The sequence below is a fragment of the Paraburkholderia sediminicola genome (assembly GCF_046030555.1).
Taxonomy (GTDB): domain Bacteria; phylum Pseudomonadota; class Gammaproteobacteria; order Burkholderiales; family Burkholderiaceae; genus Paraburkholderia; species Paraburkholderia sediminicola_E.
In genome coordinates this window covers 55,450-111,372 of the sequence record NZ_JAQQCH010000018.1, presented here as the reverse complement: position 1 = coordinate 111,372, position 55,923 = coordinate 55,450, and the positions used below count along the sequence as shown (strand labels likewise).

Sequence of the window (55,923 nt, the reverse complement as noted above, 5' to 3'; positions counted from 1 at the left end):
GATCAACACCAAACACGTGCAAACGCGCGTCGAAGTCGAGGATGGTGGTACGGTGTCGATCGGCGGAATTTACGCGACCGACAACCGGGACGATGTGACGCGGGTGCCGGTCCTGGGCAAAATACCGGTTTTAGGCGCGCTTTTTCGCCATCGGGCTCATCGGGACCAGCGCAGTGAACTGGCCATTTTCATCACGCCGCGCGTCGTTCAGACAAATTAGGGGCACGCTGCCGCCGCTGTCCAGCGGCGGCCTGCAGGCTCGACAAGGCAGCCGCTTTGCCAGTAAGCTGCGGCACGAACCATACCGGATTAGCCAGAGGACACCGTTGCAAGCGCGGGACGCACACGCCAATGTATTTTTTGTAGGGCTCATGGGGGCAGGCAAAACCACCGTGGGCCGGGCCATTGCGCGCCGTCTCGATCGCCCGTTCTTCGATTCCGATCACGAAATCGAGGTGCGCACGGGTGCGCGCATCCCGGTGATCTTCGAGCTGGAAGGCGAAGCGGGCTTTCGCGACCGCGAGGCGCACGTGATTTCCGACCTGACCGGGCGCGACAATATCGTGCTGGCCACGGGCGGTGGCGCGGTGCTGCGGCCGGAAAACCGCGAAGCGCTGCAAAATCGGGGCGTGGTGATCTATTTGCGCGCCAATCCCCATGATCTGTGGCTGCGCACCCGGCGCGACAAGAATCGCCCGCTTTTGCAGACCGAAGACCCTAAAGCGCGCCTAGAGGCGCTCTACGAAGTACGCGATCCGCTATACCGGGAATGCGCGCACTTTGTGATCGAAACTGGCCGGCCTTCGGTCAACGGACTCGTCAACATGGTTCTGATGCAGCTCGAGATGGCCGGCGTCGCCAAACATCCTGCTTCATAATGGACCGTATGATTACCGTCAATGTCGAACTGGGCGAGCGTGCCTACCCCATCCATATCGGTGCCGATCTGATCGGCCAGACCGCGTTGTTCGCGCCGCATATCGCAGGCAGCTCGGTCACGATCGTCACGAACACCACGGTCGACCCGCTCTACGGCGATACGCTGCGCGCAGCGCTCGCGCCGCTCGGCAAGCAGGTCTCCACGGTGGTTTTGCCGGACGGTGAAGCGTACAAGAACCTCGAGACCCTGAACCTGATTTTCGATGCGTTGCTGGGATCGCGCGCCGATCGCAAGACCACACTGATCGCCCTCGGCGGCGGCGTGATTGGCGATATGACGGGGTTTGCCGCAGCCTGCTACATGCGCGGCGTGCCGTTCATCCAGGTGCCGACCACCTTGCTGTCGCAAGTCGATTCGTCGGTCGGCGGCAAGACGGGCATCAACCATCCGCTCGGCAAGAACATGATCGGCGCGTTCTACCAGCCGCAGGCCGTGATCGCGGACATCGGCGCGTTGCGTACGTTGCCGGCGCGCGAACTGGCCGCGGGCGTCGCTGAAGTGATCAAGACCGGCGCGATCGCCGATGCCGGTTTCTTCAGCTGGATCGAAGCAAATATCGAGGCGCTCAATCGCTGCGAGCCGGCAGTGCTGGCCGAGGCGGTCAAGCGCTCGTGCGAGATCAAGGCGTCGGTCGTGGCACAGGACGAGCGCGAAGGTGGACTGCGCGCGATTCTCAATTTCGGCCACACCTTCGGCCACGCGATCGAAGCCGGACTTGGCTACGGCGAGTGGCTGCATGGCGAGGCGGTCGGCTGCGGGATGGTGATGGCGGCGGACTTGTCCGTGCGCATGGGTTATCTCGATGAGGCGGCGCGCAAGCGTCTCGTCGACGTGATCGTTGCCGCGCATCTGCCTACCCGTGCCCCTGCGCTCGGCGATTCGCGTTACGTCGAACTCATGCGGGTCGACAAGAAGGCGGAAGCCGGCGCGATTAAATTCATTCTGCTGAAGCGTTTCGGTGAGACGCTGATCACTCAGGCGCCCGATGCCGAGGTGCACGCCACGCTGGCCGCTGCTGTTTAGAAACGGCAAGGCATTGCAGCGAAGCTTCACGCACCAGCGTCACGAGGCGCCGCCCATGTTTCGGAGAACCCGGTGACTGACAGGCGCAGCGACGATGTAAAGCATGATCCGGCAGGCACGCCCCCGAGCGGCGTGCCGTCGCAGGACGCACTCGAAGCGCATCTCGCGCCCTATGCAGCACATTCCTCCCAATCGCGCGGCCGCCGCTATCCTGAAGCCGCGCCCAGCGCGCGCACGGAATTCCAGCGCGATCGCGATCGCATTGTTCACTCGACGGCGTTCCGCCGGCTTGAGTACAAAACGCAGGTCTTCGTGAATCACGAGGGCGATCTGTTTCGCACGCGACTCACCCATAGCCTGGAAGTCGCGCAGATCGCCCGTTCTGTCGCTCGCAATCTGCGGGTCAACGAAGACCTCGTCGAAGCCATTTCGCTTGCGCACGATCTCGGCCATACGCCGTTCGGCCATGCCGGTCAGGATGCGCTGAACGAATGTATGCGCGAACACGGGGGCTTCGAGCACAATCTGCAAAGTCTTGCGGTGGTCGACGATCTGGAAGAGCACTACGGCGCGTTCAATGGCCTGAACCTCTGCTTCGAAACGCGGGAAGGTATCCTCAAGCACTGTTCGCGCGAGAATGCGCGGCGGCTCGGGGCGCTCGGCGAGCGTTTTCTGGATGGGCGGCAGCCTTCCCTCGAGGCGCAGATCGCCAATGTTGCCGATGAGATCGCGTACAACAATCACGATGTCGACGACGGCTTGCGTTCGGGCCTGCTCACCGTGGCGCAGCTTGCCGAAGTGGAGCTATGGCAGACGCACTACGCGGCGGCGCGCGGCGATTTCCCGGAGATCGAAGGGCGCAGGCTGATTCATGAGACTGTGCGCCGCATTATCAATACGCTAATCGTCGACCTGATCGATACGACATCGCTCAATCTTGCAAGGCACGCGCCGGTTTCGGTGGACGCGGTGCGCGCCGCGCCACCGCTGGTCGCGCATAGCGAAGCGGTCGCCGCGCAGGCGGCGGCGCTCAAGCGCTTTCTATTCAAGAACCTGTACCGCCACTATCGCGTTATGCGTATGGCCAACAAGGCGCGGCGCGTGGTGGCCGGCCTGTTCGATGCGTTCACGGAAGATTCGCGGCTGTTGCCACCCAGCTATCAATCCACCGACGCGTCGCTACAACCGCGCCTGATTGCTCATTACATCGCGGGTATGACGGATCGATATGCGGTGAAGGAGTATCAGCGGCTGTTCGTGATCGACGACAACTGATCAAGTGGCGCCAGCGGGCGTCGCCGCCCGATAAGCGTCGGCGCAGACCGCCTTCAGCGTCGAAATAAGGCTGGTGAGTATGGGCGCCTGCGGACGAACGGTGACGCCGGACCGGCGCCAGCAGACGCCAGCACCGGAATCAAACGCTGGCGCAATCCCATTCCCGCAACCAAAGCGCGCGGCGGCCCGTCTCGCCGCTTCAGGGGGCGGGTTCCGTGCAACCGCTCGGCGCCACCCGCCTAGCGCAGCCGCGACGCGAACAGCGCGCCCGCGATCAGCGCAACGCCGCCGACAATCGCTATCGTCTGCCACGGGTTTTCGTGCACATAGTCGTCGGCGTCGGACATTGCCACTTCGGCGCGTTCCCGCATGGCTTCGCGGGTATCGTTCAAACGGGCACGCGCGGTGTCGAGCTGCTTGCGCAATTTGCCGCGCAGCGCAACGGCGTCTGCCTGGGTGCCGTCTGCCAGGGTGGACTCCAGCTCCGACATCAGGTGGCGCAGTTCGCCTGCAATATCTTCGGCCGCGTGGCGGCTATGGCGAGCGATACGCCGCGCACGGCGGCTGGTGGTGGTCCAGGATTCGCCGAGGGCGTCTCGTGTGTTCGGAAGTGCTGTCATGGTCGCTCCGTCGAGGGTGAAAAGATCCCACGCTGTCACGCAACCTCACGTTGCCACGCGGGAAACACCTTGGGGACGCAACTTCGGTGCCAAACCCGCAGCCCCTGTGCAGCGTGGCGCCGACGCCCATTCCTCAGCAGATATTGCACGGGTCCACCCGGCAGTGGGTCAAATTTACAAACACGCTCGCCTGCCGCTGTATGAACGGCCTCCGCACGTCGCGAACCGTCCCTTGAACCGTGCCCAAAATAAAAAACGCCGCCATTGGATATATGACAGCGTTGTCCAAGCCACGAAAATTCGACTACCCTAACTTAACGGCCCCAATTTCCTGACGCGTTAGAAACGGTAACCGATGTTGACGTAGGTAACGATCGGGTTCAGCTTGATCTTGGTTTGCGATTGCACATTCAGCGTTCCGACCGGCGTGCTTGCCGCGGTGTTCAGCTTGGCGGTTGTGCTGAGCGGCAGGTACGAAATCGAGACGCCCGCGAACCAGTGCTGGTTAAACGCATAGGTGAAACCCGCATTAAACACCGGCTCCCACGAACTATCCGTAGTGACACTGGTCGGACCATGCAGGACGTTTGCTTCGAATGCGCTGTTGGTGATCCTTTCGTCGGAGAACCAGATGCGGCTCACACCAACGCCGAGATACGGGCGGAACGTGGCGGTCGGAGCGTTGAAGTAGTACTTGAACAGCAGAGTCGGGCTCCACTGTTTTGCCTGACCGAGCTTGCCGAATTGTTCGAGGCTACCCGTGCCGTTCAGGTCGAACGAAGGCGGATAGCCGATCACGAATTCGGTGGCGATGTGATCGGTGATGAAGTAGCCGGCAGTCAGACCGATAGTATCGGCCGAACTCAGTGATGCGCCGGTGTTGGGTTCGGTGATGTTGGTCGGGCTGCCGCCTATGCTTGTCACTCTCAATGGGTCGCTGCTCGATTGAGGCGCAAGATGGAACCAGCCTGTCGTGACGTAAAAGCTGCCGGCCGATTGCGCGTGCGCCGCTGTACTTATGCAGGCTAGCGCCGCGATCCCCGTTACGGCCTGTTTTAATTTCATATGTGCTCCTCCAGAAAAGGCCCGCTCATTATGACTACAACGTTTGAAACAAACCATACGCGGCGGTTAGAGCTTTCTCCCTAGGCCCCGCGCGGTTTCTGGCTTAGCCGCGCTGCGCCGAACCCCGGGCGCGCACGGTTCTTCGGACCTTCGGGTATGTACCAACGCGACTATTGGATACTCCAGCATGGCACGGCTTGCACGTCTCTATGTCCCTGACCAGCCGCAGCACGTCATCCTCCGTGGACTCGATCAGCAGCCCGCTTTTGTCGACGACCAGGACTACGAGCTTTTCATCGACTGCTTGAAAGCGGCTTCGCGCGACCATCACTTATCCATCCACGCGTATGCGTTGATGCCAGGCGCTGTGCAACTGCTCGTCACGCCGACTGAAGAGTCGAGCCTGCCGAAGGCAATGCAGGCGGTGGGGCGCCGCTACGTTGCGCACTTCAACCGGCGATACGCGCGCCGCGGCACCTTGTGGGAGGGGCGCTACCGTGCCACGGTGATTGAAGGCGAGCGCTACTTCCTGCTCGCGAGCCGGGTCGTCGAGATGTGTCCGGTGCGAGCCGGGCTCGTGAGCGCGCCCGAGGACTACCGATGGTCGAGCTATCGTCACCACATCGGCCTGACGCTCGACAGTCTGATTACCGACCACCCGTTGTACTGGTCGCTCGGCAATACGCCATTCGAACGGCAGCGGGCTTACCGTGAACTGTGCGAGCAGCCGCTCGACGAACGCGAAGCCAGTCAGCTCCAGCAGGCCACCCTGAAAGGCTGGGTTTTGGGCAGTGACACTTACCGCGAATGGGCGGCGCGGGCCGCGAACCGGCGCGTTTCGCCGCTGCCGCGCGGGCGGCCGCGCAAGGTGCGTGAAACGCCGCAGCAGCAATAAAGCGTTTCGCGTCAAAGGGCTGCGTCAAAACGGCATCTTCGCATGCCGTTTTCTTTTGCGCTTTTATGATGTGGCACCAATAAAAATTAGCCGCAATGCACCAACTTGATAATTGGGGATCGACCACCACGTTTTATTTGCTATTCCATTGATTCGTCGCGTATATTCCGAATTCCGGCGGTTTTTGATACGCGTAGCATCAAGCGTGCTGAGTCGCCGACGCGGTTGCGGTGCGAGCTGCGGCAATAGAAAAACGGTTTAACGGCCTGTCCGGCCCCTCACAGACGGTGTCCCCATGAACGACCACCAGCAACCGATTCACCCGGTTCCCGCCGCGCAGGGTCTGTACGACCCGCAAAACGAACATGACGCCTGTGGCGTCGGTTTCGTTGCTCATATCAAGGGCAAGAAAAGCCACGAGATCATCGAGCAAGGCCTGAAGATTCTCGAAAACCTCGACCACCGGGGCGCCGTGGGCGCCGATCCGCTGATGGGCGACGGCGCGGGCATCCTGATCCAGATCCCGGACGGGTTCTATCGTGAGGAAATGGCCAAGCAGGGTGTGGTCCTGCCGCCGAACGGCGAGTACGGCGTCGGCATGATCTTCCTGCCGAAGGAACACGCATCGCGTCTCGCCTGCGAACAGGAACTGGAACGCACGGTGAAGGCCGAAGGCCAGGTCGTGCTGGGCTGGCGCGACGTGCCGGTCGATCACACCATGCCGATTTCGCCCACCGTCAAGGCGAGCGAGCCACTGATCCGCCAGATCTTCATCGGCCGCGGCAAGGACATCATGGTGACCGACGCGCTCGAGCGGAAGCTGTATGTGATCCGCAAGACCGCGAGCCACCGCATCCAGGCGCTCAAGCTCCAGCACGGCAAGGAATACTTTGTGCCGTCCATGTCGGCGCGCACGGTCGTCTACAAGGGTCTGTTGCTGGCGGGTCAGGTTGGCGTGTATTACCGCGACCTGCAGGATGAGCGCACGGTGTCGGCGCTGGCGCTGGTGCATCAACGCTTCTCGACCAATACGTTCCCGGCTTGGGAACTGGCTCACCCGTATCGCATGATCGCCCACAACGGCGAAATCAACACGGTGAAGGGCAACGTCAACTGGCTGAACGCCCGCACCGGCGCGATCGCGAGCCACGTGCTTGGCGACGATCTGCCCAAGCTGTGGCCGCTGATCTATCCGGGCCAATCGGACACCGCCTCGTTCGACAACTGTCTCGAACTGCTGGTGATGGCCGGCTACCCGCTCGTCCACGCAATGATGATGATGATCCCGGAAGCCTGGGAACAGCACACGCTGATGGACGACAACCGCCGCGCGTTCTACGAATATCACGCCGCGATGATGGAGCCGTGGGACGGCCCTGCTGCGATCGCCTTCACCGACGGCCGCCAGATCGGCGCCACGCTCGACCGTAACGGCCTGCGCCCGGCGCGCTACATCGTCACTGACGACGACCTCGTGATCATGGCGTCGGAAGCGGGCACGCTGCTGATTCCCGAGTCGAAGATCGTCAAGAAGTGGCGTCTGCAGCCGGGCAAGATGTTCCTGATCGACATGGAACACGGCCGCATCATCGACGACAAGGAACTGAAGGACAACCTCGCCAACGCCAAGCCGTACAAGAGCTGGATCGACGCGGTCCGGATCAAGCTCGACGAAATCGAGCCGAAGGCCGAAGACGTCGCGACGGAACGCCGCGAAGCCGCTGCCCTGCTGGATCGCCAGCAGGCATTCGGCTACACGCAGGAAGACCTCAAGTTCCTGATGGCGCCGATGGCGCAAGCCGGTGAAGAAGCCGTCGGTTCGATGGGCAACGATTCGCCGCTGGCGGTCATGTCCAACAAGAACAAGACGCTCTATCACTACTTCAAGCAGTTGTTCGCGCAAGTCACGAACCCGCCGATCGACCCGATCCGTGAAAACATGGTGATGTCGCTGGTGTCGTTCGTCGGTCCGAAGCCGAACCTGCTGGACACGAACAACATCAACCCGCCGATGCGTCTCGAAGTGTCGCAGCCCGTGCTCGACTTCAAGGACATCGCGAAGATCCGCGCGATCGATCAGTACACGGGCGGCAAGTTCAGCTCGTATGAACTGAACATCTGCTATCCGGTGGCCTGGGGCAAGGAAGGTATCGAAGCGCGTCTGGCTTCGCTGTGCGCGGAAGCCGTGGATGCGGTCAAGTCCGGCTACAACATGCTGATCGTGTCGGACCGCAAGACCGACCGCGACAACGTCGCGATTCCGGCATTGCTGGCTACCGCCGCGATCCACACGCACCTCGTCCAGCACGGTCTGCGCACGAGTGCGGGGCTGGTCGTGGAAACCGGCTCGGCGCGTGAAACGCACCACTTCGCGTTGCTCGCGGGCTACGGCGCGGAAGCTGTGCACCCGTACCTCGCGATGGAAACGCTCAGCCAGCTCGCAGCGGGCCTGAAGGGTGACCTGTCGCCGGAAAAGGCGGTCTACAACTTCACCAAGGCAGTCGGCAAGGGCCTGATGAAGGTCATGTCGAAGATGGGTATTTCGACCTACATGTCGTACACCGGCGCGCAGATTTTCGAAGCGGTCGGTCTGGCTGAAGACCTGGTGCAGAAGTATTTCAAGGGCACCTCGTCGAAGGTCGGCGGCATCGGCCTGTTCGACGTCGCGGAAGAAGCGATCCGTCTGCATCGCGACGCGTTCGGCGACAACCCGGTGCTCGCGAACATGCTCGACGCGGGCGGCGAGTACGCGTACCGCGTGCGCGGTGAAGAACACATGTGGACGCCGGATGCGATCGCCAAGCTGCAACACTCGGCGCGCAGCAACTCGTACCAGACGTACAAGGAATACGCGCATCTGATCAACGATCAGACCAAGCGCCACATGACGTTCCGTGGTCTGTTCGAATTCAAGTTCGACCCGACCAAGGCGATCCCGCTCGACGAAGTCGAATCGGCGAAAGATATCGTCAAGCGTTTTGCCACCGGCGCCATGTCGCTGGGCTCGATCTCGACCGAAGCCCACGCCACGCTGGCTGTCGCGATGAATCGCATCGGCGGCAAGTCGAACACCGGCGAAGGCGGCGAGGACGTGAATCGTTACCGCAACGAACTGCGCGGCATTCCGATCAAGAACGGCGACACGATGAAGTCGTTGATCGGTGACGAGGTCGTTGTCGACATTCCGCTGAAGGACGGCGATTCGCTGCGCTCGAAGATCAAGCAGGTGGCGTCGGGCCGTTTCGGCGTGACGGCGGAATATCTCGCGTCGGCCGATCAGATCCAGATCAAGATGGCGCAAGGTGCAAAGCCGGGCGAAGGCGGGCAGTTGCCGGGCCACAAGGTGTCGGAATATATCGGCAAGCTGCGTTACTCGGTGCCGGGTGTCGGCCTGATTTCGCCGCCGCCCCACCATGACATCTACTCGATTGAAGATCTGGCACAGCTGATTCACGACCTGAAGAACGCCAACTCGGCGGCAAGCATTTCGGTGAAGCTGGTGTCGGAATCGGGCGTCGGTACGGTTGCGGCCGGTGTTGCCAAGGCGAAGGCCGATCACGTCGTGATCGCCGGTCATGACGGCGGCACGGGCGCATCGCCGCTGTCGTCGGTGAAACATGCCGGCACACCGTGGGAACTGGGTCTGGCTGAAACGCAGCAAACGCTGGTGCTGAACCAGTTGCGCGGCCGGATCCGCGTGCAGGCCGACGGTCAGATGAAGACCGGCCGCGACGTCGTGATCGGCGCGCTGCTGGGCGCGGACGAGTTCGGCTTCGCGACGGCGCCGCTCGTCGTCGAAGGCTGCATCATGATGCGCAAGTGCCACCTGAACACCTGCCCGGTCGGCGTCGCGACGCAAGATCCGGTGCTGCGTGCGAAGTTCCAGGGCCAGCCGGAACACGTCGTCAACTTCTTCTTCTTCGTTGCGGAAGAAGCGCGCGAAATCATGGCGCAACTGGGCATTCGCAAGTTCGACGATCTGATCGGCCACGCCGAACTGCTCGACATGAAGAAGGGCGTCGAACACTGGAAGGCGAAGGGTCTCGACTTCTCGCGCGTGTTCTATCAACCGCAGGTTTCCGCGGAGGTGGCACGCAAGCACGTCGACGTGCAGGATCACGGTCTGGACCGTGCGCTGGATCACGTGCTGATCGAGAAGGCGAAGGCCGCGATCGCGACGGGCGAGCACGTCTCGTTCATCCAGCCGGTGCGCAACGTCAACCGTACGGTCGGCGCGATGCTGTCCGGCACGATCGCGAAGAAGTACGGCCACGACGGCCTGGCTGACGACACGATTCATATCCAGTTGAAGGGCACCGCAGGTCAGAGCTTCGGCGCGTTCCTCGCGAGAGGCGTCACGCTGGATCTGGTCGGCGACGGTAACGACTACGTCGGCAAGGGTCTCTCGGGTGGCCGCATCATCATTCGTCCGACCAACGATTTCCGCGGCAAGTCGGAAGAAAACATCATCTGCGGCAACACGGTGATGTACGGCGCGATCGAAGGCGAAGCGTTCTTCCGCGGCGTCGCCGGCGAGCGTTTCTGCGTGCGTAACTCCGGTGCGACGGCGGTTGTCGAAGGCACGGGCGACCACGGTTGCGAATACATGACGGGCGGCACGGTTGTCGTGCTTGGCGAAACGGGCCGTAACTTCGCGGCGGGCATGTCGGGCGGTATCGCTTACGTGTACGACCCGGACAGCATGTTCGCGGGCAAGTGCAACAAGTCGATGGTCGCGCTCGATCCGGTCCTGCAACAGGCCGAACAGGAACGCACGGTCGATAAGGGCTTGTGGCACAGCGGCGCGACCGATGAAGCCCTGCTCAAGGGTCTCATCGAACGTCACTTCCAGTTCACGGGTTCGCCGCGCGCAAAGGCGCTGCTCGAAAACTGGGATGCGTCGCGCCGTCAATTCGTGAAGGTGTTCCCGACCGAATACAAGCGCGCGCTGGGCGAGATGGCAGCGAAGAAGGCGAATAAGGAAGTACTCGCCGCTTAACGCCTTCGCTGTTCATCAGCACAGAAGACCACACATTTAGCCGTACCCGCCGCCTGTTGACTATTCGACGCGCGGCGGGTGTAGATCACCTCACCTGATACAGATAGAGAAGAGAACCACATGGGCAAGGCAACCGGTTTTCTCGAGTTCGAGCGCCGCCACGAGGCGTACGAAGCTCCGCTCACGCGTGTGAAGCACTACAAGGAATTCGTTGCGGCGCTGACCGACGACGAAGCAAAGATCCAGGGCGCGCGTTGTATGGACTGCGGTATTCCGTTCTGCAACAACGGCTGCCCGGTGAACAACATCATCCCGGACTTCAACGACCTGGTGTTCCATCAGGACTGGAAGACCGCGATTGAAGTGCTGCACTCCACGAACAACTTCCCCGAGTTCACGGGCCGCATCTGCCCGGCGCCGTGCGAAGCGGCATGCACGCTCGGCATCAACGACGACGCGGTCGGCATCAAGTCGATCGAACACGCGATCATCGACAAAGCGTGGACCGAAGGTTGGGTCGCGCCGCTACCGCCGAAGCACAAGACGGGCAAGAAGGTCGCGGTGGTTGGTTCTGGCCCCGCTGGTTTGGCCGTTGCGCAGCAACTCGGGCGCGCGGGGCACGATGTCACCGTATTCGAAAAGAATGACCGTATCGGCGGCTTGCTGCGCTACGGCATTCCTGACTTCAAGCTGGAGAAGTGGCTGATCGATCGCCGCATGCGCCAGATGGAAGCCGAAGGCGTGACGTTCCGCGCCAACGTGTTCATCGGTAAGGCGGATTCGCTGCCGGCACACATTGGTAATACAGCGAAGGAAACGATCACGCCGGCCGAGCTGAAAGAACAGTTCGACGCAGTGGTGATCGCCGGTGGCTCGGAAACGCCGCGCGATCTGCCGGTGCCGGGCCGTGAGCTGGAAGGCATCCACTACGCGATGGAATTCCTGCCGCAGCAGAACAAGGTCAACGCCGGCGACAAAGTTGCGAACCAGTTGCTCGCCAAGGGCAAGCATGTGGTCGTGATCGGTGGCGGCGATACGGGTTCGGACTGCGTCGGTACGTCGAACCGTCATGGCGCGAAGAGCGTCACGCAATTCGAACTGCTGCCGCAACCGCCGGAAGAAGAGAACAAGCCGCTCGTGTGGCCGTACTGGCCGATCAAGCTGCGCACGTCGTCGTCGCATGACGAAGGCTGCTCGCGTGATTGGGCGGTGGCGACCAAGCGCCTTGAAGGCAAGAACGGCAAGGTCGAGAAATTGATCGCCGCGCGCGTCGAATGGAAGGACGGCAAGATGCAGGAAGTGCCGAACTCCGAATTCGAAATGAAGGCGGATCTGGTGCTGCTGGCCATGGGTTTCACGCAGCCGGTGTCGCCGGTGCTCGAAGCGTTCGGCGTCGACAAGGACAACCGTGGCAACGTGCGTGCGTCGACCGAAGGCGACAAAGCGTATTACACGTCGGTGGACAAGGTCTTCACCGCGGGTGATATGCGTCGCGGCCAGTCGCTGGTGGTGTGGGCGATTCGCGAAGGCCGTCAGTGCGCACGTTCGGTCGACGCGTTCCTGATGGGGCATTCGGAACTGCCGCGCTAACGTCTCAGGTTGGTTTGCGCCTGTTGGCGCAGAAACCAGCTAATCCTTGCAGGACGAGGTGGAGACGACAAAGCGGTACATAAGCAGCACACCAAAGCGGTAGAAAACAAAGCCGGGCGCCTGAAAGGGTGACCCGGCTTTTTAACGTCTGCCCGCGGTTACTTCCGATAGCGCGCCAGCGTCAGTCCATCGAGATCGATTTCCGGCTTGCGCAGCGTAATCAGATCTGCGACCACGCGGCCCGATCCCATCGACATTGCCCAACCCGTCGAACCGTGCCCGACGTTCAGCCAGAGATTGTCCACGCCGGACGGGCCGAGCAACGGCGCGCCATCGGGCGTCATAGGACGGCGGCCTACCCAGAAGTGCGCGGAAGTCGGATTGGCCGCGTGCGGAAACCAGTCGCTGAGCACTTTCATCAGCGTCTGCAAGGCCTGCTCGCGCAAGGTTGTCTGGCGACTGCCGAGTTCCGCCGTGCCGGCCACGCGCAGGTTCGTGCCGAAGCGTGTGATTGCTGTTTTCAGCGACTCGTCCATCAGGGCCGCATGCGGGGCTTTTTCTTCGTCGGTGACGGGCAAAGTCGCCGAATAGCCTTTGACCGGGTAGAGCGGCACTTTCACACCGAGCGGTGCGAGCAGCGCCGCACTGTCGACGCCCAGCGCCACGACCACCGCATCCGCTAGCATCGTCTCACTGCCGCGTTCGCTCTCGATACGCACGCCGCGCACCGTACCGCCTTGCACATCAAGCGTCGTGACGCGTGTGTCGAAGAGAAACTGCACCCCGTTGCGCTCGCAGATCGCACGAAGTTCACGGGTGAAGCGGGCGCAGTCGCCGGCTTCGTCGTCGGGGAGATAGAGACCCGAGAGCGGTGTCTGACGCGCCCAGCGCAAACCCGGTTCGATCTCGACGCACTGTGCCGCGCTGACTTCACGATGCACGATGCCCGCGTCGCGCAGAATAGCCAGCGCCGGTTGCGCCAGTTCGACGTCGTACTCGCTGCGGAACAACTGCAGATAGCCCTGGCTGCGGCCATAGTCGAACGGATGACGGCCACGGAATTCGTGCAGACAGTCACGGCTGTAATAAGCGATGCGCTGCATGCGCTGCTTGTTGACGCGAAAGCGTTCGAGGTCGCATTCACGCAGCCAACGCGCGATCCAGTGCCATTGGGCCGGATCGAAAGTGGGGCGGAAGATTAGCGGCGAGGCTGGCTTGAACAGATATTTGAGGATCTTCGCCGGCATGCCGGGCGCGGCCCACGGCGTCACATAGCCCGGCGCAATCACGCCGGCGTTGCCGAAACTGGTGGAGAGCGCGACGTCCGGCTCGCGTTCGATCACGGTAACGTCGCAGCCTTGCTGACGCAGATAAAAAGCGGTGGCGACGCCGATCACGCCGCCGCCCAGAACAATCGTTTTCATGTGTGTGTACAGCGATTTCAGGCGGCAGGGCTGGTCGCGCCGAGCACTTTGCCCTTGGTTTCCGGCAGACATATTGCGGCGACGATCACCAGCAGATAGCCCGCGCCGGCGACAATTCCCATTGCCTTAACAAGCGTCATGGTTTGCGACAGTGTACCGACCAGGATCGGAAAGAACGAGCCGAGGCCGCGGCCCAGGTTGTAGCAGAAGCCTTGCCCCGATCCACGGATCGAATTCGGATACAGCTCCGACAAATAGGCGCCGACGCCCGCGAAAATTCCTTGCACGACGATGCCGAGCGGGAAGCCGAGTGCGAGCATCATGCCGTCGGTGATCGGCAGCATTGTGTAGACCATGCCGAGCACGAACGAGCCGATTGCGAACAGTACGAACGACGCGCGCCGGCCGATCTTGTCGCACAGAATCGCCCCGACGATATAGCCGGTGAACGAGCCGACGATCAGCACGATCAGATAGCCGCTGGTGTTGAAGACCGACAGATGGCGCACGGTTTTCAGATAGGTCGGCAGCCAGGTAGTGATTGCGTAATAGCCGCCGAGCATGCCGGTGCAGAGCACGCTGCCTAACAGCGTCGTTTTGAGGTGCGGGGAGGAGAATATCTGCAGGAAGTGTGAGGTGTCGAAACCGCTTTCGCGGGCGCGGCGCGTTTCGAGGAAGATTTCCGGGTCGCTGACGTTGCGGCGGATGTAGATGATCCACAGCGCGGGCAGCAGGCCGATCCAGAAGCAGGCGCGCCATGCGTACTGTTCCGGCAACAGCGCGAAAAACGCCCAATAGATGATCGCCGCCGCGGCCCAGCCGAAAGACCAGCTGCTTTGCACGGTGCCGACCGCTTTCGCGCGATGCTGAGGCGAACGGATGGTTTCGGCCATCATGATCGTCACGACCGACCATTCACCGCCGAAGCCGATGCCTTGCAGCGTGCGCGTGGTGAGCAGTTGCCAGAACGAGTGGGTGAAGCCGGACAGGCAGGTGAAGATCGCGAAGGTGGCGATCGTCCACTGGAGCACACGCACTCGTCCGTAGCGGTCGGCGAGGATGCCGGCGAGCCAGCCGCCGATCGCCGACGAAATCAGCGAGCTCGTCGCGATCATGCCGGCTTCGCTTTTGGTCATGCCCCACGTCGCGATCAGCGTCGGAATGAGGAATGAGTAGATCATGAAGTCGAAGGCGTCGACTGCGTAGCCGCCGAAGCCTGCGTAGAGGGTGCGGCGTTCGCGTTGGGTCAGTTCAGTGAACCATTGGAGAGAGGGCATGTTTTTTTGTGGTCTCCGGGTGGTTTTTGTCTGCCGGTGCCTTCCGGCGGTTTGATAGGGGGTTTTTGTATTCTAAGGGGACGAGGTGTTGTGAGGCCAGTTGTGGTCAAAAATGGCGGCAAGTAAGGAATTTCGTTCCGGTTTCTTACCAACTACTACGATGTAACCCAAAAATTATTGACCACGGTTAAACTGCGCCCGCAGCACTCGAGCTGCGAAAATCCTCCTCCCGCCCGCGCTCGCCACCCTTAATGCTCGTAACCGCAAAAACCTGCTCGCCATCCCGCCTCTCCGCGAGTACGCCTTTGCGGGCACACCAATCGCGCCGTGCGTTCCTGAAATCTTCGGCAAGCGTGCTGCTGCTTTCTGGCGTGAGTGGTTCGTTGTTGTCGGCTTGCGGGGGCGGAAATCTGGACACTAATGTGCCGGAAACGCCACGTCTGACGTCGGTGAACAACTTTCGCGATGTGGCGGGTGCGGCTGCCGGCTACCCCACAGTCGACGGCAAACAGATGCGCCGCGGCGCCTTCTATCGCGCGAACGCGCTGACCCTTAGCGCCGCCGACGCAACCGCCCTCGAGAAACTCGGCATTGCTTCCGTCTATGATCTGCGCACGCCGGGCGAAATTGCGCGTACTGCGGATATCCTGCCGGCCGGCGCCACATCGCAAGCGCTCGACGTCTTGGGTACCAGCGACTTCGTCGCGCCAAACTTCGATACGACAGCCGCCGCAATCACGTTCATGGAAGCCCAGGCGCGTGCCTATGTCACCGGCGCCGCCCAGCGTGTCGGCTACGGCGAGCTCCTCACGCGGCTCGCCAATGGCACCGGCGCGCAACTGTTTCATTCCAACGCGGGAAAGGATCGCACCGGTTGGGTCGCGGCACTCCTGCTCAGCATTGCCAATGTGCCGCTCGACGTCATCATGCAGGACTATCTGCTCAGCAACGTCTACCTGGCCCAATCGATTGCGGCGCAGACCGAGACGTTGCGCGCGCAGGACGGCGACGCGGTCGCAACGATCGAGTCACCATTGTTCAACGTCCAGGAAAATTATCTGCAAGCGGGGTTCGATCAGGTGCAGGCGAGCTACGGCACGATGGCGAGCTATCTGACAGAAGGCCTTGGGATGTCTCAAGCTACGATCGACGCTCTGCGCGACCGCCTGGTCGCCTGACGGGCTTTCATCTGTAGCTCCCCGCACCCGGGGTTGCGCGGAACGCGTCGGCAGGTATAGACGAAAAAAAGTCCGCCCCAAATAACTGGGCGGACGGAGAAGGGCGGCATCGAGGTTGCCGGGGGCGACTATAAGGCCATAGCCATCGCCAAACCCCCTCCAGTAAGGGCGCGTAAGTGCCCGCGCTCAACGCAGCTTTCCCTTCTTCAGCATCCTCACGTGTAGGCTGGTCCAACCGGCAATTCGATCCGTACTTCCAGCCCGCCTTGCGCGTGATTGCGCACATGGCAGCGTCCGCCGCGATCGTGCGCGAGCCGCGCGACAATCGCGAGACCCAGCCCGCAATGACCTTCGCCGCCGCGCGCGGCATCAAGTCGTACGAATGGTTTCATGGCCGCGGCAATGCGGTCGTCGGGAATGCCCGGGCCGTGGTCGCGCACGCTGATCACCCAGCGCCGGTCCGTGCATGCCGTGGCGATATCCACCGGCGGCGAGCCGTGTTCAAGCGCGTTGTCGACGAGGTTCGTGACCAGCCGGTCGAGCAATGTGCGTGGCAGCGTAAATGACGAACCGGCATGCAGAGCGAGCGTGAACAGCGGCGTCTCGGCGTTGTCACTGGCGGAAAACTGCTCCTGCAGGAATTCGTCGACTCCGACTGGCGGCCCCGCGTCGGCGGACTGCCCGGCAAATTCCAGAAACTGCTGGACGATGTTGGTCAGCGAGTCCACGTCGCGGATCAGTCCGGCCCGTTCGTTCTCCGCGACCAGCACGCTCGCACGCAATTTGAGCCGCGTGAGCGGCGCTTTCAGATCGTGTGCGACGCCGGCCAGCATTACGGCCTGATCGTCGCCGGCCTCGTTCAGACGCCGCATCATGTCGTTGAAGGAGCCGATCAGATCGCGCAGTTCACGCGGGCCTTGCACGGTCACCGACTCCGGCCGGCCGCCTGAACCGAACGCGCGGGCGGCATCGGCCACGCGCGACAAAGGCCGCTGCATCTGCCAGACCGCGAACAGCGACAGGATCAGCGCAGCCAGCAGCATCGAGATGGATTCGACCAGGAAGCGCGGGCGCGGCGGAACGTCCACCGGCACAACGACCCAATTGGACTTGCCGGGAAACAGCACCCATAACTGCGGCGGGCGCAGGTCGTCGACGGCGATTTGCGTGCCGGGCGGCAGGTTCTCACGCAACTGCCGGCTCAATTCGACCAGCGGATGCATGGTCGGCGCGTGCAGATGAACGCTCGACGGCATGTTCCAGGTGGGCACAAGGTGCACACGCATGGCGGGCGCGAGCGCAGCGCCCTTCATCGGTTCGCCGTTGATTGCCTGCAGTACCAGCAGAATGCCGCGCGCGAAGCCGTCGATTTCGTGGCGCGGCGGCTGCATCACCACCAGCACGAACCATCCAGCCTGAATCGCGAACAACACCGCCGTGGACAGCAACGCCATTCTGCCGAACAGCGTGTTCAGCGGGTTTCTCATGCGCTTGAGGCAACCTCGTCGGCGAACGGCGTGCCGTCGGCGTCGGGCACGAACACGTAGCCTTTGCCGCGCACCGTCTGCACGTAGCAGGGATTGGACGGGTCGTCTTCGATCACGCGGCGCAGGCGCCAGATCGGCACGTCGAGGCTGCGGTCGCGGAAGGCGAGATTGTCGCGATGCACGAGATCGTGAATCAGCACGCGCGACAGCACCTTGTACGGATTGTTGACGAAGATCTTCAGCAGAGCGAACTCACTGTCGCGCAGCGGCAGCTTCGAATCGTCGCGCGACAGCGAGCGCGTGGCGAAGTCGAGCTCGAACGGGCCGAAGCGATACGGCTTGCGGGATTCCGGCGCGCTGGTGGTGGAGGGCCCGCGGCGGCGCAGCACCGTATGGATGCGCGCGAGCAGTTCGCGCGGATCGAACGGTTTGGTCAGGTAGTCGTCCGCGCCGAGTGAAAGCCCGACAATGCGGTCGGCCACCGTACCGCGCGCCGTGACGAAGATCACCGGAATGTCGTCGCCGGCGGCGCGCAACGCGGTGAGCGCGCGCAAGCCGTCGGTGTTCGGCATCATGATGTCGAGCACGACGACCGACGGCCGTTCACGTTCGAGCCGGCGTTGCAAATGGGTGCCGTCATGCAGCACCGACGCATCGAAGCCGTTCGTCTGCAGAAACTTGCAAAGCAGATCGCGTACGACCGGATCGTCGTCGACGATAAGGACCTGTGGATTCATGGCGAAATTCTAGACTGCCTCGCGCGACGCGCGACCTGGTGTTTTCTTACCAATACTTACGTAAAGCCGCGCTGGGCCGGCCGATTCGGGCGTCGAGCTCGCTACCAAAGGCTCACGCCATATTTCACGTTCGCCATATTTGGCAACGCGTTGCCGGCGTGCAGCATGGCGCGCCAGTCATTTTGCATCGCCTAAATTCCGCCGATGAAAGAATCCGCGCGAAATTGCTACTGCCGGCAATGAGTCGCAACGGGTCGTAAGAACCGCCGGAAAGCGCGCGTTCCTTCGTGCATCGCCATCGCGTGTGCGGCGAGATGATTCGTCGTGCAGTACGTTGCGTCGCATGCCGAAAACAGCCTAACGCCTTGGGCCCACGGCAGGCGGCGTGAAATCAAAACCTAGCGCCACGCGAGGCTCATCATGACCGTTCACAGCAATCTCACTTCAACCCGCTTTTCTTCGCTCGCACCGACGCGGGCTGCGGAGAAGCCTGCCCCCTCAAGTACGCCGTCGGCCGCGCCGCAGGAACGGGAGTCCGCCACCGAGGCACTGCCTTCGCTGCCGTCCGGGCTTGTCGGACATAACGTCAACACGACTGCCTGACGTACCGAGGCCCGTGTGTCGACCCCGAGCATTCCTGATCGTTTCATCCGAGTCGCTGCGTGGTTGACGCTCGGCGCGGCGTTGCTGCCTCTCGGCGGCTGCGCCGTCGCCGCGCTGCCGTGCCGGCTGACGTCCGCCACGCTGAAAATCATCCCGGTCGTTGGCCATGCCGCGGCCACACCGTTCGACATGTGTTCATCCGCCATCGACTGAAATCGACTGAATCATGACACCCAAACGGATTGCCTGCGTGTTGGCGCTGCTAGGCGGCGTGTTCTCGATGGCTGCCCAGGGGCAGCCGGTCGCGCGCGAAGCGGGTGCGGCCAGCGGCGCGTCGAAGGGCGCTGCCGCTGAGGCACGCCGGCGTTCGCCGGACAAGCCGTTCGCGTTTCGCGGCATAGCACTCGGTATCACGCTCGACGAGTTCCGCGCCGGCTCGAGCGTGCGGGCCACACCGCTCGGCAGTGTGCCCGTCTGCGAGACGGATGTGCAGGCGGGCGCGCTCGGCATGCGGCTGAAATCGCAGGAGAGTCTGACGGTCGCGTGCCGCTGGGCGCATCGGGCGGACGACGGCTGGGCGGTGTCGCAAGCGGTCGTCGACGGTGTGCCGGCACAGGAGCATGTGCTGCGCTTTGCGCGTGCCGATGGGCAGAGCGCGCTGCGTCTGTATGAGATTTCTTTTGTGATCGACGAGATCACCGCCGAAGACCTGCGCGACGCGCTCGCGGACCGTTATGGCGCGCCGCGTCTGGTGACGCAAAGCGTGTCGTCGGGCGCAATGCCGGTCTATGTGTGGGAAAACGCAGTGAGTTCGATCACGTTGTGTTTTCTGACCGGGACCCGCAACGGCACGCTCACCTATCTGCTGAAGGGCTCGGACGCATGGGTGAAATCAGTCGTTCGGCAATGGCAGGCAAGCGGTGCCGAGGCGGGGTGATGTGCTGCCTCATCCGCCGCTCTGTTTGCGGACTTGCACGTGGTTTCGATTGCATCGTTGAGCGAAGCGTCGGCCCTGCAACCGCGAAGTCCGTTTTCAATCCGGCCGATCGGGCCAGGGAGCATGTATGACTGCGCTACGTCTCACTGTTGCGCTAGGCGCGGCGGTCTATCTCGCGGCTTGTTCGAGCGGCCAGCAGCCGTCGATTGTCGAAACGCCGATGTCGCCGCCGCTCACGTCGGCGCCGCTGAACGTCAATACGCAGGGTGCGATCTATCAGGCCGGCTCGCCATTGCTGCTCTACGAAACGCCGCGTGCGCAACATATCGGCGACGTGCTGACGATCCGCCTGGCGGAGTCGTACAGCGGCAACAATAGCGCGACCGCCGCCGCGAGCCGTTCGAGCAGTATTACCGCGACCGCCGCCGATCAGTCGACCAACGCCGCCGCACGGCTCGCGAGGCTGTTCAACATCGGCTCCGCCAGTACCGACTACAAAGGGCAGGGCAGTCTCACCGACACGAGCGGTATGACAGGTACGCTGGCCGTGACTGTGATCGGGACCATGTCGACGGGCAACCTGGTGGTATCGGGCGAGAAGATGATCGCGATGAGCGGCAACCGCGACCGTCTGCGCCTGTCGGGCATCGTCAATCCGAAGGATATCGAAGCAGGCAATTATGTGGCGTCGAGCAAGGTCGCGAATGCGCGCATCGAACAGGCCGGCGTGGGGATGGTGTCCGACTCCACCACGATGGGCTGGCTGCAGAGAATGTTTCTGAGCGTGCTGACTTTTTAGGGCCGATGCGGTGCGCGCGCTGGGGCACGCGAGATGCGTGACACACCGCGCACATTGTCCTGGGTCCTACGCAAGCGGCGGCGCGTTGCGTTCCGCCGCGCCGATTTCACCGTCCGGCACGAACACATAGCCGCGTCCCCAGACGGTTTGCACATAGCGAGGCTCGGACGGATCCACCTCGATCAGCCGCCGCAGACGCCAGATCGATACGTCGAGACTGCGATTGCGATGCGCCTCGCTATTGCCGTGCAGTTTCTCCAGCAACTGCGCGCGCGTGAGTACGGTCATCGAGTGCGTGACGAACACTTTGAGCATCGCGAATTCGCTTGAACGCAGCGCGATGCGCTCGTTATCACGGCGCAATTCACGCGCAGGGAAATTCACCTCGAAACGGCCGAAGCGATAGGGCGCGCGGTGCTCAGGCGCACTCGGTGCAATCGACCCGCGGCGGCGCAGGACCGTGCGAATCCGTGCGACCAGCTCGCTCGGTTCGAACGGCTTGCCGAGATAGTCGTCGGCACCGAGTTCGAGGCCGATCACGCGGTCGATCGGGTCGGCGCGCGCGGTCAGCAGGATCACGGGAATATCGTCGCCGGCGACGCGCAAGGCGCGCAGCGCGCTGATACCGTCGAGCTCCGGCATCATGATGTCGAGCACGATCAGCGCGGGACGCTCGCTTTGCAACGCGCGTTGCAGCGCCATACCGTGTTCGAGCGTGGATACTTTGAAGCCACGCCCTACCAGATATTCGCTGACGAGCTCACGTACGACAGGGTCGTCGTCGACGACCAGAATGGATTGGTTCATCCAGCTCATCTTAGTGATCCGCGCGAGCGGCGCAAAGCGCATAACACTTTCGAATCCTTTCTCGTGTAAGAGAAAGCAAGCAGGGTGACGCGCTTAATTTGCCAGGGATGTCTGGATGGTCTGCATCGGCTGCCGGGCCAGATCGGTTTGATCGACCACCATCTTGTCGATCAAACCATTGAGCTTGGTCGATGCGGAAGAGAAGCGGTCGGTGTTGAGACCGCCGGTCTGGTAACGCGCGGTGACGAGAATGCGCCCGTGCTGGATCAGCGTCAGATCGATGATCGACAGATACTGGATCGTTTCGTCGCTAAATGAGCGGCGGCCGTAGTCGGTCGCGGCGTTATAGACGAGGCGCGCCTCGCATCCGGCCGGCGAGGTGCCCGGATTGTAGACGTCCGAACGAATGCCGTGCCGGTCGAGTGCAAGTTGCAGCGCCGGCACGAAATCGCCGACCGATACCATTTGATTCACCTCGATGCAGACGTTATGCACGTCCGCCGGACGGCCGTTAACGAAGGTCGGCGATGAATAGTTCGCCGCAATTGCGTAGCCCGCCTGAATCACCGAGCCGGTTGCGTCGGCTGCTGAGATCAATGTCCATGCGCAGCCATTCAGACCGAATGCGAGGATCGCCGAGGCGGCGAGCCATGCGCAGGGCCGCCGCAACATGACCCACGCGGCCCAAGGGGCCCGCGTGGAAGCGTAAGCGCGCAAGCTCGGCATGGAGGTCATGATGCGGTGCCTGGTGGCGGTGAATAAGTGCGGCGAATAACAGCGGATCGCAGCGGATAGTGGCAAAAACGAGCCACGCTCAGCGCGTGACGCGCAGGCGCAATTCGTTCTGCCCTTGCACGCTTGCCGTCACGTTCACGCGCCGATCGTCGGTGGTCACGATGAAATGCTGACGCGTCGGCGTGTTGACATCGTGTACGACGTTCGGGAAGCAGGCGGCAATATCGGCGCCGATTTCTTCGAGCGGATCGTTGACGACACCGTCAGCCTGCCAGTGCGCGCGCCAGTGGCAATCGTAGGCGTGTGTATTCGCGCGGCAGTCGTCCGCGGCCGACATACCCGGCAGTTGCGCGGCGGGTTGCGCGTGCAACTGTTTGAAGTCGGGCGCGTCGACGATGTGTTTGAGCGCGGGGCAAACATCCGCCGGCTCGTTGGGCTGGGTGGCTTGCGCGGCGTATGCGGCGCTCGTGAGCAGCATTGCTGCGCCAAGAGCAAGCGCTGCGCGCTGGGTCAAAAGATGGGGGCGGCGATCGAATGACATGTGCGGAGAGTCCAGTATCAGTGAGTGGCGAAGCGGGCCGGACGTGGTACGGCCCGCACGACTATCGTCGCTGCTACAAGGGCTTTTCAAAGCGGGGAACAGCTTGTCCGCTTCGCAAATGCTTTCGAACTCTTCTCGGGTGTTTCCGGATGTTGCGGGGTGTTGCCTGGCTGTGCGGAGGATGGTGAGCGTGTGCGGCGCGCGCAGGATTGCGCTAACGAGCGGTGTGTTGCCTAGCCGAGCGTGAGGCCGCCGTCGATATGGATCACCTGGCCGGTGATGTGACGCGCTTCATCGGAGAGCAGAAACGCGATCAGCGCCGCGATATCCGCGGGTTCGGCGACGTGACCAAGCGGCGTCGCTTCGGCGGCGCGGGTCCACGCCGATGCATTATCGGCAGTTGGGCCGCGATCTTTACGGGTATAGCCGGGCGCCACGCAATTGACCGTCACGCCATGCGGCGCAAGTTCGGCGGCCGCGGTTTTCGCCAGCGATTCGAGCGCCGCTTTTGCCGCCGCCGTGGCGGCGAACGGTGTATCCGCACGATAGCGATGCGCGACGAACGAACTGAGCGCAACCACGCGACCCCGTTTCGAAATTTCCAACGCGGGCGTCGCACGTTTGACGAGCGCGGCGAACGCGGCCGGCATGGCGGCGAAGGCGGCGCTGAACGCATCCGCGTCGAGTGCGTTGAGCGTTTGCCGTTGCGCGTGGCCCGCGTTCGCGACCAGTTGATCGAGCGCGCCGAAGCTCGCGAGCGTTTGATGAACCACGTGTTCGGCGGCGCCGCGTTCGGCCAGATCGCCGAACACCGTCGCGCAGCGCGCGCCGTTCGCGCTGCAATCGGCGGCGACTTGCGCAAGACGCTGGCGCGATTCGTCGTCGGCGCCGCGTGCGTGCAGCATCAACGCGGTGCGCGGCGCGGCAATGCGCCGGGCCAGTGCCGCGCCGATGCCGGAGCCCGCGCCGGTGATCAGGACGACGCGATCGAGTCCGGCGTCTCTCATGCCAGCCGTGCTGCTCGCATCACCGGTGCCGCTCATGTCGCTCGCGTTATGCATGCTGTTCACGCGGCAATCGGTTCGCCCGAACGCTCGACGTCGAGCGTGTCGCCATGGAACGCCGCCAGCGATTCGCGATGCGCGACGCTGACGATCGCGGCCTTCGGCAGCCGTTCGGTGAACAGGTGATAGAGACGTGCTTCATTTTCCGAATCGAGCGCGCTGGTCGCTTCGTCGAGGAACAGATAGTCCGGCTTGTGCAGCAGCACACGGGCGCCGGCCAGACGCTGTTGTTCACCCGGCGAGAGGATCCGCGTCCAGTGTCCCGATTCCTGCAGGCGGTCGGCGTAGTCCGACAGGTGGCAGGTGACGAGCGCTTCGCGGCATTCGTCGTCGGTGTAAGTGTCCGAAGAGGACGGATAGGTGAGCGCGGCTTTCAGCGTGCCGATCGGCATGTAGCTGACTTGCGGAATGAACATCATGCGGGCGTTGACCGGCGCGTCGATCGAGCCGTCGCCAAACGGCCACAGGCCGGCGAGCGCGCGCATCAGCGTGCTCTTGCCCGAGCCGGACGGACCACGCACCAGCCAGCGCGAGCCCGGCTTGATCGCGATATCGCGGATGCGCGACAGCGGATTGCCGTTCGGCAGCGCAAGCTGGAGGCCTGCGGTGGAGAGCTTGTCTTCGTCGACAAAATGCAGATTGATGCCGCCATGCGCGGTAGCGGGCGACACCGATTCCTTCAGACGCGGCGCATGCACGATGCGCTTGAATTCACGCAACCGGTTCACGGTAGCGCGCCATTCGACCAGGGTACCGTAACTGTTGATGAACCACGAAAACGAATCGCTGACGGTGCCGAATGCGCTCGAAATCTGCATTAGCACGCCGAACGTGAAAGCGCCTGCGAAGTAACGGGGCGCCGCTACCACCAGCGGAAAGATGATCGCGATCTGACCATAGAAGCTCAGCACAAAGGTGAGCCGCTTGGTGTACTTCATCACCTGCCACCAGTTGTCGCGGATGCGGCCGAACAGCGAGTGCGTGTTCTTCTTCTCGGTCTCCATGCCGTCGTAGAAAGCGATCTGCTCGGCGTTTTCACGCAAACGGATCAGACCGAAACGGAAATCCGCCTCGACTTTCTGAGCCTGGTAATTGATCGACACGAGCGGATGACCGACCTTCTGGATGATCAGCGAGCCGATCACGGCGTACAGCGCCGCTGCCCACACCATGTAGCCCGGAATCTGCACCGGCATGCCGCCGAGCGAAACGGTCAACGCACCGGCCAGCGCCCACAGGATTGTGATGAACGAGACCAGTGTGACGACCGTGGACAGCAGATCGAGCGTCAGCGAAAGCGTGGTGGTGGCGAACGATTGCAGGTCGTCGCTGATCCGCTGGTCGGGGTTGTCGGCGAGCCGGTCGCGTTCGATCCGGTAGAAGGCGCTGTCGCGCAGCCATTCGTTGAGATAACGCGTGGTCAGCCATTGGCGCCAGCGGAAGCCGAGCATCTGACGCAGATAGCGACCGTATACCGCAAGGATGATGTAGCCGAACGCGAGGCCGGAAAACACCATCAGCAGATGCGGGAAGTCGTGGATGTTCTTGGTTTGCAGGGCGTTGTAGAAGTCGGCGCTCCAGCGATTCAGGCGCACGTTGATCCACACGACGAGCAGATTCATCACGATGATCGCGATGAGCAGCGCCCACGCCGTTTTTCGTTCTTCGGAAACCCAGTAAGGTTTGATCAGGCTCCAGGCGGAGACTTTTTCGTCCGGCGGCAGCGCGGGGCTGGAAGCGGTATTCGGTGTCATGAGCATCCTGGTGAAGTGCTGGCCCATGCCGGGCTGGCCTCATTCGGGCCGGCCCAACGGTGGGTTTGCGGTGCGTGCCCCGGGCGTCGTGCTCGACGAACGCACGTCCGGGTGAGCGTCCGATTCTGGCGCGAAGCCCTTAAGTGAAAATTAATTCCGCTTGGGGGCCTCGCCTCGATACCGCATGTTGCGCATGCAACTAGCGTGTCGCCCGCGCGTGGCTCCTGCGGTATCCGGTCCTGGCATTGTGCCAGAGCACTGCCTTCGGCCGTATTGATGAATCGAAAGATGGTGCCGGATCAACTGCGCGCGACGGCATAGGCCACTGGTTTGCGGGCGCCGCGCCTTTTATGGTCTAATGACCTTCGACGAAACAGGGGTGCTTTGCCCACAGGCTGCGTGATTCTCACGCAGCGGCGGCGAGGCTGAGAGAGACCCTTTGCACCCGATCCGGGTAATACCGGCGCGGGAAGTTTCCGGAAGCAGCCAGTCTTCCATTCCCCGCCGGGCGGCGTCCGTCATTGGACGCGCGTATTGCCTGGCCGGCCTCACCCGCCGGTTTCGTCCTGGGTACGTGCGTTTTTTTGCCGTACGGAAAGGACTCGATGACCGCCTATTCTTCAGACATGTGTTTTGCTTCTCGCCACGCCCTCGACGCTTATGTCGGCGTGCCGTGCCGCTTTAGCCTTGCTTGCCATTGCTGTGCCGTGGAGCGCGTGCGATGAATCGTCCTGCGCAACCTGATTTCGCGGTGCTTGGCGGCGGCCTGTGCGGGCGTTTGGTCGCGTGGCGTCTCGCCGGCCAGGGGCATCGTGTCGCCCTGTATGAGCGTGGCGACGCCGCCGGTTCGCAAGCGGCAGCCTGGGTCGCCGCGGCAATGCTGGCGCCGCTTGCCGAAGCCGCCAGTGCTGAACTGCTGATTACGCGTCTCGGTGCGAGTTCGCTCGAAACCTGGCCGAAAGTCCTCGCTGAATTGCCGGAACCCGTGTTCTTTCAGCGCAATGGCACGCTGGTCGTCTGGCATCACGCCGATCGCACCGAAGCACCGCTGTTCGAACGCCGTGTTCGCTCGAATGCGCCTCCTGAATTGCTCGACGGCGGCTTCGTAACGCTAACGGGTGCGCAGGTTGGCGCTGCCGAACCCGCGTTGGCGGGTCGTTTCAACCGGGGCTGGCTACTGCCTCGCGAAGGTCAGTTGGATAACCGTCAGGTACTGTCCGCGCTGGCCGCCGGTCTCGCCGAACGCGGTGTCGAAACGCACTGGAACACGCCGGTCGACGATCATGCGCTGCCGCCTGCACGCGTCACGATCGACTGCCGGGGTTTGGGCGCGAAGCCCGTGCTGCCCACGCTGCGCGGCATCCGCGGCGAAGTCGCGCGTGTGCATGCGCCGGGTATCAAGCTGATGCGGCCGGTGCGCCTGTTGCATCCGCGCTATCCGCTGTATATCGCGCCGAAGCCGGACGATCTCTACGTGATCGGCGCGACCGAGGTGGAAGGCGAGGACATGTCGCCGGTCAGCGTGCGCTCGGCGCTTGAGCTGTTGAGCGCGGCGTTTTCCGTGCATCCTGGCTTCGGCGAGGCACGCATCCTCGAACTGAATTCGCAGTGCCGCCCGACTTTGCCGGACCACCGTCCGGCCTTGCTGTGGGATGGCGCGCAGACGCTGCGCGTGAACGGCCTGTACCGGCACGGTTACATGATCGTGCCCGAAGTCGCCGACGAAGCCGTGCGCTTCGCCGCGGCGCTGCTCGATGGCCGCATCGGCGACGCCGATGCATTCGCCGACTGGCAAAGTGCCGCGCGCTGGAGCGAGCTGTTTCAACTGGATTCCACGCGGGAACCGGCATGAGCGTTGCGCGCCTGCTGGTGGAATAACGGCAGGCAAACAAGCGAGCCGTACCGTTACCGCCATCGATTGAACTGTATTCGAACACCATGGACATTCATATCAATCAGAAGCCGTTGTCGCTGCCCGAAGGCGCGACTGTCGCCGATGCGCTCGCCGCGTTCGGCGCGCGTCCGCCGTTCGCGGTCGCGCTGAACGGCGATTTCGTCGCACGTACCCAACATGCGGCGCGCGCGCTGCAGCCGGGCGACAAGCTCGATGTCGTGCAACCCGTGGCCGGCGGCTAAGCCCCGCGCCACGCATTGCCGGAGACCAGGACTATGCAAATGACTTCCCCCCAAACCGCCGACGCGCTCACGCTCTACGGCCAAACTTTCGCGAGCCGCGTGTTGCTCGGCACCTCGCGCTATCCGTCGCTGCAATCGCTGTCGGATTCGATCGACGCGGCACGGCCCGGCATGGTGACCGTCGCGCTGCGCCGGCAGATGAATGAAGGCGGCGCCGAAGCCGGTTTCTTCGACCTGCTCAAGCGCCACGGTGTGCCGCTGCTGCCCAACACCGCGGGCTGTCTGACCGTCGGCGAGGCGGTGACGACCGCGCATATGGCGCGCGAAATCTTCGAAACCGAGTGGATCAAGCTCGAGCTGATCGGTGACGATTACACGTTGCAGCCTGACCCGATTGGGCTGATCGAAGCGGCTGCGCAACTGATCAAGGACGGCTTCAAGGTGCTGCCGTATTGCACCGAAGATCTGGTGATCGGTCGCCGTCTGCTCGATGTGGGTTGTGAGGCGCTGATGCCATGGGGCGCGCCGATCGGCACGGGTAAGGGCGTGATCAATCCGTATGGCCTGCGTGTGTTGCGCGAACGGCTGCCCGATGTACCGCTGATCGTCGACGCCGGTCTGGGTGTGCCATCGCACGCGGCGCAAGTGATGGAGTGGGGTTTCGACGGCGTGCTACTGAACACCGCCGTGTCGCAGGCGACGCACCCCGACGCGATGGCGCGCGCCTTCGCGCTGGGCGTCGAAGCGGGCCGCCAGGCTTTTCTGGCGGGGCCGATGGCCGAGCGCGAAAGTGCGCACGCGAGCACGCCGGTGGTCGGCATGCCGTTCTGGCATCAAGATGGGAGCGCCGCATGACGCAAACTTTGCCTTTGACTGGCCGCGACCTCTTCTGGCCGCCCGCCGATGAACTCACCGAAGCCGCCGAGCGGATCCGCGCCCGCCTGGGCGAGTGGCCGCCGACGCATGCGCCATGGCGCATCTGCCTGACCGCGCCGGACGCGCCGAACGGCGGGGACCTGATCGTCGTCGCCGACGCGCAGCAGCATGGCGAGCAGGTGGCGCGCTGGCAGGTGCAGGGCGCCGGCGTGATCGTCGCCGCGGAGCACACGGCGACGCTGCATTTGGGCGGCGAGAAATACGCGCTGGAAGGCCATCTGGCGGAAGACTGGATTCCCGCGCTGGCTGCGTTTCTGGACTGCGGCTTCGATCCGCATGACGCCCTGGTGCTGGCTCTGGCCTGGCGCGACGGCGACGAAACCCGAGTGGATAACGCCTTTCCGGCTGATATTGCGCACTTCCCGCGCCTCGCCGGTCTGCCGGCCGCGCCGGCGCAAGCGTTCGCGCGTTGTCCTGACCGGCTGGGTCTGTATCCGGTGCTGCCGACAGCGGAATGGGTCGAGCGCGTGGTGGGCTTGGGCGTGAAAACGGTCCAGTTGCGCCGCAAGTCCGCCGAACCCGCCGACGAACTGAAGCGCGAAATCGCTCGCTGTGTCGCCGCGGGCCGTGAGCATGACGCCCAGGTTTTCATCAACGATCACTGGCAAGCCGCGCTGGAAGCGGGTGCCTACGGTGTCCACCTGGGGCAGGAAGACGTGCACACGGCCGATTTGTCGGCGCTCGCCACAGCCGGCATCCGGCTCGGTCTGTCAACGCACGGTTTCTATGAAATCCTGAAGGCACTGCATTTCCGGCCGAGCTACATTGCATTGGGCGCGGTGTTCCCAACCACCACCAAGGTGATGCCGACCGCGCCGCAGGGCCTCAAGCGTCTGGCGCGCTATGTGCGCCTGCTCGACGGCGTCGTGCCACTGGTGGCGATTGGTGGGATCGATCTGCAAGTTCTGCCGGATGTGCTGGCGACCGGCGTGGGCTGCGCGGCCGTGGTGCGCGCCGTGACCGAGGCTGCTGACCCGGCTGCCGCGGTTTCTGCGTTGCAACATGCGTTTACGCAATAATCGTCAAGTTCGGTAAAGGGACAGGGCACCTCACGGCAGCTTTTGCATGATGGCCCTATAATTCGGCCTTCCGTGTAAAAGGACTGTCAGTTTCGTGTCTTCCTCCCCCGAGACCTTACTCGAGCTGCGCGACGTCGACTTCGGTTATGGCGACCGGCTCGTCCTGTCGAACCTGAATCTGCGCTTCAAGCGCGGCCAGGTCGTTGCGGTTATGGGCGGCTCGGGTTGCGGCAAGACCACGGTGCTGCGCCTGATCGGCGGTCTGGTGCGTGCCCAGCGCGGCCAGATCCTGTTTCAGGGCCAGGACATCGGCGCGCAAACGCGCGACGGCCTGTACGCGCTGCGCCGCAAGATGGGCATGCTGTTCCAGTTCGGCGCCTTGTTCACCGATATGTCGGTGTTCGAAAACGTCGCCTTCGCGCTGCGCGAGCACACCGACCTCCCGGAAGAACTGATCCGCGACCTCGTGTTGATGAAGCTCAATGCGGTCGGGTTGCGCGGCGCGCGTGACCTCGCGCCATCGGAGATTTCGGGCGGCATGGCGCGGCGTGTGGCGCTGGCCCGCGCCATTGCGCTCGATCCCGAGCTGATGATGTACGACGAGCCGTTTGCCGGCCTCGATCCGATTTCGCTCGGCATCACCGCGAACCTGATTCGCGCGCTGAATCAGGCACTTGGCGCAACGTCGATCCTGGTTACGCACGACGTGCCGGAATCGTTCGCGATTGCCGATTACGTGTACTTCCTCGCCAACGGCGGGGTGCATGCCGAAGGCACGCCGGCCGAACTGCGCGCGTCGACCGATGCGACGGTGCGCCAGTTCATCGACGGCGCGCCGGACGGTCCGTTCAAATTTCACTATCCCAGCCAGACGCCGCTTGCGGCGGACTTCGGCATCGGCGGAGGTCAGTCATGATCAGTGCGCTTGGTCGCTCGGTGATCGGCGGGCTGGGCACGGCCGGCTACGCCACGCGCTTTTTCTTCCGGCTGCTGCTTGAATTCTTCCCGCTGCTGCGCCGGCCGCGCCTTGTCACGAAGCAGATCCACTTTGTGGGTAATTATTCGCTGGTGATCATCGCCGTGTCGGGGCTGTTCGTCGGCTTCGTGCTCGGCTTGCAGGGCTATTACACGCTGAACCGCTATGGTTCCGAGCAGGCTTTGGGACTGCTCGTCGCGCTTTCTCTGGTGCGCGAACTGGGCCCGGTGGTGACTGCATTGCTGTTCGCGGGGCGCGCTGGCACGTCGCTGACGGCCGAAATCGGCTTGATGAAGGCGGGTGAGCAACTCACCGCGATGGAAATGATGGCGGTGGACCCGGTCAAGGTCGTGATTGCGCCGCGCCTGTGGGCGGGCATCATTTCCATGCCGATTCTGGCCGCGATTTTCAGCGCGGTCGGCGTGTTCGGCGGTTATGTAGTGGGTGTGCTGCTGATCGGCGTCGACGCTGGCGCGTTCTGGTCGCAGATGCAAGGTGGCGTCGATGTCTGGCGCGATGTCGGCGCCGGGGTCATCAAGAGCGTGGTGTTTGGCCTCGCGGTGACCTTCGTGGCGCTGTTTCAGGGCTACGAAGCCAAGCCGACGCCGGAAGGCGTATCGCGCGCCACGACCAAGACGGTCGTGTACGCGTCGCTTGCGGTGCTCGGCCTCGATTTTCTGCTAACAGCATTGATGTTCAGCTAAAACTGCGTTGCACGTTTCCGCTCAGCGGGCGCACCTCGGATTGCGCGTGACGGGAACGGGAGCAGCGTGGCGGATTCACTTTGGGATGACGATGAAAAAGACTGCTCTCGACTTCTGGGTCGGCCTGTTCGTGGTGTTGGGTTTCGTAGCGTTGCTGTTTCTCGCGCTGAAGGCCGGCAACATGAGTTCGTTGTCGTTTCAGGCAACGTACCCGGTCAAGCTCAAGTTCGACAATATCGGCGGACTGAAGGCGCGCGCACCGGTGAAGAGCGCGGGCGTGACGGTCGGCCGGGTTGCCTCGATCGGTTTTGACAGCAATGCGTATCAGGCCGTCGTGACGATCGATATCGACAAGCAATACCCGTTTCCGAAAGACACGTCGGCGAAGATCCTGACCTCGGGTCTGCTCGGCGAGCAATACATCGGGCTCGAACCCGGTGGCGACAGCGAGATGCTTAAAGCGGGTGACACGATTTCGATGACACAATCGGCAATCGTGCTGGAAAACCTGATCGGACAATTCCTGTATAGCAAGGCCGCGGACTCGGGCGCATCCAAGCCGGGCGCGGGTTCGGCCGCTCCTGCGGCTGCCCCCGCCATGGCGCCCGCGCCGGCGGCGCCGACTTCGCCCGCCTCTGGCACGGCCGGTCAATAAGGAGAATAAAAATGCAGACCATACGCATAAGGGGTGTGCGCACCGTCCAGATGGCGACGTTCGCGCTTGCGGCCGCTACGCTCGTCGGCTGCTCGACTGTGCAGACGCCGACCAAGGGCGATCCGCTCGAGGGCTTGAACCGCACCATCTTCACGGTCAACGACAAGCTCGACCAGTACGCGCTGAAGCCGGTCGCGAAGGGGTATGTCTGGGCGACGCCGCAACCGGTGCGCGACAGCGTCACCAACTTTTTCTCGAACATCGGCGACGTCTACATCGCGGCGAACAACCTGCTGCAGCTGAAGATCACCGACGGTGTCGAAGACATCATGCGGATCGTGATCAATACGACGTTCGGTGTCGGCGGTCTGTTCGACGTGGCGACCCTCGCCAGGCTGCCCAAGCACGACAACGACCTCGGCCTGACGCTCGGTCACTACGGCGTGCCGGCGGGTCCGTACCTCGTTCTGCCGCTGTTCGGGCCGAGCACGGTGCGCGACGCGGTCGGCTCGATCGGTAACTACTATGTGAACCCGCTCAGCTATATCAATCCGCCGGGCCTGACCTGGGCGCTGTACGGCGTGAACGTGATCAATACGCGTGCGAATTTGCTGAACGCGAGCGACGTGCTGGAAGGCGCCGCGCTCGACAAGTACTCGTTCGTGCGTAACGCGTATCTGCAACGCCGCCAGTATTTGCTGTCGGACGGCAAGCAATCGCAGGCGCTGCCGAACTACGGCGACGAAGCGCCGTTGCCGAAGTATGACGACGTCGATGGCGGCGCAGCTGCTGCGCCGGCTGGCGCCGCAGGCACGCAAGGTGCTACTGCGAAGGCGGCGGCTGCCTCCGGTACGGCCGCAGCGACACCGCCGCAGGCTGCTTCGGCAGCGGATGCAACCGGCGCGGCGGCCGCGCCTGAAGCCGCCTCCGGCAGTGTCGAATCGCCGCCGCTCGATTTGAACGGCGGTCCGGAAACCACGCAGATCCCGGCCGGCCAACTGGTGCCGCCGACGCGTTTCAACTTCCCGTCATTCAAATTGCATTGATTGTGTGGCCGTAACAGATCGATACGACTCTCGCAGTTTGCGCATGGATTGCTGCTGAACTCGCGTGCTAATGTCGGCTCAAACGGTTGCACTATTTCTAAGGCAAGCAAGGTTCGATATGAAAAAACTATTCCTGATTCCGTTGTTCGCTGCGTTGTTTTCTTTCGCCAGTGCAGGTGCCTCGGCACAAACGGTCGATTCCAATTCGCCGGACGGCCTGATCAAGACGGTCACCCAGCAGGTGATCGACGCGGTGCGCGCCGACAAGTCGATCCAGCAAGGTGATATTTCGCACATCACCCAGCTCGTCAACGAAAAGATCCTGCCGTACACGGATTTTCGCCGCACCACGCAACTGGCGATGGGCCGCAACTGGCGCACCGCTACGCCTGAGCAGCAGAACCAGGTGGTCGATCAGTTCAAGATGTTGCTGATCCGCACGTATTCGGGCGCGCTCGCGCAAGTACGCGACCAGCAGATCCAGTACAAGCCGTTCCGTATGAATCCGGACGACACCGACACCGTGGTGCGCTCGGTGGTGATGAATAATGGCTCGCCGATCGAACTCGATTACCGTCTGTACAAGACACCGCAAGGCTGGCGCGTATATGACATCAACGTGCTCGGCGCATGGCTGATCCAGGCGTATCAGCAGCAGTTCAACGAGCAGATCCAGCAGAAGGGTGTGGACGGACTGATCCAGTTCCTCACGCAGCGTAACCAGCAACTGGCTGCGGGTAAGCAGTCGTGAGCGAGGTGCTGAATGTCGTCGCAGGCTGCTTCGAAAGCGGCGCGACACTGACCCACGAGAGCGCGAAAGCCGCGCTCGAGGCGGGTTTGCAGCGCATCGCTGCAGGCGCGAAGGGTGTGGATTGCACACCGCTCGCGCAATTCGATTCGTCCGCGCTCGCCGTTCTGCTCGCGTGGGAGCGTGCCGCACAGGCACGCGGCATCGCGTTCGAGATCGTCAACCTGCCGGCTGGTCTCGCCAGCCTCGCACAAGCCTACGGCGTCGATACTCTGTTGTGTCGACCGGAGTTAGCGCTTTAGCGCTTACTTCGGTCCCATGCTGCTTGCAGCGCGGCGCGACATTGACGCTCCAATAGCGTCACTTCCAATCCCCCCGGCTGAGTCGGGGCTGCTGATTTTTGCCCTATAATCAAACGTTTTTTGGGGCATATAACCGGCCCCAATTTCGTCCCTCCCAGTACTTTGCGCCCCCTCAGGGCTCCTTTAGGCGCCGCGACGCACGCGGCCCACAGTCATGTCAGCCATAGAAATTCGTAACGTCAAGAAGCGCTACAAAGATTTGCAAGCGCTCAAGGGCGTCAGCCTCACGGTGGAAGAAGGCGAGTTCTTCGGACTGCTCGGTCCGAACGGCGCGGGCAAGACGACGCTCATCAGCATCCTCGCCGGTCTCGCACGCGCCGATGAAGGCAGCATCGCGGTGCGCGGGCATGACGTAGTCAGCGATTTCCGCGACGCGCGCCGGGCGCTCGGCGTGGTGCCACAGGAGCTCGTGTTCGATCCGTTCTTCACCGTGCGCGAAACCTTGCGCATCCAGTCCGGCTATTACGGGCTGCGCAATAATGACGCGTGGATCGACGAGATCATGGCCAATCTGGACCTCACCGATAAAGCCGACGCCAACATGCGCGCGCTGTCAGGCGGCATGAAGCGCCGCGTGCTCGTGGCGCAGGCGCTGGTGCACCGGCCGCCGGTGATCGTACTGGATGAGCCGACCGCGGGTGTCGACGTCGAGTTGCGTCAAACCCTGTGGAAATTCATCTCGCGCCTGAATCGCGAAGGGCACACGATCGTGCTGACCACGCACTATCTGGAAGAAGCCGAATCGCTGTGTGACCGCATCGCGATGTTGCGGCGCGGCGAGGTCGTCGCGCTCGAGCGCACCAGCACGCTACTGCAGCGCTTTGCCGGCATGCAATTGTTCCTGCGCTTTACGCAAGGCGTGCTGCCGGCTGAGTTGCGTCCGCTCGAAGTGGAAAGCGGCCCGGGCAATGGCAACGGTCGCCAGCATCTGCTGCGGCTCGCGAGCTACGACGACGTCGAGCGAATTCTCGCGCAGTGCCGCGCAGCGGGCTGTACATTCGAGGAAATCGAGGTCCGCAAAGCCGATCTTGAAGATGTGTTCGTTCAGGTAATGAACGGTCCGGAAGTGATCGAGGGGCTGGCATGAGCGGCTTTCGTACGCTGTTTTACAAGGAAATCCTGCGTTTCTGGAAGGTGTCGTTCCAGACCGTGCTGGCGCCGGTCATCACCGCGCTGCTGTATCTGACGATTTTCGGCCACGCGTTGCGCGGTCACGTTCAGGTCTATCCGGGCGTGGAGTACACGAGCTTCCTGATTCCCGGCCTCGTGATGATGAGCGTGTTGCAGAACTCGTTTGCGAATAGCTCGTCGTCGCTGATCCAGTCGAAGATCACCGGCAACCTGGTGTTCGTGCTGCTGCCACCGTTGTCGCACTACGAGATGTTCGGCGCGTATGTGCTCGCAGCCGTGGCGCGCGGGTTGGCGGTCGGCTTTGGCGTGTTCATCGTGACGATCTGGTTCGTGCCGGTCAGTTTCAGCGCGCCGCTTTACATCATCGCGTTCGCGATTTTCGGTGCGGCGATTCTCGGCACGCTCGGGTTGATCGCCGGCATCTGGGCCGAAAAATTCGATCAGCTTGCCGCGTTTCAAAACTTTCTGATTATGCCGCTCACGTTCCTCTCGGGCGTGTTCTACTCGACGCATACGCTGCCACCGGTGTGGCGCGAAGTGTCGCGGCTCAATCCCTTTTTCTACATGATCGACGGCTTTCGCTACGGTTTCTTCGGGATGTCGGATATCAATCCGCTCGTGAGCCTCGCGATCGTTGCCGGTTTCTTTGTGGTGCTGGCCGTGGTGGCGATGCGCATGCTCGCCTCCGGCTACAAACTGCGCCACTGATCAGGAGCTTCTCTCATGTTGCCGACTCCCGAACAGGTCAAGCAATACATCGCGGCTGGGCTTGCCTGCCAGCATCTCGAAGTCGAGGGCGACGGTCAGCATTTCTTTGCGACGATCGTTTCGCCCAGCTTCGAAGGCAAGCGTCTGATCCAGCGCCATCAACTCGTGTACGCGGCGCTCGGCGACCGCATGCGCGAAGAAATCCACGCGCTCAGCATGAAAACGCTGACGCCCGCCGAATGGCAGAACGCGTAATCTGGAAATTTAGTGCGAATTACTCAAGAAAGGCGCGACGCCGGCAGCGGCGCGTCGAACACAGTCAAAGCAGACCCGTCTGAAGCCCGGGTCAATCAGGAACTGACAGGCATGGATAAACTCGTCATTGAAGGTGGCTACCCGCTGTCGGGTGAAGTCGTCGTCTCAGGTGCGAAGAACGCGGCGTTGCCGATCCTGTGCGCGAGTCTGCTCAGCGCGGAGCCGGTCGACCTGGAAAACGTGCCCGACTTGCAAGACGTGCGCACGATGCTCAAGCTGCTCGGCCAGATGGGCGTGCGCATCGAGAGCGGTGAAGGGCGCGTATCTCTGGATGCATCGAACGTCGATAACCTCGTCGCACCGTACGAAATGGTGAAAACCATGCGTGCGTCGATCCTGGTGCTCGGCCCGCTGGTCGCGCGCTTTGGTCATGCCAGGGTGTCGCTGCCGGGCGGCTGCGCAATCGGCGCGCGTCCGGTGGATCAGCACATCAAGGGTCTGCAGGCAATGGGCGCCGAGATCACGATCGAGCACGGCTTCATCGAAGCGCGTGCCACGCGTCTGAAGGGCGCGCGCATCGTGACCGACATGATTACCGTGACGGGCACCGAAAACCTGCTGATGGCGGCGGTGCTGGCCGAAGGCGAAACGGTCATCGAAAACGCGGCGCGTGAGCCGGAAGTCGGCGACCTCGCGCATCTGCTGGTCTCGATGGGCGCAAAGATCGAAGGTATCGGCACGGACCGCCTGGTGATCCAGGGCGTCGACAAGCTGCATGGCGCGAAGCACACGGTGATTCCGGATCGCATTGAAGCCGGCACGTTCCTGTGCGCGGTTGCGGCTGCCGGCGGCGATGTGACGCTACGTAAGGTGCGTCCGCTGATTCTCGAAGCCGTCACCGAAAAGCTGCGTGAAGCCGGCGTCACGGTCGAAGAGGGCGATGACTGGATGCGCGTGCGGATGGACAAACGTCCGGGCGCGGTCAGCTTCCGCACGTCCGAATATCCGGCGTTCCCGACCGACATGCAGGCGCAGTTCATGGCGCTGAATACGATCGCGGACGGCACCTCGCAAGCGGTCGAGACGATCTTCGAAAACCGCTTCATGCACGTGCAGGAATTGAACCGCCTCGGCGCGAACATCACGATCGACGGTAACACCGCGCTCGTGACCGGCGTCGAGAAGCTGTCCGGCGCGAAAGTGATGGCGACCGATCTGCGTGCCTCGGCGAGTCTCGTGATTGCCGCGCTGCGTGCCGAAGGCGAAACGCTGATCGACCGTATCTATCACCTGGATCGTGGTTACGACCGGATGGAGACCAAGCTCAACGCTATCGGCGCCAAGGTGCGCCGCATCGCCGGGAGCCAGGCATGAGTTCGATGCCGCAAACCTCGTCTTCGCCGGCCGTGAGCGCACCGCTTACGCTGGCATTGTCGAAAGGGCGTATCTTCGAAGAGACGCTGCCGTTGCTCGCCGCGGCCGGCATTGAAGTCACAGAAGATCCGGAAACTTCGCGCAAGCTGATTCTGCCCACTACAGACGCGAACGTGCGCGTGATCATCGTGCGCGCGACAGACGTGCCGACCTACGTCGAATACGGCGCAGCCGACTTCGGCGTGGCCGGCAAGGACGTGCTGCTCGAGCACGGCGGCAGCGGGCTGTATCAGCCCGTCGATCTGGATATCGCGCGTTGCCGGATGTCGGTCGCAGTGGCCGCCGGATTCGACTACGCGAACGCGGTGCGCCAAGGCGCACGTCTGCGCGTCGCGACCAAGTATGTCGAAACCGCACGTGAGCATTTTGCTGCCAAGGGCGTGCACGTCGACCTGATCAAGCTGTACGGTTCGATGGAACTGGCGCCGCTGGTTGGCCTCGCTGACGCGATCGTCGACCTGGTGAGTTCGGGCAATACCCTGCGCGCCAACAATCTTGTCGAGGTGGAGGAGATCATGCAGATTTCGTCGCGCCTCGTTGTGAACCAGGCGGCGCTGAAGCTCAAGCGCGCCGCGCTGCGGCCGATTCTCGATGCGTTCGAACGCGCGTCGAAGGCCGGCACTGCGGCAGCCTGAATAGTTTGACCACGCGCGTGGTCAAACTTTTAACGCGCGCCTTACCGAAACGGATACCCGTATGTCTATCAAGATTCGCAAACTCGATTCCAGCGCACCCGACTTTCAAAAGTCGCTGCACGCGGTGCTCGCGTTCGAGGCGAGCGAAGACGAAGCAATCGAGCGCTCGGTCGCGCAGATTCTGAATGACGTGAAGGCGCGCGGCGACGCTGCGGTGCTCGAGTACACGAACCGCTTCGACCGTGTCGAGGCGAAGAGCGTCGGGGCGCTCGAGTTGCCGATGTCCGAACTCGAAGCGGCGCTCGAAGGCCTGGAGCCGAAGCGCCGTGCGGCCCTCGAAGCGGCGGCGGCGCGCGTGCGCGGCTACCACGAGAAGCAGAAGATCGAGTGCGGCAGCCATAGCTGGCAGTACACGGAAGCGGACGGCACCGTGCTCGGCCAGAAGGTCACGCCGCTCGATCGCGCGGGTATCTATGTGCCGGGTGGCAAGGCGGCCTATCCGTCGTCGGTGCTGATGAACGCGATTCCGGCCCGCGTGGCCGGCGTGCGCGAAATCGTCATGGTCGTGCCTACGCCGGATGGCGTGAAGAATCCGCTGGTGCTGGCGGCGGCATTGCTGGGCGGCGTGGATCGCGTGTTCACGATCGGCGGCGCGCAGGCGGTGGGCGCATTGGCCTATGGCACGGAAACGGTGCCCGCGGTCGACAAGATCTGCGGCCCGGGCAACGCCTATGTCGCGTCGGCCAAGCGCCGCGTGTTCGGCACCGTTGGGATCGACATGATCGCGGGGCCGTCGGAAATTCTCGTGCTGTGCGACGGCACGACGGACCCGCGCTGGATCGCGATGGACCTGTTCTCGCAAGCTGAGCACGATGAGCTCGCGCAATCCATCCTGCTGTGCCCGGACGATGCATTTATCGCCCGCGTGCGCGACGCGATCAACGAGCTGTTGCCGACCATGCCGCGTCAGGACGTGATCCGCGCGTCGCTCGAAGGACGCGGTGCGTTGATCAAGGTGCGCGATATGGCGGAAGCCTGCGCGATCGCCAACGACATCGCGCCGGAGCACCTCGAAATCTCCGCGCTGGATCCGCATCAATGGGGCCAGCTGATCCGCCATGCCGGTGCGATTTTCCTCGGCCGCTATACCAGCGAAAGCCTCGGCGACTACTGCGCGGGGCCGAACCACGTGCTGCCTACGTCTCGCACCGCACGGTTCTCGTCACCTTTGGGCGTCTATGATTTCTTCAAGCGTTCGAGCGTGATCGAAGTCAGCGCGGAAGGTGCGCAGACGCTCGGAGAGATCGCCGCCGAACTCGCTTACGGCGAAGGCCTGCAGGCGCATGCCCGCAGCGCCGAATACCGGATGCGTCAGAACGGCTGAAGGTGGGGCACAAGCGCCTGAATGCGGCGAATCCGATGGTAGCGCAAGCGGGCACGCACCGATGCCCGCGAACCTCACCGACGGATTTCGCGCGTTTCCCAGTTAAATAACGATAATACAGACCAACCTGGAGCGGCCGGCGTGCCGCCGATGCCAGGCCGGATTCTCCCTTGCGGCCCGGTCCGCTGACTTATGACGACACCTCAAGACATCATCCGCCGCGACGTGCTCGCGATGACGAGCTATCCGGTTCCGGACGCTACGGGCTATATCAAACTCGACGCGATGGAAAATCCGTTTCCGTTGCCGCCGGTGCTCGCCGCGCATCTGGGCGAGCATCTGGCCGGCGTCGCGCTAAACCGTTACCCCGCGCCGCGTCCGGAAGCGCTGATTGAAAAGATCAAGCGCGTGATGGCCGTGCCTGCGGGCTGCGACGTGCTGCTCGGCAACGGCTCGGATGAAATCATCAGCATGGTGTCGGTGGCGTGCGCGAAGCCGGGCGCCAAGGTGCTCGCGCCGATGCCGGGTTTCGTCATGTATCAGATGTCGGCGAAGCTGGCGAATCTGGAGTTCATCGGTGTGCCGCTGAAGCCCGATTTCACGCTCGATACCGAAGCAATGCTGGCGGCGATCGCCGAGCACGAACCGGCGATCGTCTATCTGGCCTATCCGAACAATCCGACCGGCACACTGTATGACGACGCGGACATGGAGCGCATCATCGCCGCAGCGAACCAAAGCCTCGTGGTGATCGACGAGGCGTACCAGCCGTTTGCGCAGCAAAGTTGGCTGCCGCGCGCCGATGCGTTCGACAACGTCGTCGTGATGCGTACCGTGTCCAAGCTCGGGCTGGCCGGCATCCGCCTGGGTTATCTGGTCGGTAAGCCCGCCTGGCTCACCGAATTCGACAAGGTGCGGCCGCCCTACAACACCAACGTGCTGACGCAGGCCGCCGCCGATTTCCTGCTCGACCACGTCGACGTGCTCGACGCTCAGGCTGCGCAATTGCGCGAAGAGCGCACGAAACTCGCGCACGCCGTGGCCCAATTGCCGGGCGCCGAGGTGTTCCCGAGTGCTGGTAACTTCCTGCTGGTGCGGGTGCCGGATGCATCCGTTATGTTCGAAACACTGCTGGCAGCACGGGTTTTGATCAAAAACGTGAGTAAAATGCACCCATTGCTGGCCAATTGCGTGCGTTTGACAGTCGGTTCGCCCGAAGAAAACGCCCAATTGATTGCCGGACTGAAACTCGTGCTGCACTGAACGGCGTGCCGAATGGCCGCGTGAACGCTTTTCCCTAGTGCGAAAAGCGCGCGCGGCCCGCCGTGTTCCCATCCCCCACTACTAACGCTTTCTAGCTAGATTCGAGGAATTACCATGCGCCTTGCGGAAGTCGTTCGCAACACCAGCGAAACGCAGATCCGTGTGAAGATCAATCTGGACGGCACCGGTCAGCAGAAGCTGGCCACCGGTGTGCCGTTTCTTGATCACATGCTCGACCAGATCGCACGGCATGGATTGTTCGACCTCGAAATCGAAGCGCATGGCGACCTGCATATCGACGACCATCACACGGTCGAAGACACCGGCATTACGCTCGGCCAGGCCGTCGCAAAGGCAATCGGCGACCGCAAGGGCATCCGTCGCTACGGTCATTCTTACGTGCCGCTCGACGAAGCGCTGTCGCGCGTCGTAATCGATTTTTCCGGCCGGCCGGGCCTCGAATTCCATGTGCCGTTCACGCGCGCGCGTATCGGCACGTTCGACGTCGATCTCTCCATCGAATTTTTCCGCGGTTTCGTGAACCACGCCGGCGTCACACTGCATATCGACAACCTGCGCGGCCTGAACGCCCATCATCAGATGGAAACGGTGTTCAAGGCGTTTGGGCGTGCGTTGCGCATGGCCGTCGAACTGGACGAACGCGCGGCGGGGCAGATTCCGTCGACCAAGGGCAGCCTTTAAGCGCTCATTTACCCGCTTATTGACCGGCTCATTGACCGGCTCATTGACCGGAATTAGAACCAGGACCGGCCGCTTGCGCGTGCCCGGTGTGCGATGGACATTCTGAAGTCGTTTATTTCGCTGCTGGCGCTGATCAACCCGGTCGGCGCCATCCCGTTCTTCATGAGCCTGACTGCGCTTCAGAGCGACGTGGAGCGGCGCAGAACTATCCGTATCGCGGCGATTTCGGTGTTTTGCGTGATCGCGGTGACCACGCTGCTCGGACAGCAGATCATCAGCTTCTTTGGCATTTCGGTCGGATCGCTCGAAGTGGGCGGCGGGATCATCATGCTGCTGATGGCGATCAACATGCTGAACGCGCAGATCGGTAACAGCCGTTCGACGCCGGAAGAGCGCCATGAAGCGGAGCAGAAGGACAATATCGCGGTCGTGCCGCTCGCGATTCCGCTGTTGACTGGCCCAGGCGCGATCAGCACCACGATCATTTACGCGGCCGGCTCGACGCACTGGTACGACCGGCTCAGCCTCGTCGCGATCGGCGCGGTGCTGGCGGCAATCTGCTTTTTTTCGCTGCGGCTCGCTGAACCGATTGCTCGCTGGGTAGGTCGCACGGGTATCAATATCGGCACGCGGCTCATGGGTTTGATGTTATCGGCGCTGGCGGTGGAATTCATCGTCGATGGATTGAAGGCATTGCTGCCTAACTTGAAATGAAAACTTCGATAGCGATTGTGGATTACGGAATGGGCAACCTCCGCTCGGTTGCTCAGGCGCTGCGCAAAGCCGCGCCGGAGGCGGATGTGGCGATCGTCGACCAGCCCGAAGCGATCCGCTCGGCCGACCGCGTGGTACTGCCCGGCCAGGGTGCGATGCCCGACTGCATGCGCAGTCTGGCCGAATCCGGCTTGCAGGAGGCGGTCATTGAAGCGTCGCGCTCCAAGCCGCTGATGGGCGTGTGCGTTGGCGAGCAGATGCTGTTCGACTGGAGCGCCGAGGGCAATACGCCTGGCCTGGGCCTGCTGCCGGGCAAGGTATTGCGCTTCGACCTCGAAGGCCAGGTGCAAGACGACGGCTCGCGCTTCAAGGTCCCGCAAATGGGCTGGAACCGCGTGCGTCAGGCACAGCCGCATCCGCTGTGGGACGGCGTCGCGGATAACGCGTTCTTCTACTTCGTGCACAGCTATTACGTCGTGCCGGACAACGCCGCCCATACGTCGGGCGAAACGGTGTACGGTGTGCCCTTTACCTCGGCGGTGGCGCGGGATAACATCTTCGCGACCCAATTCCACCCGGAAAAGAGCGCCGAAGCAGGGCTGCGCGTCTATCGCAACTTCGTGCACTGGAACCCGTGAGCGCCTTTCTTCATCCTGTTGCCGTGCGCCGCTCCGCCACACGCGGGGCGTCGACTGTGCGCCATGACCGTAGCAAGACGATTTCACTCCAATACGGCGCGCCGCAAGGGCGTCGAAAGAGTTGTACTAAACTAGCGAAACGGCGTTGTGGCGGGCTGGTTTGTCAGCCGCTGCCGCCGACCTTCAACCACCTCCCAGACAACACCCGATTGCTATGCTGCTGATTCCCGCCATCGACCTGAAAGATGGTCACTGTGTACGCCTCAAACAGGGCGATATGGACCAGGCGACGATATTTTCCGAGGAACCGGCGGCGATGGCCCGACATTGGGTCGACCGCGGTGCCCGTCGTCTGCATCTCGTCGACCTGAATGGTGCGTTCGCCGGCAAGCCGAAAAACGAGGACGCGATCCGCGCGATCATCGAGGAAGTCGGTGGCCAGATTCCCGTCCAGCTGGGCGGCGGTATCCGCGACCTGAACACGATCGAGCGCTATCTGGATGACGGTTTGTCGTACGTCATCATCGGCACGGCCGCGGTGAAGAATCCGGGCTTTTTGCAGGATGCGTGCACGGCGTTCGGCGGCCATATCATCGTCGGACTGGATGCGAAAGACGGCAAGGTCGCCACCGACGGCTGGAGCAAGCTGACCGGTCATGAAGTGGCCGATCTGGCGCGCAAGTTCGAGGATTACGGTTGCGAGTCGATCATCTACACCGACATCGGCCGCGACGGCATGCTGCAAGGCATTAACATCGAAGCGACGGTGCGTCTCGCGCGCGCGGTGAAGATTCCGGTGATCGCGAGCGGTGGGTTGTCGAACCTCGCGGACATCGAGTCGCTGTGCGAAGTCGAGGGCGAGGGCATCGAAGGCGTGATCTGCGGCCGGGCAATCTACTCGGGCGATCTGGACTTTGCGGCGGCTCAGACCCTCGCGGACCGGTTGCGCGAATCGGACGACGCGTAAGGCTCAAAGCGTCGCGGTCGATTCGGAATCGACGCAGCAGCGGACTTAAAAGCGGACGCAACGGCGCGCCCGGAAAGCGCGTCAAGCCGCATCACCGTATTTGGACCATTGCGGCCTGACGCGGCTAGCCGCGCCGGCACTGTGCCGCTCGTTGAAGGTTTACGCGGGCGGCCTCATCAGCGGTATTGGCAGAATTGCAAGATCATGGCTCTAGCTAAACGCATCATCCCCTGTCTCGACGTCACGGCTGGACGCGTGGTCAAAGGCGTTAACTTCGTCGAACTGCGTGACGCGGGCGACCCCGTAGAAATCGCGCGCCGCTACGACGATCAGGGCGCCGACGAACTGACCTTCCTCGACATCACCGCCACCTCTGACCAGCGCGATCTGATCCTGCCGATCATCGAAGCGGTCGCCTCCCAGGTATTCATTCCGCTGACGGTCGGCGGCGGCGTGCGTGCTGTCGAAGACGTGCGGCGGCTGCTCAACGCCGGCGCGGACAAGATCAGCATGAACTCGTCGGCAGTCGCGAATCCGCAACTCGTGCGCGACGCGACGAACAAATACGGCTCGCAATGCATCGTCGTCGCAATCGACGCGAAGCGCGTATCCGCAGACGGCGAGCCGCCGCGCTGGGAAGTTTTCACGCATGGCGGCCGTAAGGCCACCGGCCTCGAAGCCGTCGAATGGGCGCGCAAGATGGCTGAACTGGGCGCGGGCGAAATCCTGCTGACCAGCATGGACCGCGACGGCACCAAGAGCGGCTTCGATCTGGCGCTTACACGCGCGGTGTCCGACGCGGTGTCGATTCCGGTGATCGCCTCGGGCGGCGTCGGCTCGCTGCAGCATCTGGCCGACGGCATCAAGAGCGGCCACGCGGACGCCGTGCTGGCCGCCAGCATCTTCCACTACGGCGAACACACCGTGGGCGAGGCCAAGCGCTTCATGGCCGATCAAGGCATTTCGGTGAGGTTGTGACGTGGTGAATCCTTTGGCAGCAGAGTGGCTCGACAAGGTCAGGTGGGACGCGAACGGCCTTGTGCCGGTGATCGCGCAGGAAGCGTCGACCAACGACGTGCTGATGTTCGCGTGGATGAACCGCGAAGCCCTGGCGAAAACCGTCGAAACCGGCCGCGCGGTGTACTTCTCGCGCTCGCGCCAGCGCTTGTGGTTCAAGGGTGAAGAGTCCGGCCACGTGCAGCATGTGCATGAAGTACGGCTCGATTGCGACGAAGACGTCGTACTGCTGAAGGTCGAGCAGGTGTCGGGCATCGCGTGCCACACCGGCCGCCACTCGTGTTTTTTCCAGAAATTCGAAGGCACGGTTGAAGATGGCGGCTGGGTTGCCGTCGACCCCGTGTTGAAAGACCCCGAACACATCTACAAATGACGCAATCCACTCAATCCACGGAATCCTCTTCGTCCACTGGCGACACGCTGCTGCGCCTCGCGGCCATCATCGACAGCCGCAAGGGCGGCGATCCGGACGTCTCGTACGTGTCGCGCCTGTTCCACAAGGGCGATGACGCGATTCTCAAGAAAATCGGCGAAGAAGCCACCGAAGTCGTGCTGGCCGCCAAAGACGTGCGTCAGGGCGGCGCGCCGAACGCGCTGGTCGGCGAAGTGGCGGACCTGTGGTTTCACTGCCTCGTGATGCTGTCGCATTTCGACCTGAGTCCGGCCGACGTGCTTGCCGAACTCGAGCGGCGTGAAGGCCTGTCGGGCATCGAGGAAAAGGCGCTGCGCAAGAGCCGCGAGCGCGAGCAGAACGGCGACTGATTGTCCGGATTTGTCCGTCCTGTCTTGAAGTGGCGAATGTCGGCACCCACATTGCACTGAACGCATAGGATCGCATCCTCGGGAGGACGCAAGCATGGAACAGTCGCAAGGAAACTATCCGCCGCCGGTTTACCGCAACGCGATCGAGCCGGAGCGCGAACGCAGTCTGCGCACGCTCACGCATGTGCTGTACGGGCTGTATGCGGTCCACTGGCTGACGGGCGGCCTGACGATTCTGATCGCCATCATCATCAACTATGTGAAGCGGCCCGACGTAGTGGGCACGCCTTACGAAGCGCACTTCGAGTGGCAGATCCGCTCGTTCTGGATGGCCCTGCTGGGTTATGCGATCGGTGGCGTCCTGCTGTTCGTGGTGATCGGTATTCCGGTTCTGTGGGCCGTCAGCATCTGGATGCTGTACCGTATTATCAAAGGCTGGCTGTATCTGTACGATAACAAGCCGCTCGCGAATCCGCGTGGCTGGTTCTGAGTCGAGTCCGGTTGCGGCCGGGCGGGACGTGAGCCAGGCCGCACCACATTTCGCTCGCTAGCCATACTGTGTCAGGAATACGATGAGTCACGATCCGAACTGCCTTTTCTGCAAGATCGCCGCCGGCGAGATTCCGTCGACCAAAGTCCACGAAGACGAAGAGTTTGTTGCCTTCCGCGACATCCGTCCGGCAGCGGAAACGCATGTGCTGGTGATTCCCCGCAAACACATCGCCACGCTGTCGAATTGCACCGAAAGCGATACACCGCTGCTTGGTAGAATGCTTGTGTTGGTGGCGCGTCTGGCCGACCAGCTGGGCGTGGCGTACACCGGCGGTGAAACCGGTTTTCGCACGGTAATCAATACCGGTCCGGGTGGCGGCCAAGAGGTGTATCACCTGCACGCGCACATCCTCGCAGGGCCGCGCCCCTGGCAGCGAATGGGCTGATATAACTGCGGGCCGTGAGGCGCGCGGCGAGTTTTGGCGGTCGACAATAGCGCGGCCGTTGTTTTTGCCGCACTGTAATGACGCCGACGCGATCGTCAGGTCACAATGACGCGCCGTGTTGCAAGGGTTGCATCGGAACAGCTCGCGGCAACGTATAGATGGAGCGTACGCGCTTCGATTCACGCCGCAAGGCGCACGAGTTTTACCGCATCAAGATGCGGTGTCGGGGTTAAGGAGAGTAGTCATGGGTTCGTTGAGCATTTGGCATTGGCTGATCGTGTTGCTGATCGTGGCGCTCGTGTTCGGCACGAAGAAGTTGCGCAATATCGGCACTGATCTGGGCGGCGCGGTGAAGGGCTTCAAGGAAGGCATGAAGGAAGCCGAAACGCCCGCAGGTGAAGCGCAACAGCGCGAACTGCCGCGCAACGGCACCGTGGATGTGGATGCGAAGGAAAAGACGCCGCGTTCCGGCGATTACCGCTAAGCCGCGGCCCAACCGCGTTACTGACGGACACTCCACTTCATGCTGGACCTCGGTCTAACCAAGATGGCGCTGATCGGCGTCGTCGCGCTGGTCGTACTCGGGCCTGAGCGCCTGCCTCGCGTCGCCCGCACGGCCGGCGCGTTGTTCGGCCGCGCGCAGCGGTATATCAACGACGTGAAGGCTGAAGTTACTCGCGAAATCGAACTCGACGAATTGCGTCGTATGAAAACCGAGTTCGAAGCGGCGGCCAGCAACGTCGAAACCAGTGTTCAGGACAATCTGCGCAAGCACGAAACCGAACTGAACGACGCGTGGAATAGCGGCACGTCGGTGTCGCCGAGCATTGCCGGCGGCGCGCTTGAAGATGCTGGCAATTCCCAGTGGCGAACCAGCACGCCACCGGCAGGCCCCAAACGCAAGAACTGGCGCGTCAAGCAGACGGCCATGCCCACCTGGTACAAACGCGCCACCACGCGCCGCACGCGCGTGCAGTCGGGCGCTGCGCGCGTGGCGCGGCATACGCCGGCCACCATGCGTCGTCAGACGCGGTTCTTCTGATGATCAGAACGACAATCTCTAACCGAGGGCCGGTGTGAGCGACCCCCAGCAAACCCAGGACGAAGGCACTGAAGAGACCTTCATTTCCCACCTCGTTGAATTGCGCGACCGGATCATCCGCGCTGGCCTCGCCGTCATCGTGGTGTTTGTGGGGCTCGTGTATTGGGCGCCGGACATCTTCCGGCTGCTGGCGCGGCCTTTGATGCAGAATCTGCCGAAGGACGGCAAGATGATCGTCACGGACGTGACCGGCTCGTTCTTCGTGCCGATGAAGGTGACCATGATGGTCGCCTTCGTGATCGCGCTGCCGGTCGTGCTGTACCAGATCTGGGCGTTCGTCGCGCCGGGGCTGTATCAGCACGAGAAGAAGCTGGTCGGGCCGCTGGTGGGCAGCAGTTACACGTTGTTCCTGTGCGGCATGGCGTTCGCGTACTTCGTGGTGTTTCCGACCATTTTCCGCGTGATGGCGCACTACAACGCGCCGCTCGGCGCGGAGATGAACACCGATATCGACAACTACCTGAGCTTCGTGCTGACCATGTTCCTCGCGTTCGGGGTGACGTTCGAAGTGCCGATTGTCGTGGTGTTGCTGGTCCGCATGAACGTGCTGACCATCAAGAAGCTCAAGGAAATCCGTCCGTATGTGATCGTGGCCGCGTTCGTGATTTCGGCGGTGGTGACGCCGCCGGACGTGTTCTCGCAACTGATTCTGGCGATCCCGCTGATCGTGCTGTACGAGGCGGGCATCATCGCGGCGCGCTTGATTGTCGGCAAGCAGCGGGTGGTGGTTGAAGATGCGAGTCCGCCGAATTGAGGTAATGCACCTCGGGCGCTAGTCGCGCTAGCCGGAAGGCTGGGCGCAGCAAAAAGGGCAGTCCATTGCGGACTGCCCTTTTTTGTTTTTGGCGACGGCGGTGTTGTTTTGGCTTGCCATGTCGCTGGCTGCTCAAGCCAACGGTGTCCGTCTTATCTGCCGCGTTGGTCGGCGCCGCCTGCTGCTATTGCTGTTGCCGTGTATTAACCGGCGCCGTGCCGGCGGACCGCCACACCGTTTTCAACCGCCGTCGTCGTCCTGCTGATCGCCGCCGCCGTTGTCGTCTTCCGCCGGTTGCTTTGGCGGAGGCGGGCGCTTGCCGATGGTCACGTCCAGATCCATCTCGCGGCTCTTACGCACCAGGTGAACTTTCGCCGCCGTGCCCGGCTTGATCTGCGCGATGACGTTCAATAGACGCGTGGTGTCGGTGATCTCCTGGCCGTCCACGCTCACCAGAATGTCGCCCGGCTTGATGCCGGCACGGTCGGCCGGGCCGTTCTTCAGCACACCCGCGACGATTGCGCCCGACTTCTGCTCGAGCCCAAACGATTCGGCGATTTCCGGCGTGACGTCCTGCGGCTCCACGCCGATCCAGCCGCGCGTGACCGAGCCCGTCGTGATGATGCTCTCCAGCACGCTGCGCGCGGTCGAGACAGGAATCGCAAAGCCGATGCCGAGCGAGCCGCCCGAGCGCGAATAGATGGCGGTATTGATGCCGAGCAGGTTGCCGTTCACGTCGACCAGTGCGCCGCCCGAGTTACCCGGGTTGATGGGCGCGTCGGTCTGAATGAAGTTTTCGAACGTGTTGATGCCGAGGTGATTGCGCCCGAGCGCGCTGACGATGCCCATGGTGACCGTCTGGCCGACGCCGAACGGATTGCCGATCGCCAGCACCACGTCGCCCACGCGCGTCTGGTCCATGCGGCCGAGCGTGATGGTGGGCAGGTTGGTCATGTTGACCTTCAGCACGGCCAGGTCGGTCTCAGGATCGACGCCGATCACCTTGGCATTGGTGGTGCGGCCGTCGGCGAGCGCGATTTCGATCTGATCGGCGCCGTCCACGACGTGCTGGTTCGTTAGAATGTAACCTTCCGAACTCACGATCACACCTGAACCGAGATTCGAGGCCGGTTGTTCCTGCTGCTTGCCTTTGTTTTTGTCGCCGAAGAAATAGCGGAACAGCGGGTCTTTCGCGCGCGGATCGGGTGGCAGTGAGCCATCCTTGCTGGAAAACACATTGACGACGGCGGGCATGGCTTTTTGCGCGGCGTCTGCATAGGACGCCTGCGCAGGGCCGGTGCCGATGCCTGGCGCTACTTCCCGAAGCGCGACGATCGGTTCGGCAAGTTGCTTGCCGAATTGCCCTTGACGCTGGAGCCACTGCGGTTTGAGGGTCGCAATGATGAACATCAGCGCCAACAGCACGGTCACCGCTTGGGCAAAGAACAGCCAAAAGCGTCTAAGCATCTGAAGACTAGAGGTTTATATGGATCGGATCGAACTTGAATTGTACTTGAACAATGTTCTTGAAACCGCGCGCTTCAAGGACTATTGCCCTAATGGATTGCAGGTGGAAGGGCGCCGCCGGATCAATAAGCTCGCGACCGGTGTGACGGCTTCCGTGGCCTTTCTCGAGGCCGCGCTCGACTGGGGCGCGGATGCTGTGCTGGTCCATCACGGCTACTTCTGGCGCAATGAGGCGCCGCAGATCACCGGGCGCAAACACGCGCGGCTGAAGCTGCTGATCGCCAACGACCTGAGCCTGTTCGCCTACCACCTGCCGCTCGACGACCATCCCGAGTTCGGCAACAACGCGCAGATCGGCGCGAAGATGGGCTGGATCAGCGACGCGCGCTTCGGCGAGAACGATCTCGGCTGGCTCGCCACGTTTCCGATGCCGATCACGCTCGCGCATTTCACCGCGCAAGTCGAGCAGACGCTCGGCCGCACGCCGCTCGTGTTCGGCGACCCGGATCGCGAACTGCGCCGCGTGGGCTGGTGCACGGGCGCCGCGCAAGGCATGTTCGACGCCGCGATCAATGCCGGCGCTGATGTCTACCTGACCGGCGAAGTGTCGGAATCGGTGATGCACACGTCGGCGGAAAGCGGCGTCGCATTTCTCGCGGCCGGTCATCACGCCACCGAGCGTTTCGGCGTGCAGGCAGTGGGCAAGCATCTGTCCGAGCAGTTCGACATCGAGCACCTGTTTATCGATATCCCGAATCCCGTTTGAATTGAAATTCGGCATTAGATAAGAAAAAGGCACGAATAACGCAGAGGGCGCTTAAAAGGAGGTGCAAAAAAGTTTGCGATCCGTACGGAGAAACCCTGACTTATCAAGGGCTTCGCACGGTTTTTGGCAATGGGGCCTTGTAAATGCCGACTCCATTCGCGCAAACTAGCGGCGGTAGAAGCGACGTGAAGGAAAAATCCAACTCAGAAGTGGGGCGTGTAATGCGAGACAAGGAAGATGAACGCGTCGACGGCGGCCGCCGTACCTGGCTGATAGCGACGACCGTAGCAGGTGGCATAGGAGGCGTTGCCACTGTCGTACCCTTTGTTAGTTCGTTTGCACCATCTGAAAAGGCCAAGGCGGCAGGCGCCCCGGTCGAAGTCGATATCGGTGATCTCAAGCCTGGTGACATGAAGACCGTTGCCTGGCGCGGTAAGCCGGTGTGGATCATCAACCGTACCGACCGGATGCTCGCCGATGTCCAGAAAGCCGATAACGAAGTAGCGGATCCTCACACCAAGAATCCTTTTTCGATGCCGTTGCCGGAGTACTGCAACAACGAATTCCGTTCGCGCACCGACCACAAGAATCTTTTCGTCGCCGTCGCCGTATGCACCCATCTGGGCTGTACGCCGACGCCGCGCTTCCAGGAGGGGCCGCAGGCCAATCTTCCTGACGACTGGCCTGGCGGCTTCCTCTGCCCTTGCCATGGCTCGACCTATGACATGGCCGGCCGCGTCTTCAAGAACAAACCTGCGCCGCAGAACCTCGACATCCCGCCTTACATGTTTACGTCGGCCACCGGCCTCGTGATCGGCAAGGACGAGAAAGGAGAAGCGTAATGGCGATCGAACATGAAGTAGAGACGACCGGGCTGGTCGGCTGGATCGACCGGCGCTTTCCTCTGACGTCCACCTGGAAGAAGCACGTTTCCGAGTACTACGCGCCGAAGAACTTCAACTTCTGGTACTTCTTCGGGTCGCTCGCGCTACTGGTGCTGGTCAATCAGATTGTCACCGGCATCTTCCTCACGATGAACTACAAGCCCGACGCGACGCTCGCGTTCTCGTCGGTCGAGTACATCATGCGCGAGGTGCCGTGGGGCTGGCTGATCCGCTACATGCACTCCACGGGCGCGTCGATGTTCTTCGTCGTCGTGTATCTGCATATGTTCCGCGGACTGCTGTACGGCTCGTACCGTAAGCCGCGCGAACTGGTGTGGGTGTTCGGCTGCGCGATCTTTCTGTGCCTGATGGCCGAGGCGTTCTTCGGCTACCTGCTGCCGTGGGGTCAGATGTCGTTCTGGGGCGCGCAGGTGATCGTGAACCTGTTCTCGGCGATTCCGTTCATCGGGCCGGATCTGTCGCTGTGGATTCGCGGCGATTACGTTGTCTCGGACGTCACGTTGAACCGCTTCTTCGCGTTTCACGTGATCGCAATTCCGCTGGTGCTGATCGGACTGGTGGTCGCTCACCTGGTAGCGCTGCACGAAGTGGGTTCGAACAACCCCGACGGCATCGAGATCAAGGCGAAGAAGGGCCCGGACGGCATTCCGCTCGACGGCATCCCGTTCCATCCGTACTACTCCGTGCATGACTTCATGGGCGTGTCGGTGTTCCTGATCATCTTCGCTGCGATCATTTTCTTCGCACCGGAGATGGGTGGATATTTCCTTGAGGCGAATAACTTCATTCCCGCCAATCCGCTGCAAACGCCGCAGGAAATTGCGCCAGTGTGGTATTTCACGGCGTTCTATGCGATGCTGCGCGCGACCACCGATCCATTCAAGATCGTGCTGATGATCATCGTCGCGTTGCTCGGCCTGTTCGCGCTGGTGCGGGCGCGCGGCAAATGGAAGCTCGGCTTGCCGGTGCTCGCGGTGCTGGTGGTCCTGGCGATGGCGTTCACCGAATCGAAGTTCTGGGGCGTGGTGGTGATGGGCGGCGCGGTGATTTCGCTGTTCTTCCTGCCGTGGCTCGATCGCTCGCCGGTGAAGTCGATCCGTTACCGGCCGTTTTTTCACAAGGTGTTCTACGGGATCTTCGTGCTCGCTTTCCTGACGTTGGGTTTCCTCGGCACCAAACCGCCGTCGCCTGCCTCGACGTTGATTGCACAGGTGTGTGCGCTGATCTACTTCGCGTTTTTCCTCGGTATGCCCGTCTGGACGAAGCTTGGCACGTTCAAGCAGCCGCCCGAGCGGGTGCGGTTCAAGCCCCACTAATCGCGAGCCCGGAGAACACGAAATGAAAAAACTGCTTTCGACGTGCGCGCTCATCGGCGCGACACTGCTCGCGGTGCTGGCAGGACCGGCGCACGCGGACGAGAATTTCCCTCTCGACCGCGCGCCCGATAACGCGGAGAATTTTGCTTCGTTGCAGCACGGCGCCCAATTGTTTGTAAACTATTGCCTGAATTGTCACAGCGCCAACCTGATGCGCTACAGCCGGCTGACCGACCTCGGCATTACGCCGACCGAAATTCAGTCGAACCTGCTGTTCACCACGGACAAAGTCGGCAACACCATGACCGTGGCGATGCGCCCGGACGACGCGAAAGCGTGGTTCGGCGCGAGTCCGCCGGATTTGTCGGTGGAAGCGCGGGCCCGCGGCAAGGACTGGCTGTACACGTATCTGCGCAGCTTCTATCGCGATAATACGCGGCCGACCGGCTGGAATAATCTGGTGTATGAGAACGTGAGCATGCCTCACGTGCTGTGGCAGCTTCAGGGGCAACGTACCGCGAAGTTCGGTGACGAAGTCGACGAGAAAACAGGCGAAACGGTGCACAAGTTTGTTGGCTTCCAACAGGTCACGCCGGGGACAATGTCGCCGGTAGATTATGATTCTGCTGTGGCCGACCTCGTGTCGTACCTGTCATGGATGTCCGAACCGACGCAGAAAACCCGCAAACAGCTTGGCGTGTGGGTACTGCTGTTCCTCGGGATCCTGAGCTTTTTCGCCTGGCGATTGAACGCCGCGTACTGGAAAGATATCAAATAATCACGCTGTCACCGGCGTGGGGCCGGCGCCAGGAAAAACCTGCGGTACGGTTTTTCTGCGCGCTGGCCTTTCAGCTTTTTGAGGAAACGTAAACATGATGGTTCTGTATTCCGGCACAACTTGCCCGTTCTCCCAGCGCTGCCGGCTGGTGTTGTTCGAAAAGGGCATGGACTTCGAGATCCGCGACGTCGATCTGTTTAACAAGCCGGAAGACATCGCTGTGATGAATCCGTACGGTCAAGTGCCGATTCTCGTCGAACGGGACCTGATTCTGTACGAATCGAACATCATCAACGAGTATATCGACGAGCGCTTCCCGCACCCGCAACTGATGCCGGCCGATCCGGTTCAGCGCGCTCGCGCCCGTCTGTTCCTGCTCAATTTCGAGAAGGAGCTGTTCGTTCACGTCGGCACGCTCGAAAACGAAAAGGGTAAGGCCGCTGAGAAGAATCACGAGAAGGCACGTCTTGCGATCCGCGATCGTCTGACGCAGCTCGCACCGATCTTCCTGAAGAACAAGTACATGCTCGGCGAAGAGTTCTCGATGCTGGACGTCGCGATCGCGCCGTTGCTGTGGCGTCTGGATCACTATGGCATTGAGCTGTCGAAGAACGCTGCACCGCTGATGAAATACGCCGAGCGCATTTTCAGCCGCCCGGCTTATATCGAAGCGCTGACGCCTTCGGAAAAGGTGATGCGTCGTTGAGTTTGGCTTTGGGGTGAGGGCGCCGCGTCTCGATTGTTTTCCGTGCGCGCCCAAACCCGGTAAGAGGACTGTTGATGCAAGAGATTTCCACCAAGCCCTATCTGCTGCGCGCGCTATATGAGTGGTGCACGGATAACGGCTACACGCCGCATATTGCGGTCCGGGTCGACAATCAGACACGCGTGCCGCGTCAGTTCGTGCGCGACAACGAGATCGTGTTGAACATCAGCTTCGAGGCGACCAGCCAGTTGCAGATGGGCAACGAATGGATCGAGTTCAGCGCGCGCTTCTCCGGCAAGTCGCACAAGATCGAAGTGCCGATCGCCAATATTCTCGCGATTTACGCGCGCGAAAATGGGCAGGGTATGGCGTTCCCGGTCGAGTCGGCGGGCGGCGAAGCGCAGGATTCAGGCGCCGACGCGGAACTGACGGACGAGACGGAGGTGCTAGCAGCACCACGCGCTACGGCGCCGCGCGCGGTCGAAGCGTCGCCGGCAGCCGATGTCGCCAAAGCGGATAGCGCGACGGATGGCCCGCAGCCTGACGATGATGGATCAAAAGGTGGCGGAAGGGCTCGCCTCAAGATCGTGAAATGAAGTAGAATCACGGCCTCATGCCGGCTTAGCTCATCTGGTAGAGCGCTTGACTTGTAATCATGAGGTGGCGGGTTCGAGTCCTGCAGCCGGCACCAGTTGTACGAAAACGGGTTTCTGAAGAATTTCAGAAACCCGTTTTTTTTATTCCTGGCGAGAAATCAGACAAGTTGGACGTGTGCCGGTAGTGCCCGGCGCAATGCGACGCGTGAGCGGCAGCAGCGGAGCCGTCGGCGTCTACAAATACTGGCGGCAGCGGCCATAATATTGCTCGATTGGCGCAACGTTGGAGCCATGCGAATATGCGGCCGCGGGAGCTTCGCCGCGAACAACCGGAATGCTGTCCGGGCCCGCTGGGCTTGCATTCGGCGGCGGCTGCCTGGCGCTTCGGAAACGCCAAAAATTGTCGATTGATGGTGCTGGTCGAGGCGGGAAAGGGCTCATTTTTGCCGGATCTCATTCACCTTGTCGATCGTGGACTTTTTAGTCCAGAATACGCCGGCAAACCATATCAAAGGGTGCTCCTATCTGCCTCATCCCGGCGGCCGCCAACAGATACCGTCCCGCGACCCCGACCGGGAGAGGTACTATTCGGGCGTCAGTCGGCATCACTATCCGTTCAGTTCGGCGGGCAACGCCCCCCGAGACGCGAGATT

At 62.2% G+C, this 55,923-nt stretch carries 59 protein-coding genes, 1 tRNA gene and 1 riboswitch (1 of these 61 only partly in view); of the genes, 47 read left to right on the top strand and 13 right to left on the bottom strand.

All coding sequences use genetic code 11. From position 1 onward, the window contains the following. The 4 genes from PQQ52_RS24185 to PQQ52_RS24170 all read left to right on the top strand — a co-directional run. On the top strand, positions 1–220 hold the end of the coding sequence (locus PQQ52_RS24185; protein ID WP_408216922.1) for a type IV pilus secretin PilQ. The gene continues 1,394 nt to the left of window position 1, outside the view; the window shows 220 of its 1,614 coding nt (coding positions 1,395–1,614); its start codon lies off the left edge, out of view; it ends in the stop codon at positions 218–220. A 106-nt stretch (positions 221–326) separates the two neighbouring features. Continuing rightward, positions 327–878, top strand: a complete 552-nt coding sequence (locus tag PQQ52_RS24180) for a shikimate kinase (protein WP_325043536.1) — start codon at positions 327–329, stop codon at positions 876–878. Then, on the top strand, positions 878–1,963 hold the full coding sequence (gene aroB, locus PQQ52_RS24175) for a 3-dehydroquinate synthase (RefSeq protein ID WP_408216855.1): 1,086 nt from the start codon (positions 878–880) through the stop codon (positions 1,961–1,963). Before PQQ52_RS24180 ends, aroB begins: the two co-directional genes overlap by 1 nt. 72 nt (positions 1,964–2,035) lie before the next feature. Further along, the gene (locus tag PQQ52_RS24170) at positions 2,036–3,238 is read left to right on the top strand and encodes a deoxyguanosinetriphosphate triphosphohydrolase (protein ID WP_408216852.1); all 1,203 of its coding nucleotides are present in this window, start codon (positions 2,036–2,038) and stop codon (positions 3,236–3,238) included. Between the two features lie 239 nt (positions 3,239–3,477). Here the strand turns inward: PQQ52_RS24170 and PQQ52_RS24165 are convergent, their stop codons facing one another. Both PQQ52_RS24165 and PQQ52_RS24160 read right to left on the bottom strand, forming a co-directional pair. Then, positions 3,478–3,858, bottom strand: a complete 381-nt coding sequence (locus tag PQQ52_RS24165) for an ElaB/YgaM/YqjD family protein (RefSeq protein ID WP_408216849.1) — start codon at positions 3,856–3,858, stop codon at positions 3,478–3,480. Between the two features lie 339 nt (positions 3,859–4,197). Further along, positions 4,198–4,923: an OmpW/AlkL family protein gene (locus PQQ52_RS24160; RefSeq protein ID WP_408216846.1), complete on the bottom strand. Its 726-nt coding sequence runs from the start codon at positions 4,921–4,923 to the stop codon at positions 4,198–4,200. A 187-nt stretch (positions 4,924–5,110) separates the two neighbouring features. On the opposite strand from PQQ52_RS24160, the gene PQQ52_RS24155 reads away from it, so the two are divergent. From PQQ52_RS24155 to PQQ52_RS24145, 3 genes are all read left to right on the top strand, one after another. Beyond that, positions 5,111–5,818, top strand: coding sequence for a transposase (locus PQQ52_RS24155; RefSeq protein ID WP_007180173.1), 708 nt, complete (start codon positions 5,111–5,113; stop codon positions 5,816–5,818). A 295-nt stretch (positions 5,819–6,113) separates the two neighbouring features. After that, positions 6,114–10,817: a glutamate synthase-related protein gene (locus PQQ52_RS24150; RefSeq protein WP_408216843.1), complete on the top strand. Its 4,704-nt coding sequence runs from the start codon at positions 6,114–6,116 to the stop codon at positions 10,815–10,817. Positions 10,818–10,937: 120 nt separating this feature from the next. Further along, on the top strand, positions 10,938–12,407 hold the full coding sequence (locus PQQ52_RS24145; protein WP_408216841.1) for a glutamate synthase subunit beta: 1,470 nt from the start codon (positions 10,938–10,940) through the stop codon (positions 12,405–12,407). A gap of 158 nt (positions 12,408–12,565) precedes the next feature. On the opposite strand, the gene PQQ52_RS24140 is transcribed toward PQQ52_RS24145, so the two are convergent. Beyond that, positions 12,566–13,831, bottom strand: a complete 1,266-nt coding sequence (locus PQQ52_RS24140) for a D-amino acid dehydrogenase (RefSeq protein WP_408216839.1) — start codon at positions 13,829–13,831, stop codon at positions 12,566–12,568. A gap of 17 nt (positions 13,832–13,848) precedes the next feature. Beyond that, positions 13,849–15,108, bottom strand: coding sequence for an MFS transporter (locus PQQ52_RS24135; RefSeq protein ID WP_408216838.1), 1,260 nt, complete (start codon positions 15,106–15,108; stop codon positions 13,849–13,851). 251 nt (positions 15,109–15,359) lie between these two features. Between PQQ52_RS24135 and PQQ52_RS24130 the strand changes: the two genes are divergently transcribed. Then, on the top strand, positions 15,360–16,286 hold the full coding sequence (locus PQQ52_RS24130; protein ID WP_408216835.1) for a tyrosine-protein phosphatase: 927 nt from the start codon (positions 15,360–15,362) through the stop codon (positions 16,284–16,286). Positions 16,287–16,501: 215 nt separating this feature from the next. Here PQQ52_RS24130 and PQQ52_RS24125 read toward each other — a convergent pair whose 3' ends face one another. The 3 genes from PQQ52_RS24125 to PQQ52_RS24115 form a co-directional block, all read right to left on the bottom strand. Beyond that, positions 16,502–17,773, bottom strand: coding sequence for an ATP-binding protein (locus PQQ52_RS24125; protein ID WP_408216832.1), 1,272 nt, complete (start codon positions 17,771–17,773; stop codon positions 16,502–16,504). Further along, a complete protein-coding gene (locus PQQ52_RS24120) occupies positions 17,770–18,510 on the bottom strand; it encodes a response regulator (RefSeq protein ID WP_408216830.1) in 741 nt (246 codons plus the stop codon). The genes PQQ52_RS24125 and PQQ52_RS24120 overlap by 4 nt, the downstream gene beginning before the upstream one ends. 428 nt (positions 18,511–18,938) lie before the next feature. After that, positions 18,939–19,160: a hypothetical protein gene (locus PQQ52_RS24115; protein ID WP_408216930.1), complete on the bottom strand. Its 222-nt coding sequence runs from the start codon at positions 19,158–19,160 to the stop codon at positions 18,939–18,941. Between PQQ52_RS24115 and PQQ52_RS24110 the strand changes: the two genes are divergently transcribed. From PQQ52_RS24110 to PQQ52_RS24100, 3 genes are all read left to right on the top strand, one after another. Continuing rightward, the gene (locus tag PQQ52_RS24110; protein WP_321207320.1) at positions 19,159–19,326 is read left to right on the top strand and encodes a DUF6726 family protein; all 168 of its coding nucleotides are present in this window, start codon (positions 19,159–19,161) and stop codon (positions 19,324–19,326) included. The two genes, PQQ52_RS24115 and PQQ52_RS24110, sit on opposite strands and share 2 nt — an antisense overlap. A gap of 13 nt (positions 19,327–19,339) precedes the next feature. Beyond that, positions 19,340–20,050 carry a hypothetical protein gene (locus PQQ52_RS24105; protein WP_408216827.1) on the top strand — a complete coding sequence of 237 codons (711 nt, stop codon included), beginning with the start codon at positions 19,340–19,342 and terminating at the stop codon, positions 20,048–20,050. A gap of 127 nt (positions 20,051–20,177) precedes the next feature. Beyond that, the gene (locus PQQ52_RS24100; RefSeq protein ID WP_408216824.1) at positions 20,178–20,849 is read left to right on the top strand and encodes a flagellar basal body L-ring protein FlgH; all 672 of its coding nucleotides are present in this window, start codon (positions 20,178–20,180) and stop codon (positions 20,847–20,849) included. A gap of 66 nt (positions 20,850–20,915) precedes the next feature. Here the strand turns inward: PQQ52_RS24100 and PQQ52_RS24095 are convergent, their stop codons facing one another. The 5 genes from PQQ52_RS24095 to PQQ52_RS24075 form a co-directional block, all read right to left on the bottom strand. Then, positions 20,916–21,656, bottom strand: a complete 741-nt coding sequence (locus PQQ52_RS24095) for a response regulator (RefSeq protein ID WP_408216821.1) — start codon at positions 21,654–21,656, stop codon at positions 20,916–20,918. 93 nt (positions 21,657–21,749) lie between these two features. Then, on the bottom strand, positions 21,750–22,391 hold the full coding sequence (locus PQQ52_RS24090) for a hypothetical protein (RefSeq protein ID WP_408216819.1): 642 nt from the start codon (positions 22,389–22,391) through the stop codon (positions 21,750–21,752). Between the two features lie 79 nt (positions 22,392–22,470). Then, positions 22,471–22,932 (bottom strand): hypothetical protein, encoded by a 462-nt coding sequence (locus PQQ52_RS24085; RefSeq protein WP_408216816.1) that lies wholly within the window; start codon positions 22,930–22,932, stop codon positions 22,471–22,473. 233 nt (positions 22,933–23,165) lie between these two features. Next, on the bottom strand, positions 23,166–23,939 hold the full coding sequence (locus tag PQQ52_RS24080; protein WP_408216919.1) for an SDR family NAD(P)-dependent oxidoreductase: 774 nt from the start codon (positions 23,937–23,939) through the stop codon (positions 23,166–23,168). Positions 23,940–23,998: 59 nt separating this feature from the next. Then, positions 23,999–25,750 (bottom strand): ABC transporter ATP-binding protein/permease, encoded by a 1,752-nt coding sequence (locus PQQ52_RS24075; protein WP_408216813.1) that lies wholly within the window; start codon positions 25,748–25,750, stop codon positions 23,999–24,001. A gap of 365 nt (positions 25,751–26,115) precedes the next feature. Beyond that, a riboswitch (TPP riboswitch) is annotated at positions 26,116–26,239 on the top strand. A 232-nt stretch (positions 26,240–26,471) separates the two neighbouring features. Between PQQ52_RS24075 and PQQ52_RS24070 the strand changes: the two genes are divergently transcribed. From PQQ52_RS24070 to tatC, 29 genes are all read left to right on the top strand, one after another. Next, positions 26,472–27,602 carry an FAD-dependent oxidoreductase gene (locus PQQ52_RS24070; RefSeq protein WP_408216810.1) on the top strand — a complete coding sequence of 377 codons (1,131 nt, stop codon included), beginning with the start codon at positions 26,472–26,474 and terminating at the stop codon, positions 27,600–27,602. Between the two features lie 86 nt (positions 27,603–27,688). Beyond that, positions 27,689–27,886 carry a sulfur carrier protein ThiS gene (gene thiS / locus PQQ52_RS24065; protein ID WP_028199627.1) on the top strand — a complete coding sequence of 66 codons (198 nt, stop codon included), beginning with the start codon at positions 27,689–27,691 and terminating at the stop codon, positions 27,884–27,886. Positions 27,887–27,925: 39 nt separating this feature from the next. Then, positions 27,926–28,741, top strand: coding sequence for a thiazole synthase (locus tag PQQ52_RS24060; RefSeq protein WP_408216807.1), 816 nt, complete (start codon positions 27,926–27,928; stop codon positions 28,739–28,741). After that, positions 28,738–29,841 carry a thiamine phosphate synthase gene (gene thiE / locus PQQ52_RS24055; protein WP_408216804.1) on the top strand — a complete coding sequence of 368 codons (1,104 nt, stop codon included), beginning with the start codon at positions 28,738–28,740 and terminating at the stop codon, positions 29,839–29,841. The genes PQQ52_RS24060 and thiE overlap by 4 nt, the downstream gene beginning before the upstream one ends. 94 nt (positions 29,842–29,935) lie before the next feature. Beyond that, complete coding sequence (locus PQQ52_RS24050; protein ID WP_408216801.1) at positions 29,936–30,757, top strand: ABC transporter ATP-binding protein; 822 nt, start codon at positions 29,936–29,938, stop codon at positions 30,755–30,757. Continuing rightward, positions 30,754–31,521: a lipid asymmetry maintenance ABC transporter permease subunit MlaE gene (gene mlaE, locus PQQ52_RS24045; RefSeq protein WP_408216799.1), complete on the top strand. Its 768-nt coding sequence runs from the start codon at positions 30,754–30,756 to the stop codon at positions 31,519–31,521. Before PQQ52_RS24050 ends, mlaE begins: the two co-directional genes overlap by 4 nt. Positions 31,522–31,612: 91 nt before the next feature. After that, positions 31,613–32,176, top strand: coding sequence for an outer membrane lipid asymmetry maintenance protein MlaD (mlaD, locus tag PQQ52_RS24040; protein WP_408216797.1), 564 nt, complete (start codon positions 31,613–31,615; stop codon positions 32,174–32,176). An 11-nt stretch (positions 32,177–32,187) separates the two neighbouring features. Further along, positions 32,188–33,222 carry an MlaA family lipoprotein gene (locus PQQ52_RS24035; protein ID WP_408216794.1) on the top strand — a complete coding sequence of 345 codons (1,035 nt, stop codon included), beginning with the start codon at positions 32,188–32,190 and terminating at the stop codon, positions 33,220–33,222. 118 nt (positions 33,223–33,340) lie between these two features. Beyond that, positions 33,341–33,973: an MlaC/ttg2D family ABC transporter substrate-binding protein gene (locus PQQ52_RS24030; RefSeq protein ID WP_408216791.1), complete on the top strand. Its 633-nt coding sequence runs from the start codon at positions 33,341–33,343 to the stop codon at positions 33,971–33,973. After that, positions 33,970–34,272, top strand: a complete 303-nt coding sequence (locus PQQ52_RS24025; protein WP_408216788.1) for an STAS domain-containing protein — start codon at positions 33,970–33,972, stop codon at positions 34,270–34,272. Before PQQ52_RS24030 ends, PQQ52_RS24025 begins: the two co-directional genes overlap by 4 nt. Positions 34,273–34,486: 214 nt before the next feature. Continuing rightward, complete coding sequence (locus PQQ52_RS24020) at positions 34,487–35,419, top strand: ABC transporter ATP-binding protein (RefSeq protein ID WP_408216786.1); 933 nt, start codon at positions 34,487–34,489, stop codon at positions 35,417–35,419. Beyond that, positions 35,416–36,171 (top strand): ABC transporter permease, encoded by a 756-nt coding sequence (locus PQQ52_RS24015; RefSeq protein ID WP_408216783.1) that lies wholly within the window; start codon positions 35,416–35,418, stop codon positions 36,169–36,171. The genes PQQ52_RS24020 and PQQ52_RS24015 overlap by 4 nt, the downstream gene beginning before the upstream one ends. Positions 36,172–36,186: 15 nt before the next feature. Next, positions 36,187–36,426: a BolA family protein gene (locus PQQ52_RS24010; RefSeq protein ID WP_006052280.1), complete on the top strand. Its 240-nt coding sequence runs from the start codon at positions 36,187–36,189 to the stop codon at positions 36,424–36,426. A 111-nt stretch (positions 36,427–36,537) separates the two neighbouring features. Continuing rightward, positions 36,538–37,800 carry a UDP-N-acetylglucosamine 1-carboxyvinyltransferase gene (gene murA / locus PQQ52_RS24005; RefSeq protein ID WP_494478224.1) on the top strand — a complete coding sequence of 421 codons (1,263 nt, stop codon included), beginning with the start codon at positions 36,538–36,540 and terminating at the stop codon, positions 37,798–37,800. Continuing rightward, a complete protein-coding gene (hisG, locus tag PQQ52_RS24000; RefSeq protein ID WP_408216778.1) occupies positions 37,797–38,495 on the top strand; it encodes an ATP phosphoribosyltransferase in 699 nt (232 codons plus the stop codon). The genes murA and hisG overlap by 4 nt, the downstream gene beginning before the upstream one ends. A 61-nt stretch (positions 38,496–38,556) precedes the next feature. Then, positions 38,557–39,879 (top strand): histidinol dehydrogenase, encoded by a 1,323-nt coding sequence (hisD, locus tag PQQ52_RS23995; RefSeq protein ID WP_408216776.1) that lies wholly within the window; start codon positions 38,557–38,559, stop codon positions 39,877–39,879. 192 nt (positions 39,880–40,071) lie between these two features. Beyond that, a complete protein-coding gene (gene hisC, locus PQQ52_RS23990) occupies positions 40,072–41,142 on the top strand; it encodes a histidinol-phosphate transaminase (protein ID WP_408216773.1) in 1,071 nt (356 codons plus the stop codon). 114 nt (positions 41,143–41,256) lie between these two features. Continuing rightward, complete coding sequence (hisB, locus tag PQQ52_RS23985) at positions 41,257–41,844, top strand: imidazoleglycerol-phosphate dehydratase HisB (RefSeq protein ID WP_179734719.1); 588 nt, start codon at positions 41,257–41,259, stop codon at positions 41,842–41,844. A 93-nt stretch (positions 41,845–41,937) separates the two neighbouring features. Then, a complete protein-coding gene (locus PQQ52_RS23980; protein ID WP_325044358.1) occupies positions 41,938–42,558 on the top strand; it encodes a MarC family protein in 621 nt (206 codons plus the stop codon). Continuing rightward, a complete protein-coding gene (gene hisH, locus PQQ52_RS23975; protein ID WP_154560990.1) occupies positions 42,555–43,196 on the top strand; it encodes an imidazole glycerol phosphate synthase subunit HisH in 642 nt (213 codons plus the stop codon). Before PQQ52_RS23980 ends, hisH begins: the two co-directional genes overlap by 4 nt. 214 nt (positions 43,197–43,410) lie before the next feature. Further along, positions 43,411–44,163, top strand: a complete 753-nt coding sequence (gene hisA, locus PQQ52_RS23970) for a 1-(5-phosphoribosyl)-5-[(5-phosphoribosylamino)methylideneamino]imidazole-4-carboxamide isomerase (RefSeq protein ID WP_408216768.1) — start codon at positions 43,411–43,413, stop codon at positions 44,161–44,163. 204 nt (positions 44,164–44,367) lie between these two features. Continuing rightward, positions 44,368–45,141: an imidazole glycerol phosphate synthase subunit HisF gene (hisF, locus tag PQQ52_RS23965; protein WP_408216765.1), complete on the top strand. Its 774-nt coding sequence runs from the start codon at positions 44,368–44,370 to the stop codon at positions 45,139–45,141. A gap of 1 nt (position 45,142) precedes the next feature. Continuing rightward, positions 45,143–45,553 carry a phosphoribosyl-AMP cyclohydrolase gene (hisI, locus tag PQQ52_RS23960; protein ID WP_408216762.1) on the top strand — a complete coding sequence of 137 codons (411 nt, stop codon included), beginning with the start codon at positions 45,143–45,145 and terminating at the stop codon, positions 45,551–45,553. Next, positions 45,550–45,942 (top strand): phosphoribosyl-ATP diphosphatase, encoded by a 393-nt coding sequence (locus PQQ52_RS23955; RefSeq protein WP_408216760.1) that lies wholly within the window; start codon positions 45,550–45,552, stop codon positions 45,940–45,942. Before hisI ends, PQQ52_RS23955 begins: the two co-directional genes overlap by 4 nt. Positions 45,943–46,036: 94 nt before the next feature. Beyond that, positions 46,037–46,432, top strand: a complete 396-nt coding sequence (locus PQQ52_RS23950) for a DUF4870 family protein (protein WP_408216758.1) — start codon at positions 46,037–46,039, stop codon at positions 46,430–46,432. A gap of 82 nt (positions 46,433–46,514) precedes the next feature. Then, positions 46,515–46,880, top strand: coding sequence for a histidine triad nucleotide-binding protein (locus PQQ52_RS23945; protein WP_408216755.1), 366 nt, complete (start codon positions 46,515–46,517; stop codon positions 46,878–46,880). Positions 46,881–47,124: 244 nt separating this feature from the next. Continuing rightward, the gene (gene tatA, locus PQQ52_RS23940) at positions 47,125–47,364 is read left to right on the top strand and encodes a Sec-independent protein translocase subunit TatA (protein ID WP_028199650.1); all 240 of its coding nucleotides are present in this window, start codon (positions 47,125–47,127) and stop codon (positions 47,362–47,364) included. A gap of 39 nt (positions 47,365–47,403) precedes the next feature. Further along, a complete protein-coding gene (tatB, locus tag PQQ52_RS23935) occupies positions 47,404–47,922 on the top strand; it encodes a Sec-independent protein translocase protein TatB (protein ID WP_408216752.1) in 519 nt (172 codons plus the stop codon). A 34-nt stretch (positions 47,923–47,956) separates the two neighbouring features. Further along, positions 47,957–48,736, top strand: a complete 780-nt coding sequence (tatC, locus tag PQQ52_RS23930; protein ID WP_408216749.1) for a twin-arginine translocase subunit TatC — start codon at positions 47,957–47,959, stop codon at positions 48,734–48,736. Between the two features lie 240 nt (positions 48,737–48,976). Here tatC and PQQ52_RS23925 read toward each other — a convergent pair whose 3' ends face one another. After that, the gene (locus PQQ52_RS23925) at positions 48,977–50,203 is read right to left on the bottom strand and encodes a Do family serine endopeptidase (protein WP_408216746.1); all 1,227 of its coding nucleotides are present in this window, start codon (positions 50,201–50,203) and stop codon (positions 48,977–48,979) included. A 19-nt stretch (positions 50,204–50,222) separates the two neighbouring features. Here PQQ52_RS23925 and PQQ52_RS23920 point away from each other — a divergent pair, with 19 nt between their 5' ends. The 7 genes from PQQ52_RS23920 (at position 50,223) to PQQ52_RS23890 (ending at position 55,365) form a co-directional block, all read left to right on the top strand. After that, complete coding sequence (locus PQQ52_RS23920) at positions 50,223–50,969, top strand: Nif3-like dinuclear metal center hexameric protein (protein ID WP_408216743.1); 747 nt, start codon at positions 50,223–50,225, stop codon at positions 50,967–50,969. A gap of 221 nt (positions 50,970–51,190) precedes the next feature. Further along, positions 51,191–51,811 carry a ubiquinol-cytochrome c reductase iron-sulfur subunit gene (gene petA, locus PQQ52_RS23915; protein ID WP_408216916.1) on the top strand — a complete coding sequence of 207 codons (621 nt, stop codon included), beginning with the start codon at positions 51,191–51,193 and terminating at the stop codon, positions 51,809–51,811. Continuing rightward, entirely contained in the window at positions 51,811–53,190 is a 1,380-nt protein-coding gene (locus PQQ52_RS23910) for a cytochrome b (protein WP_408216740.1), read from the top strand. The genes petA and PQQ52_RS23910 overlap by 1 nt, the downstream gene beginning before the upstream one ends. 22 nt (positions 53,191–53,212) lie before the next feature. Continuing rightward, on the top strand, positions 53,213–53,968 hold the full coding sequence (locus tag PQQ52_RS23905) for a cytochrome c1 (protein ID WP_408216737.1): 756 nt from the start codon (positions 53,213–53,215) through the stop codon (positions 53,966–53,968). Between the two features lie 94 nt (positions 53,969–54,062). Continuing rightward, a complete protein-coding gene (locus PQQ52_RS23900) occupies positions 54,063–54,674 on the top strand; it encodes a glutathione S-transferase N-terminal domain-containing protein (protein ID WP_006052302.1) in 612 nt (203 codons plus the stop codon). Between the two features lie 74 nt (positions 54,675–54,748). Next, positions 54,749–55,270, top strand: coding sequence for a ClpXP protease specificity-enhancing factor (locus PQQ52_RS23895; protein ID WP_408216735.1), 522 nt, complete (start codon positions 54,749–54,751; stop codon positions 55,268–55,270). Positions 55,271–55,289: 19 nt separating this feature from the next. Continuing rightward, positions 55,290–55,365, top strand: a tRNA-Thr gene (locus PQQ52_RS23890). Positions 55,366–55,923: the final 558 nt, after the last annotated feature.

Coding starts and splice junctions, on each gene's coding strand:
- aroB (WP_408216855.1), top strand. CDS start 878: ATGGACCGTATGATTACCGTCAATGTCGAACTGGGCGAGCGTGCCTAC.
- PQQ52_RS24165 (WP_408216849.1), bottom strand. CDS start 3,858: ATGACAGCACTTCCGAACACACGAGACGCCCTCGGCGAATCCTGGACC.
- PQQ52_RS24160 (WP_408216846.1), bottom strand. CDS start 4,923: ATGAAATTAAAACAGGCCGTAACGGGGATCGCGGCGCTAGCCTGCATA.
- PQQ52_RS24155 (WP_007180173.1), top strand. CDS start 5,111: ATGGCACGGCTTGCACGTCTCTATGTCCCTGACCAGCCGCAGCACGTC.
- PQQ52_RS24150 (WP_408216843.1), top strand. CDS start 6,114: ATGAACGACCACCAGCAACCGATTCACCCGGTTCCCGCCGCGCAGGGT.
- PQQ52_RS24145 (WP_408216841.1), top strand. CDS start 10,938: ATGGGCAAGGCAACCGGTTTTCTCGAGTTCGAGCGCCGCCACGAGGCG.
- PQQ52_RS24140 (WP_408216839.1), bottom strand. CDS start 13,831: ATGAAAACGATTGTTCTGGGCGGCGGCGTGATCGGCGTCGCCACCGCT.
- PQQ52_RS24135 (WP_408216838.1), bottom strand. CDS start 15,108: ATGCCCTCTCTCCAATGGTTCACTGAACTGACCCAACGCGAACGCCGC.
- PQQ52_RS24130 (WP_408216835.1), top strand. CDS start 15,360: ATGCTCGTAACCGCAAAAACCTGCTCGCCATCCCGCCTCTCCGCGAGT.
- PQQ52_RS24125 (WP_408216832.1), bottom strand. CDS start 17,773: ATGAGAAACCCGCTGAACACGCTGTTCGGCAGAATGGCGTTGCTGTCC.
- PQQ52_RS24120 (WP_408216830.1), bottom strand. CDS start 18,510: ATGAATCCACAGGTCCTTATCGTCGACGACGATCCGGTCGTACGCGAT.
- PQQ52_RS24115 (WP_408216930.1), bottom strand. CDS start 19,160: ATGAAACGATCAGGAATGCTCGGGGTCGACACACGGGCCTCGGTACGT.
- PQQ52_RS24105 (WP_408216827.1), top strand. CDS start 19,340: ATGACACCCAAACGGATTGCCTGCGTGTTGGCGCTGCTAGGCGGCGTG.
- PQQ52_RS24100 (WP_408216824.1), top strand. CDS start 20,178: ATGACTGCGCTACGTCTCACTGTTGCGCTAGGCGCGGCGGTCTATCTC.
- PQQ52_RS24095 (WP_408216821.1), bottom strand. CDS start 21,656: ATGAACCAATCCATTCTGGTCGTCGACGACGACCCTGTCGTACGTGAG.
- PQQ52_RS24090 (WP_408216819.1), bottom strand. CDS start 22,391: ATGACCTCCATGCCGAGCTTGCGCGCTTACGCTTCCACGCGGGCCCCT.
- PQQ52_RS24085 (WP_408216816.1), bottom strand. CDS start 22,932: ATGTCATTCGATCGCCGCCCCCATCTTTTGACCCAGCGCGCAGCGCTT.
- PQQ52_RS24080 (WP_408216919.1), bottom strand. CDS start 23,939: ATGAGAGACGCCGGACTCGATCGCGTCGTCCTGATCACCGGCGCGGGC.
- PQQ52_RS24075 (WP_408216813.1), bottom strand. CDS start 25,750: ATGACACCGAATACCGCTTCCAGCCCCGCGCTGCCGCCGGACGAAAAA.
- PQQ52_RS24070 (WP_408216810.1), top strand. CDS start 26,472: ATGAATCGTCCTGCGCAACCTGATTTCGCGGTGCTTGGCGGCGGCCTG.
- thiS (WP_028199627.1), top strand. CDS start 27,689: ATGGACATTCATATCAATCAGAAGCCGTTGTCGCTGCCCGAAGGCGCG.
- PQQ52_RS24060 (WP_408216807.1), top strand. CDS start 27,926: ATGACTTCCCCCCAAACCGCCGACGCGCTCACGCTCTACGGCCAAACT.
- thiE (WP_408216804.1), top strand. CDS start 28,738: ATGACGCAAACTTTGCCTTTGACTGGCCGCGACCTCTTCTGGCCGCCC.
- mlaE (WP_408216799.1), top strand. CDS start 30,754: ATGATCAGTGCGCTTGGTCGCTCGGTGATCGGCGGGCTGGGCACGGCC.
- mlaD (WP_408216797.1), top strand. CDS start 31,613: ATGAAAAAGACTGCTCTCGACTTCTGGGTCGGCCTGTTCGTGGTGTTG.
- PQQ52_RS24035 (WP_408216794.1), top strand. CDS start 32,188: ATGCAGACCATACGCATAAGGGGTGTGCGCACCGTCCAGATGGCGACG.
- PQQ52_RS24030 (WP_408216791.1), top strand. CDS start 33,341: ATGAAAAAACTATTCCTGATTCCGTTGTTCGCTGCGTTGTTTTCTTTC.
- PQQ52_RS24020 (WP_408216786.1), top strand. CDS start 34,487: ATGTCAGCCATAGAAATTCGTAACGTCAAGAAGCGCTACAAAGATTTG.
- PQQ52_RS24015 (WP_408216783.1), top strand. CDS start 35,416: ATGAGCGGCTTTCGTACGCTGTTTTACAAGGAAATCCTGCGTTTCTGG.
- PQQ52_RS24010 (WP_006052280.1), top strand. CDS start 36,187: ATGTTGCCGACTCCCGAACAGGTCAAGCAATACATCGCGGCTGGGCTT.
- murA (WP_494478224.1), top strand. CDS start 36,538: ATGGATAAACTCGTCATTGAAGGTGGCTACCCGCTGTCGGGTGAAGTC.
- hisG (WP_408216778.1), top strand. CDS start 37,797: ATGAGTTCGATGCCGCAAACCTCGTCTTCGCCGGCCGTGAGCGCACCG.
- hisD (WP_408216776.1), top strand. CDS start 38,557: ATGTCTATCAAGATTCGCAAACTCGATTCCAGCGCACCCGACTTTCAA.
- hisC (WP_408216773.1), top strand. CDS start 40,072: ATGACGACACCTCAAGACATCATCCGCCGCGACGTGCTCGCGATGACG.
- hisB (WP_179734719.1), top strand. CDS start 41,257: ATGCGCCTTGCGGAAGTCGTTCGCAACACCAGCGAAACGCAGATCCGT.
- PQQ52_RS23980 (WP_325044358.1), top strand. CDS start 41,938: ATGGACATTCTGAAGTCGTTTATTTCGCTGCTGGCGCTGATCAACCCG.
- hisH (WP_154560990.1), top strand. CDS start 42,555: ATGAAAACTTCGATAGCGATTGTGGATTACGGAATGGGCAACCTCCGC.
- hisA (WP_408216768.1), top strand. CDS start 43,411: ATGCTGCTGATTCCCGCCATCGACCTGAAAGATGGTCACTGTGTACGC.
- hisF (WP_408216765.1), top strand. CDS start 44,368: ATGGCTCTAGCTAAACGCATCATCCCCTGTCTCGACGTCACGGCTGGA.
- PQQ52_RS23955 (WP_408216760.1), top strand. CDS start 45,550: ATGACGCAATCCACTCAATCCACGGAATCCTCTTCGTCCACTGGCGAC.
- PQQ52_RS23950 (WP_408216758.1), top strand. CDS start 46,037: ATGGAACAGTCGCAAGGAAACTATCCGCCGCCGGTTTACCGCAACGCG.
- PQQ52_RS23945 (WP_408216755.1), top strand. CDS start 46,515: ATGAGTCACGATCCGAACTGCCTTTTCTGCAAGATCGCCGCCGGCGAG.
- tatA (WP_028199650.1), top strand. CDS start 47,125: ATGGGTTCGTTGAGCATTTGGCATTGGCTGATCGTGTTGCTGATCGTG.
- tatB (WP_408216752.1), top strand. CDS start 47,404: ATGCTGGACCTCGGTCTAACCAAGATGGCGCTGATCGGCGTCGTCGCG.
- PQQ52_RS23925 (WP_408216746.1), bottom strand. CDS start 50,203: ATGCTTAGACGCTTTTGGCTGTTCTTTGCCCAAGCGGTGACCGTGCTG.
- PQQ52_RS23920 (WP_408216743.1), top strand. CDS start 50,223: ATGGATCGGATCGAACTTGAATTGTACTTGAACAATGTTCTTGAAACC.
- petA (WP_408216916.1), top strand. CDS start 51,191: ATGCGAGACAAGGAAGATGAACGCGTCGACGGCGGCCGCCGTACCTGG.
- PQQ52_RS23910 (WP_408216740.1), top strand. CDS start 51,811: ATGGCGATCGAACATGAAGTAGAGACGACCGGGCTGGTCGGCTGGATC.
- PQQ52_RS23905 (WP_408216737.1), top strand. CDS start 53,213: ATGAAAAAACTGCTTTCGACGTGCGCGCTCATCGGCGCGACACTGCTC.
- PQQ52_RS23900 (WP_006052302.1), top strand. CDS start 54,063: ATGATGGTTCTGTATTCCGGCACAACTTGCCCGTTCTCCCAGCGCTGC.
- PQQ52_RS23895 (WP_408216735.1), top strand. CDS start 54,749: ATGCAAGAGATTTCCACCAAGCCCTATCTGCTGCGCGCGCTATATGAG.